At 70.1% G+C, this 53609-nt stretch carries 51 protein-coding genes, 1 tRNA gene, 1 pseudogene and 2 riboswitches; of the genes and pseudogenes, 20 read left to right on the top strand and 33 right to left on the bottom strand.

What is annotated here, in order from left to right; genetic code table 11:
- Positions 1-314: 314 nt before the first annotated feature.
- From AB0F88_RS10605 to AB0F88_RS10580, 6 genes are all read right to left on the bottom strand, one after another.
- The gene (locus tag AB0F88_RS10605) at positions 315-2096 is read right to left on the bottom strand and encodes an ABC transporter ATP-binding protein (protein ID WP_362680186.1); all 1782 of its coding nucleotides are present in this window, start codon (positions 2094-2096) and stop codon (positions 315-317) included.
- A 390-nt stretch (positions 2097-2486) separates the two neighbouring features.
- Positions 2487-2684: a hypothetical protein gene (locus AB0F88_RS10600; RefSeq protein WP_362680183.1), complete on the bottom strand. Its 198-nt coding sequence runs from the start codon at positions 2682-2684 to the stop codon at positions 2487-2489.
- A gap of 98 nt (positions 2685-2782) precedes the next feature.
- A complete protein-coding gene (locus AB0F88_RS10595; protein ID WP_362680180.1) occupies positions 2783-3469 on the bottom strand; it encodes a nucleotidyl transferase AbiEii/AbiGii toxin family protein in 687 nt (228 codons plus the stop codon).
- Positions 3466-3906 carry a hypothetical protein gene (locus AB0F88_RS10590; protein WP_362680178.1) on the bottom strand — a complete coding sequence of 147 codons (441 nt, stop codon included), beginning with the start codon at positions 3904-3906 and terminating at the stop codon, positions 3466-3468. The genes AB0F88_RS10595 and AB0F88_RS10590 overlap by 4 nt, the downstream gene beginning before the upstream one ends.
- Before the next feature lie 49 nt (positions 3907-3955).
- Complete coding sequence (locus tag AB0F88_RS10585; protein WP_362680175.1) at positions 3956-4708, bottom strand: hypothetical protein; 753 nt, start codon at positions 4706-4708, stop codon at positions 3956-3958.
- 156 nt (positions 4709-4864) lie between these two features.
- Positions 4865-5584 carry an FCD domain-containing protein gene (locus AB0F88_RS10580; RefSeq protein WP_362680172.1) on the bottom strand — a complete coding sequence of 240 codons (720 nt, stop codon included), beginning with the start codon at positions 5582-5584 and terminating at the stop codon, positions 4865-4867.
- Positions 5585-5672: 88 nt separating this feature from the next.
- Between AB0F88_RS10580 and AB0F88_RS10575 the strand changes: the two genes are divergently transcribed.
- From AB0F88_RS10575 to AB0F88_RS10565, 3 genes are read left to right on the top strand one after another with little or no spacing between them, the layout of a single operon-like run.
- Positions 5673-7016 (top strand): glutamine synthetase family protein, encoded by a 1344-nt coding sequence (locus AB0F88_RS10575; RefSeq protein WP_362680169.1) that lies wholly within the window; start codon positions 5673-5675, stop codon positions 7014-7016.
- Between the two features lie 2 nt (positions 7017-7018).
- A complete protein-coding gene (locus AB0F88_RS10570; RefSeq protein WP_362680166.1) occupies positions 7019-8365 on the top strand; it encodes an aldehyde dehydrogenase family protein in 1347 nt (448 codons plus the stop codon).
- Positions 8366-8370: 5 nt separating this feature from the next.
- Positions 8371-9135, top strand: coding sequence for a 3-oxoacyl-ACP reductase (locus AB0F88_RS10565; RefSeq protein WP_362680163.1), 765 nt, complete (start codon positions 8371-8373; stop codon positions 9133-9135).
- Between the two features lie 20 nt (positions 9136-9155).
- Here AB0F88_RS10565 and AB0F88_RS10560 read toward each other — a convergent pair whose 3' ends face one another.
- Positions 9156-10175, bottom strand: a complete 1020-nt coding sequence (locus AB0F88_RS10560) for a LacI family DNA-binding transcriptional regulator (RefSeq protein ID WP_362680159.1) — start codon at positions 10173-10175, stop codon at positions 9156-9158.
- Positions 10176-10534: 359 nt separating this feature from the next.
- Here AB0F88_RS10560 and AB0F88_RS10555 point away from each other — a divergent pair, with 359 nt between their 5' ends.
- From AB0F88_RS10555 to AB0F88_RS10535, 5 genes are all read left to right on the top strand, one after another.
- Positions 10535-11230 (top strand): gamma-glutamyl-gamma-aminobutyrate hydrolase family protein, encoded by a 696-nt coding sequence (locus AB0F88_RS10555; protein WP_362680157.1) that lies wholly within the window; start codon positions 10535-10537, stop codon positions 11228-11230.
- A gap of 105 nt (positions 11231-11335) precedes the next feature.
- Positions 11336-11434: riboswitch (glycine riboswitch) on the top strand.
- A riboswitch (glycine riboswitch) is annotated at positions 11435-11529 on the top strand.
- Positions 11530-11562: 33 nt separating this feature from the next.
- The gene (gcvT, locus tag AB0F88_RS10550) at positions 11563-12654 is read left to right on the top strand and encodes a glycine cleavage system aminomethyltransferase GcvT (RefSeq protein ID WP_362680154.1); all 1092 of its coding nucleotides are present in this window, start codon (positions 11563-11565) and stop codon (positions 12652-12654) included.
- Positions 12651-13043, top strand: coding sequence for a glycine cleavage system protein GcvH (gene gcvH, locus AB0F88_RS10545; RefSeq protein WP_362680151.1), 393 nt, complete (start codon positions 12651-12653; stop codon positions 13041-13043). The genes gcvT and gcvH overlap by 4 nt, the downstream gene beginning before the upstream one ends.
- Positions 13044-13115: 72 nt before the next feature.
- Positions 13116-14492, top strand: a complete 1377-nt coding sequence (locus tag AB0F88_RS10540) for an L-serine ammonia-lyase (RefSeq protein ID WP_362680148.1) — start codon at positions 13116-13118, stop codon at positions 14490-14492.
- A 93-nt stretch (positions 14493-14585) separates the two neighbouring features.
- Positions 14586-16688: a hypothetical protein gene (locus tag AB0F88_RS10535; protein ID WP_362680145.1), complete on the top strand. Its 2103-nt coding sequence runs from the start codon at positions 14586-14588 to the stop codon at positions 16686-16688.
- A gap of 227 nt (positions 16689-16915) precedes the next feature.
- Here the strand turns inward: AB0F88_RS10535 and AB0F88_RS10530 are convergent, their stop codons facing one another.
- Complete coding sequence (locus tag AB0F88_RS10530; protein ID WP_362680142.1) at positions 16916-17575, bottom strand: DUF6286 domain-containing protein; 660 nt, start codon at positions 17573-17575, stop codon at positions 16916-16918.
- A 149-nt stretch (positions 17576-17724) separates the two neighbouring features.
- Between AB0F88_RS10530 and AB0F88_RS10525 the strand changes: the two genes are divergently transcribed.
- Positions 17725-18918, top strand: coding sequence for an amino acid deaminase/aldolase (locus tag AB0F88_RS10525; protein ID WP_362680139.1), 1194 nt, complete (start codon positions 17725-17727; stop codon positions 18916-18918).
- Positions 18919-19189: 271 nt separating this feature from the next.
- Here AB0F88_RS10525 and AB0F88_RS10520 read toward each other — a convergent pair whose 3' ends face one another.
- Both AB0F88_RS10520 and AB0F88_RS10515 read right to left on the bottom strand, forming a co-directional pair.
- Complete coding sequence (locus tag AB0F88_RS10520) at positions 19190-19714, bottom strand: hypothetical protein (protein WP_362680136.1); 525 nt, start codon at positions 19712-19714, stop codon at positions 19190-19192.
- A gap of 121 nt (positions 19715-19835) precedes the next feature.
- Positions 19836-20165, bottom strand: coding sequence for a DUF3618 domain-containing protein (locus tag AB0F88_RS10515; RefSeq protein ID WP_362680133.1), 330 nt, complete (start codon positions 20163-20165; stop codon positions 19836-19838).
- Between the two features lie 111 nt (positions 20166-20276).
- Between AB0F88_RS10515 and bcp the strand changes: the two genes are divergently transcribed.
- The 8 genes and pseudogenes from bcp to AB0F88_RS10475 all read left to right on the top strand — a co-directional run bounded on the left by bcp (position 20277) and on the right by AB0F88_RS10475 (position 28060).
- Positions 20277-20741: a thioredoxin-dependent thiol peroxidase gene (gene bcp / locus AB0F88_RS10510; protein ID WP_362680130.1), complete on the top strand. Its 465-nt coding sequence runs from the start codon at positions 20277-20279 to the stop codon at positions 20739-20741.
- A gap of 104 nt (positions 20742-20845) precedes the next feature.
- Positions 20846-21253, top strand: a pseudogene (locus AB0F88_RS10505) (HNH endonuclease signature motif containing protein); the annotation flags it as partial.
- 30 nt (positions 21254-21283) lie between these two features.
- Positions 21284-21357, top strand: a tRNA-Leu gene (locus AB0F88_RS10500).
- Positions 21358-22016: 659 nt separating this feature from the next.
- Positions 22017-23216, top strand: coding sequence for a sensor histidine kinase (locus AB0F88_RS10495; RefSeq protein ID WP_362680127.1), 1200 nt, complete (start codon positions 22017-22019; stop codon positions 23214-23216).
- Positions 23217-23239: 23 nt separating this feature from the next.
- Positions 23240-23905 (top strand): response regulator transcription factor, encoded by a 666-nt coding sequence (locus tag AB0F88_RS10490; RefSeq protein ID WP_362680627.1) that lies wholly within the window; start codon positions 23240-23242, stop codon positions 23903-23905.
- Positions 23906-23914: 9 nt separating this feature from the next.
- The gene (locus tag AB0F88_RS10485; protein ID WP_362680124.1) at positions 23915-24475 is read left to right on the top strand and encodes a DUF1707 domain-containing protein; all 561 of its coding nucleotides are present in this window, start codon (positions 23915-23917) and stop codon (positions 24473-24475) included.
- Positions 24476-24768: 293 nt separating this feature from the next.
- The gene (locus AB0F88_RS10480; RefSeq protein WP_362680120.1) at positions 24769-25542 is read left to right on the top strand and encodes an ABC transporter ATP-binding protein; all 774 of its coding nucleotides are present in this window, start codon (positions 24769-24771) and stop codon (positions 25540-25542) included.
- 1 nt (position 25543) lies between these two features.
- Complete coding sequence (locus AB0F88_RS10475; RefSeq protein WP_362680117.1) at positions 25544-28060, top strand: FtsX-like permease family protein; 2517 nt, start codon at positions 25544-25546, stop codon at positions 28058-28060.
- A gap of 22 nt (positions 28061-28082) precedes the next feature.
- Here AB0F88_RS10475 and AB0F88_RS10470 read toward each other — a convergent pair whose 3' ends face one another.
- The 16 genes from AB0F88_RS10470 to AB0F88_RS10395 form a co-directional block, all read right to left on the bottom strand.
- Positions 28083-28352, bottom strand: a complete 270-nt coding sequence (locus tag AB0F88_RS10470; protein WP_344919251.1) for a hypothetical protein — start codon at positions 28350-28352, stop codon at positions 28083-28085.
- A gap of 157 nt (positions 28353-28509) precedes the next feature.
- Positions 28510-29271, bottom strand: coding sequence for a toxin glutamine deamidase domain-containing protein (locus tag AB0F88_RS10465; RefSeq protein WP_362680114.1), 762 nt, complete (start codon positions 29269-29271; stop codon positions 28510-28512).
- 768 nt (positions 29272-30039) lie between these two features.
- On the bottom strand, positions 30040-30687 hold the full coding sequence (locus tag AB0F88_RS10460; protein ID WP_362680111.1) for a nucleotidyl transferase AbiEii/AbiGii toxin family protein: 648 nt from the start codon (positions 30685-30687) through the stop codon (positions 30040-30042).
- The gene (locus AB0F88_RS10455; protein ID WP_362680108.1) at positions 30687-30968 is read right to left on the bottom strand and encodes a hypothetical protein; all 282 of its coding nucleotides are present in this window, start codon (positions 30966-30968) and stop codon (positions 30687-30689) included. Before AB0F88_RS10455 ends, AB0F88_RS10460 begins: the two co-directional genes overlap by 1 nt.
- A 203-nt stretch (positions 30969-31171) precedes the next feature.
- Positions 31172-31837: a type I-E CRISPR-associated protein Cas6/Cse3/CasE gene (cas6e, locus tag AB0F88_RS10450; RefSeq protein ID WP_362680105.1), complete on the bottom strand. Its 666-nt coding sequence runs from the start codon at positions 31835-31837 to the stop codon at positions 31172-31174.
- Positions 31828-32544, bottom strand: coding sequence for a type I-E CRISPR-associated protein Cas5/CasD (cas5e, locus tag AB0F88_RS10445; RefSeq protein WP_362680102.1), 717 nt, complete (start codon positions 32542-32544; stop codon positions 31828-31830). Before cas5e ends, cas6e begins: the two co-directional genes overlap by 10 nt.
- On the bottom strand, positions 32541-33671 hold the full coding sequence (gene cas7e, locus AB0F88_RS10440) for a type I-E CRISPR-associated protein Cas7/Cse4/CasC (RefSeq protein ID WP_362680099.1): 1131 nt from the start codon (positions 33669-33671) through the stop codon (positions 32541-32543). The genes cas5e and cas7e overlap by 4 nt, the downstream gene beginning before the upstream one ends.
- On the bottom strand, positions 33668-34267 hold the full coding sequence (casB, locus tag AB0F88_RS10435; protein WP_362680096.1) for a type I-E CRISPR-associated protein Cse2/CasB: 600 nt from the start codon (positions 34265-34267) through the stop codon (positions 33668-33670). Before casB ends, cas7e begins: the two co-directional genes overlap by 4 nt.
- Complete coding sequence (gene casA / locus AB0F88_RS10430; RefSeq protein WP_362680093.1) at positions 34264-35814, bottom strand: type I-E CRISPR-associated protein Cse1/CasA; 1551 nt, start codon at positions 35812-35814, stop codon at positions 34264-34266. The genes casB and casA overlap by 4 nt, the downstream gene beginning before the upstream one ends.
- Positions 35815-36035: 221 nt before the next feature.
- Complete coding sequence (gene cas3, locus AB0F88_RS10425) at positions 36036-38792, bottom strand: CRISPR-associated helicase Cas3' (protein WP_362680090.1); 2757 nt, start codon at positions 38790-38792, stop codon at positions 36036-36038.
- A gap of 683 nt (positions 38793-39475) precedes the next feature.
- The gene (locus AB0F88_RS10420; protein ID WP_362680087.1) at positions 39476-41167 is read right to left on the bottom strand and encodes a molybdopterin-dependent oxidoreductase; all 1692 of its coding nucleotides are present in this window, start codon (positions 41165-41167) and stop codon (positions 39476-39478) included.
- 254 nt (positions 41168-41421) lie between these two features.
- On the bottom strand, positions 41422-42030 hold the full coding sequence (gene rdgB, locus AB0F88_RS10415) for an RdgB/HAM1 family non-canonical purine NTP pyrophosphatase (protein WP_362680084.1): 609 nt from the start codon (positions 42028-42030) through the stop codon (positions 41422-41424).
- Positions 42027-42743, bottom strand: a complete 717-nt coding sequence (rph, locus tag AB0F88_RS10410) for a ribonuclease PH (RefSeq protein WP_362680082.1) — start codon at positions 42741-42743, stop codon at positions 42027-42029. Before rph ends, rdgB begins: the two co-directional genes overlap by 4 nt.
- A 5-nt stretch (positions 42744-42748) precedes the next feature.
- Complete coding sequence (locus AB0F88_RS10405; RefSeq protein WP_362680079.1) at positions 42749-43501, bottom strand: MBL fold metallo-hydrolase; 753 nt, start codon at positions 43499-43501, stop codon at positions 42749-42751.
- 119 nt (positions 43502-43620) lie between these two features.
- Positions 43621-44442, bottom strand: coding sequence for a glutamate racemase (murI, locus tag AB0F88_RS10400; protein WP_362680076.1), 822 nt, complete (start codon positions 44440-44442; stop codon positions 43621-43623).
- Between the two features lie 228 nt (positions 44443-44670).
- Positions 44671-45462, bottom strand: coding sequence for a thioesterase family protein (locus tag AB0F88_RS10395; protein ID WP_362680073.1), 792 nt, complete (start codon positions 45460-45462; stop codon positions 44671-44673).
- Between the two features lie 483 nt (positions 45463-45945).
- Between AB0F88_RS10395 and AB0F88_RS10390 the strand changes: the two genes are divergently transcribed.
- Positions 45946-47859: a DUF3352 domain-containing protein gene (locus AB0F88_RS10390; protein WP_362680070.1), complete on the top strand. Its 1914-nt coding sequence runs from the start codon at positions 45946-45948 to the stop codon at positions 47857-47859.
- Between the two features lie 238 nt (positions 47860-48097).
- Here the strand turns inward: AB0F88_RS10390 and AB0F88_RS10385 are convergent, their stop codons facing one another.
- From AB0F88_RS10385 to clpS, 6 genes are all read right to left on the bottom strand, one after another.
- Entirely contained in the window at positions 48098-49045 is a 948-nt protein-coding gene (locus AB0F88_RS10385) for a cysteine synthase (RefSeq protein WP_362680067.1), read from the bottom strand.
- A 155-nt stretch (positions 49046-49200) separates the two neighbouring features.
- Entirely contained in the window at positions 49201-49479 is a 279-nt protein-coding gene (locus AB0F88_RS10380; protein ID WP_344919239.1) for a MoaD/ThiS family protein, read from the bottom strand.
- An 87-nt stretch (positions 49480-49566) separates the two neighbouring features.
- A complete protein-coding gene (locus AB0F88_RS10375) occupies positions 49567-49704 on the bottom strand; it encodes a hypothetical protein (protein WP_362680063.1) in 138 nt (45 codons plus the stop codon).
- A gap of 206 nt (positions 49705-49910) precedes the next feature.
- Positions 49911-50327 carry a M67 family metallopeptidase gene (locus AB0F88_RS10370; protein WP_362680061.1) on the bottom strand — a complete coding sequence of 139 codons (417 nt, stop codon included), beginning with the start codon at positions 50325-50327 and terminating at the stop codon, positions 49911-49913.
- A 9-nt stretch (positions 50328-50336) separates the two neighbouring features.
- A complete protein-coding gene (locus tag AB0F88_RS10365; protein WP_362680058.1) occupies positions 50337-50861 on the bottom strand; it encodes a DUF2017 domain-containing protein in 525 nt (174 codons plus the stop codon).
- Between the two features lie 169 nt (positions 50862-51030).
- Positions 51031-51318: an ATP-dependent Clp protease adapter ClpS gene (gene clpS / locus AB0F88_RS10360; RefSeq protein WP_329091067.1), complete on the bottom strand. Its 288-nt coding sequence runs from the start codon at positions 51316-51318 to the stop codon at positions 51031-51033.
- A 40-nt stretch (positions 51319-51358) separates the two neighbouring features.
- Here clpS and AB0F88_RS10355 point away from each other — a divergent pair, with 40 nt between their 5' ends.
- The gene (locus AB0F88_RS10355; RefSeq protein WP_362680054.1) at positions 51359-52648 is read left to right on the top strand and encodes a nicotinate phosphoribosyltransferase; all 1290 of its coding nucleotides are present in this window, start codon (positions 51359-51361) and stop codon (positions 52646-52648) included.
- Positions 52649-52652: 4 nt separating this feature from the next.
- Positions 52653-53228: a nicotinamidase gene (locus AB0F88_RS10350; RefSeq protein WP_362680051.1), complete on the top strand. Its 576-nt coding sequence runs from the start codon at positions 52653-52655 to the stop codon at positions 53226-53228.
- Positions 53229-53235: 7 nt separating this feature from the next.
- Here AB0F88_RS10350 and AB0F88_RS10345 read toward each other — a convergent pair.
- Positions 53236-53609, bottom strand: a 374-nt coding sequence (locus AB0F88_RS10345) for a hypothetical protein (RefSeq protein WP_362680048.1), incomplete at its 5' end; no start/stop codon positions are given.

Here is a 53609-nt window from a genome sequence, read left to right as displayed (position 1 = left end):
GTCGCGGGCGTGCTGCCCGCGACACCCCCGGTGGTGGCCGTAACGATCGTCACGCCCCGATCCTCGTCCCGCACGGACGGGACCGGGTGATCGAATGCGGCGAGCGCCCGATGGGCGCTCCGATGCGAAGGAGAGGCTTCGCACAGGCGGGGATTCCCGATTCACCGGACAGCGAATCAGCCCCCCGGCCCAGTGTCCGAATTATTCCTTTATGAGCGATATGAATTTACACAACCGAGCCAGTGACCGCAGGAGCAGGTGGGCAACGGGAACCGCCGGCGGCTCCGGCGGACGGACGGCGCCGGGGTGCGACCCTAGGTGGGCAGCAGGAACTGGGTGGTGGCCAGCTCGCGGTAGAGGGCGTCGTCGGCGAGCAGCTCGTCGTGGGTGCCCACGGCCCGCACCCGGCCCGCCTCCATCACCACGATCCGGTCGGCCCCCGCCACGGTGGAGAGGCGATGGGCGATCACCAGCACGGTCGTCTCCGCCGCCACCTCCGCGATCACCTCTCGGAGCCGCAGCTCGTTGACCGCGTCGAGCTGGGAGGTGGCCTCGTCGAGCAGCAGGAGCCGGGGGCTGCGCAGCAGGGCGCGGGCGATGGCGACCCGCTGGCGCTCGCCGCCGGAGAGCATGATCCCCCGATGGCCGACCCGGGTCTCCAGCCCCTCGGGAAGCCGGGAGACCAGGTCCTCCAGCCGGGTGCGGGCGAGCACCCGCCAGATGTCGGCCTCCTCCACGCCCGGCGCGGCGAAGACGAGGTTCTCCCTGAGCGTCCCGTCCAGCACCGGCGCGTCCTGCTCGACGTAGCCGAGGCAGGCGCGCAGCTCGGCGAGCGGCCAGTCCGCGATGTCGCGGCCGTCGATCGTGATCGTCCCCGCCTGCTGCTCGTAGAACCGCTCCAGCAGGGCGAAGACCGTGGACTTGCCCGCCCCCGAGGGCCCCACCAGGGCGGTCAGCCCGCCCGCGAGCACCTCGAAGGAGACGTCGTCGTGGACGACCGGCCTGTCGTCGCCGTAGCGGAAGGCGACGCCCTCGAAGACGACCCCGGCCGGGGCCCTGCCGACCTCGTACACCGCGCCGTCCGCCTCCTCTGCGGGCAGCTCCTCGATCTCGCGGATCCGCTTCACCGCGGCCAGGCCGTTCTGCACCTGGGTGAAGCCGTTGACCAGCTGGCCGATGGGGGCGACCAGGTAGAACAGGTACAGCAGGAAGGCGATCAGCGAGGAGACCTCCAGCGAGCCAGAGGAGACCCGCGCACCGCCCACGCCGAGCACGGCCACGAAGGCCAGCTGCGCGGACACCCACGCCGAGACACCGGCGATCGAGGTCAGCCACGCGACGGCGATCCCGCGGTCGCGCGCCTCGCGGGCCGCCTCGCCCACCGCGGCGATCTCCCGCTCCTCGGCACCGCTGGCCTTGACCGTGCGGAACGCCTGGAGCACCCGGTCGAGGACCGCGCCCATCTCGCCGACCGCGACCTGCGCCTGCATCGAGGCGCGCTGGATGCGAGGCATGATCAGGCTGACGAACCCGCCGACCACGACCAGCACTCCCAGCGTGATGAGCAGCAGCACCCCGTCGATGACCGCCATCATCACCACGGCGCCCACGAGCATGAACAGCGAGCTGACCGTCTCGACCACGCCGTTGGTGAACACCGCCCGCAGCAGCGTGGTGTCGGAGGTCACCCGGGACATCAGGTCACCCGGCTTGAGCCGGTCGACCTCGGACACCCGCAGCCGCAGCATCCGGTCGACCAGGGTACGGCGGGCGGAGAAGACGATGCCCTCGCCCATCCGCTCCAGCACGTAACTGCCCAGCGCGCCGATGGCCGCGCCCAGGAGCACGGCGGCGGTCAGGCCGAGCACCGGGCCGAGCAGGGAGCGCTGCTCGCCGAAGGCGTCGATGACCGTCTTGGCCAGGAGCGGCATCGCCAGCCCGGCCAGCGAGCCGACGAGGCTGAGCACCCCGCCCAGCAGCAGCGCTCTGCGGTGGGGCCTTATGTACGCGACCAGCAGCCGCCAGGACGCGGTCCCGGGCCGCGCGTCCCCCGGTCCCGTGCCGTCCCTGTCCCCAGGCCCTGCATCTCCCGGCACTTTTTCGTCCGGCAATGTGACCCCCGGCAATGTCTTCCTCTCCGAAGCGACATGAACGGCCTCCGGCCGCTTTTCCTGTCTACCGCGCATGAGCCCGTCTCGAGCGTCTCGCCCTGTTTCGTCGACGAAACCGATGCCGTCAACATAAGTTGACGGCATCGGCATTGTCAACCCAGGTTGACCTCAAGGGGTGCGCGGAGTGCGGGAAGGAGTGCGGGAAACGGAGAGCTCGCGCGGTCGCGGGAGAGGCAAGGGGGAACGGGGCACAGAGGGCACAGGTGGCACAGGTGGCACAGGGCGGTCCGTCACATGCCGGTGTCCCGCCGACGCGGAGTCGGCTCCGAGGAGCCCGTCGGCGGGACACCGGTGGCCGGTGTGGGTGTGCGGGGGTCAGCGGCGGTGGGCGCCGTACTCCTTGCGCATCTCCGCGACGGTGTCCAGGATCTCGTCCTGGGTCTTCAGAAGCCTCGCCTCGGCCTCCTCGGTCCTGGCCTCGGCCACCTTGCGGCGGTTGCCCGTCCGGCTGGCGAGCTTCAGCTTGGCCCTGGCCTTCATTTCGCGCAGGTTGAGCTTCTCCATGAGACCCATGATCAGCACCCTTCAGCAGAGAGGACCGTCAACTGCCCTGCGGGCGGCCGAGTATGCGTCACAGGAGTTTTCCCGCCTCTCTCGGGCCCCCGGCTTCCTCAGTCGGGGTCGGGGACGTCGTCGTATTCGACGTCGCCCTCCTCGGCGCGGCGCAGGCCGATGTCCTCCACCCAGGAGCAGGCGAACCGGCGGATCTCCATGATCTGCTCGCCGTCCACGCCGTAGGCCTCGAAGTCCTCGTCGGCGATCAGGTCGACGAACTCCAGCCGCATCACCAGCTCGGCGAGCGAGAACTCCTCGTTGTGCAGGCGGGCGAGGTGTTCGAGCTCGCGGAAGCCGTACAGGTGGGAGACCGAGGCGATGTCGATGACGTCGCGGGCGAGGCTGCGCTCGTGCAGGGCCCGCATCTTCAGGCCGACCGCGTCGTCCAGGGAGACGACGGAGACGTCGCCGACGATCACGGGCTGCCGCTGGAACGCCTCCCTGAGCAGGTCGAACTCGCAGCTCTGCTCGGTCACCGGGTCGCTGACCACGAGGCGGCCCATCCGGGGTGTCACCTCCGTCAGGGTGACCTCCAGCCCGGCCTCCCTGAACGCCTCGGCCATTCCCTCGGCGACCTCGGGCAGCGGCGTCTCGGCGGCGGTGGCGAAGTCGAGGTCGTTGCTCGGGCGTTCGGTGAGGCCGTGGGCGTTCATCGCGTAACCGCCCGCCAGGACCAGCCCGAACCGGGTGCAGGCGGGCAGCGCGGCCTCCAGCATCCGCTGCTGGAAGGGGGGCAGGATCATCGTTCCCACCCCGGCGTCACGGCGCCCACCCCGGTGTCACGGCCCGCCGCGGTTTCCCGAGCGGCGTCACGGCCCGCCCCGGCTCCCGTCCCGGCCTCACGGCCCGCGCCGGGGTCGGGCCGCCACCCCAGGGCGGCGATCTTGGTTTCCCAGGCCCTCCGGTAACTCGGCCCGATGCCCCGGCGCAGGGTCGGCCAGTCGGCCACGAGGAGCTCGGCGTTCAGGTACGACTCGGCGTCGGACCGGCCGCCGCCGGTGATGACCGTACGGTAGAGGCTCATCCGCAGCAGCGGGTTCACCAGGTCGAACTCGGTGAGCCCGGACCAGCCGAGGTGCACGGGCAGGGCGACCGTCCCCGTCGCCGGGCCGCGCAGGTCGGCCAGCGATTCGGGGACGCGCTGCTCCACGCCGTCCCATCGGGACGGAAGCGTACTCACGTCCCCCAGTATGCCCGCCGTTCGCCCGAGGTCCACGGGGCGCGCGGGCTCAGCGGCGGGAACGGCGGCGGGTGGAGGGGAGGTCGTGGCGGCCGGAGAGGAACTCCTGGAAGGCGATCTTGCCGCGGATCACCGGGCGGCGCCAGCGCTCCTCGCGGCCCTCGGCCCTGGCCATCTTGCGGGGCTGCGGGCGCCGGGAGTCCGGCGCGAAGAACCAGTGTGCCCAGGGCGATCCCGGGCGGGCCAGCCGTACCGCGCCGGGCACCAGGAGGATCGGGACGAACAGTCCGGCGAGACCCGTCCAGATCTTGCCCTTGAGCAGCGTGATCACGGCGAGCGCGAGGTTGGTCACGATGAAGCCGACGGTCAGCAACGTGCCGCGGGGTTCGCTGTCGTAGTCCTCCCAGCCGAGGGGGCGCAGGCCGAGCAGGAGCAGGGCGGTGATCGCGACGGCGATGAACACGGCGTCCACCGACGCGCGCCCCTCCTCCTCCCAGTAGACGTCGTGCAGGTGCAGGATCAGCGCGAACTCGTCCAGGATCAGGGCGGATCCGGCGCCGAAGACGGCGGCCGTCACCGCGTACCAGCCCTCGGAGACGCCCGAGACGACGAGACCGGACACCCCGCCGAGCAGGGTCAGCACCACCCCGAAGACCACGTGGTGGATGTGCATCTCACCGACGTTGACGTTGCCGAACCAGCCGATCTTGGCCCGGATGAGCCGGACGTTGATCCTGGTGAGCAGGAAGACGACGATCAGCGCGACGAAGAAACAGAACAGCGGCAGCCGTCCTGTGTCCACGATTCGCTCTCGGAACAAATCCCCCACCGTCCCCCCAGGCTATGCGAGGGAGGCCTCCAGGCAGGCACGGGAGCCCTGACGGCACGGCGGTTTCCCGGGCGCCCGCGCGAGGCGCGCCGCACGAGACACGGGCGCCCGCGCGAGGCGCGCCGCGCGTCAGGTGAGGAACCCTCGCAGCAGCGCCGCGGTCCCCTCGAGGTGCTCGGCCACAGCGCGGCGCGCGCCCTCCGGGTCCCCGGCCAGGATGGCCGTCACGATCGCCTGGTGCTGGACCGCGGCGTGCTCGATGTTGCGCTGGAGCACCGGGATGGCGTTGAGCAGGTCGGCGACCCGGAGCCTGGCGTCGGCGCAGGCCCCGGCGAGCAGGGCGGAGCCGGTCAGCTCGGCGATGGCGAGATGGAAGGCGGTGTCGAGGCGGCGGTAGTCGTCGGGCCCGGCCGAGTTGACCTCGCGCAGCCTCTCCCGCAGGGCCTCGCGCCGCTCCCCGGTCAGCGGGGTGGTGGCGAGCACCTGGGCCGCGCCGCACTCGACCGCCATCCTGAAGGTGAGCGCGTCGGACAGGTCGTCGGTGCCCATGTCGACCACGGCCCTGCGCAGGTCGTCCCGGTGCGGGCGGGGCGGGGTGTAGGTGAGGAAGGCGCCGCCGTACCGGCCGCGGCGCACCTCCAGGTAGCCCGCGTCCTGCAGCTCGCGGATGGCCTCGCGCAGGGTGACCCTGCTGATGCCGAGCTGGGCCGCGAGCTCCCGCTCGGGCGGCAGCTTCTCGGCCACCAACCCCAGTTTGATCACCTGGAGCAGGCGTTCCACGGTCTCCTCGAACGCGTTGCCCGCGCGCACCGGCCGCAGCACGGCGGCCAATCGCGACACCTCGTCCAATTGTCCCCTCCGGCCCTTGACAAGGCTCCCCCCGCTACACGTCAATGGTCTGACACTAGCCCAATAGGACCCCCGACGAGGAGGGCATGTGGACGTCACCGAGCTCCACGACGAGGTGCGGGCAGGGCGGATCGACACCGTGCTGCTGGCGGTCGTCGACATGCAGGGGCGCCTCCAGGGGAAACGCCTGTCGGGGCGCTACTTCCTGGAGGAGGTGCTGCGGCACGCCTCCGAGGGCTGCAACTACCTGCTCGCGGTGGACGTCGACATGAACACGGTCGACGGGTACGCCATGTCGTCCTGGGAGCACGGATACGGCGACTTTGTTATGAAACCCGATATGTCCACTCTGCGCCGCGTGCCGTGGCAGGAGGGGACGGCCCTGGTGATGGCCGACCTGGTCTGGGAGGACGGCTCCGACGTGACCGCCTCGCCGCGCCAGATCCTGCGCCGGCAGCTCGCCAGGCTGGACGAGCGGGGCTGGGGCGCCTTCGTCGGGACCGAGCTGGAGTTCGTCGTCTTCGGCGACACCTACGAGGACGCCTGGCGCCGCGGCTACCGCGACCTGACGCCCGCCAACCTCTACAACGTCGACTACTCCCTCCTCGGCACCGCCCGGGTCGAGCCGCTGCTGCGCAGGATCAGGCTCGGCATGGAGGGCGCGGGCATGTACGTCGAGTCGGCCAAGGGCGAGTGCAACCTGGGCCAGCACGAGATCGCCTTCCGCTTCGGCGAGGCCCTGTCCAGCTGCGACAACCACTCGATCTACAAGAACGGCGCCAAGGAGATCGCCTCCCAGGAGGGCATGGCGATCACCTTCATGGCCAAGCCGAACCAGCGCGAGGGCAACTCCTGCCACATCCACATCTCGCTGCGGGACACGGACGGGGAGCCGGTCATGGCCGGTTCCGGGCCGCACGGCCTGTCGGCGACAGGAGAGCACTTCATCGCCGGTCAGATCGCCCTGATGCGCGAGCTGACCCTGCTGTACGCGCCGAACGTCAACTCCTACAAGCGGTACGTGCCGGGCAGCTTCGCCCCCACCGCGGTCAAATGGGGCGTGGACAACAGGACGTGCGCGCTGCGCCTGGTCGGCCACGGTCCCTCGCTGCGGATCGAGAACCGGGTGCCCGGCGGCGACGTCAACCCCTACCTGGCGGTCTCGGGGCTGATCGCGGCCGGCCTGCACGGCATCGAGAACGAGCTGCCGCTTGAGGACGCGTTCACGGGGAACGCCTACTCGTCGGGCGCGGAGACCGTGCCGAGCACGCTGCGGGACGCGCTGGAACTCTGGGAGGGCTCCGCGTTCGCCACGGCCGCCTTCGGTGAGGACGTCGTGGCGCACTACGCGAACAACGCCCGGGTCGAGCTGGCCGCCTTCGACGCGGCGGTGACCGACTGGGAGCTTTTCCGGGGATTCGAACGGATGTGAACATGAAGATCATCAACCCGGCGACGGAAGAGGTCGTCGCCGAGGTCGAGATGGCGGACGCCGCCGAGACCGACCGGGCCGTGGAGCGTGCCAGGCGGGCCTTCGCGACCTGGCGGAACGTCGGCCCGGGAGACCGGGCCCGGCTGCTGCGCCGTTTCGCCTCGCTGGTGCGCGAGCACGCCGAGGAACTGGCCCTGCTGGAGGTCGCCAACTCCGGGCACACGATCGGCAACGCCCGCTGGGAGGCGGGCAACGTCGCCGACGTGCTCGACTTCTACGCGGGGGCGCCCGAGCGCAACCACGGCCTGCAGATCCCGGTGCCCGGCGGGCTGGACGTCACCTTCAGGGAGCCGCTGGGCGTCGTCGGCGTGATCGTGCCGTGGAACTTCCCGATGGTCATCATGACCTGGGGGCTGGCGCCGGCGCTGGCCGCGGGCAACACCGTGATCGTCAAGCCCGCCGAGTGGACGCCGCTGACCGCGCTGCGGGTGGCCGAGCTGGCCCTGGCCGCCGGCCTGCCCGAGGGGGTGTTCCAGGTCCTGCCCGGGGCCGGGGAGGTGGCGGGCGCCCGGCTGGTCGAGCACCCCGGCGTGGCGAAGATCGTGTTCACCGGCTCGACCGAGGTGGGCAAGGAGATCGCCGCCACCTGCGCCGGGCAGGTCAAGCGGCTCACCCTGGAGCTGGGCGGCAAGAGCGCCAACGTGGTCTTCGCCGACGCCGACCTGGAGAGGGCGGCGGCGACCGCGCCGTACGCGGTGTTCGACAACGCGGGCCAGGACTGCTGCGCGCGCTCGCGGATCCTGGTCGAGCGCCCGGTCCACGACGAGTTCCTGGCCCGGTTCGGGGAGGCGGTGCTGGGCGTCAGGGTCGGCGACCCCCGCGACGAGGCCACCGAGATGGGCCCGCTGATCAGCGCCGAGCACCGGGATCGGGTGGCCTCCTTCGTCACCGGACCGCCCCACCTCCAGGGCGCGTGCCCGTCGGGGCCGGGGTTCTGGTTCCCGCCGACGGTCCTGACGCCCGGGTCCGCGGACGACCGGGCGTTCACCGAGGAGATCTTCGGCCCCGTGGTGTCGGTGGTGCCGTTCGACGACGAGGCGGACGCCGTGCGGATCGCCAACGACACCCCGTACGGCCTGAGCGGGTCCATCTGGACCCGGGACGTCGGCCGGGCGCTGCGGGTGGCCAGGGCGGTCGAGGCGGGCAACCTCAGTGTCAACTCCCATTCGAGCGTCCGTTACTGGACCCCGTTCGGCGGTTTCAAACAGTCGGGCCTCGGCCGCGAGCTGGGCCCCGACGCCCTGTCATCGTTCACCGAGATCAAGAACGTCTTCATTTCCGAGGAGTAGTAGCGATGCTGCGTTTGCAGGACCGGGTCGCCGTCATCACCGGCGCCGGAAGCGGGATCGGCCTGGCCACCGCGCGCCGGTTCGCCGAGGAGGGCGCCCGCGTCGTGTGCGTGGACCTGGACGAGACGAGCGGCGCCAAGGTCGCCGACGAGGTCGGCGGGCTGTTCGTACGGGCCGACGTGACCAGCGAGGACGACGTCGCCCGCGCCTTCCAGACCGCGTTCGACACCTACGGCAGCGTGGACATCGCGTTCAACAACGCGGGCATCTCGCCGCCGGACGACGACTCGATCCTGGAGACCGGCATCGACGCCTGGCGCCGGGTCCAGGAGGTGAACCTCACCTCGGTCTACCTGTGCTGCAAGCACGCCATCCCGTACATGCGGCGGCAGGGCAAGGGGTCGATCATCAACACCGCGTCGTTCGTGGCCGTGATGGGGTCGGCGACCAGCCAGATCTCCTACACCGCGTCCAAGGGCGGGGTGCTGGCCATGTCGCGGGAGCTGGGCGTGCAGTTCGCCCGCGAGGGCATCCGGGTGAACGCGCTGTGCCCGGGGCCGGTGAACACGCCGCTGCTTCAGGAGTTGTTCGCCAAGGACCCCGAGCGGGCGCAGCGCCGCCTGGTGCACATCCCGGTGGGCCGCTTCGCCGAGGCGTCCGAGATCGCCGCCGCGGTGGCGTTCCTCGCCTCCGACGACGCCAGCTTCATCACCGGCTCGGAGTTCCTGGTGGACGGCGGCATCTCCGGCGCGTACGTCACACCGTTCTGAGCGCGGGTGACGGGCGTCCGTCACCGGTGGCCCGGCGCGCCCGTGCTGCCTCGCGGGGTGAGCCTGGCCGTCTCGGTCCGGACGCCGGTGACGTGCTCGCCGGCGATCAGCGCCAGCAGGCTCCGCGCGGCCTGCGCCCCGTAGTGCGGGATGTCCCGGCCGAGAGCGGTCAGGGCCGGTCGCACCACCTGGGAGAGAGGGGAGTCGTCCCAGGCCACGAGGGACAGGTCCGCGGGCACCTCCAGCCGCATCTCCTGCGCGACCGAGAGCCCGGCGACGGCCATGATGTCGTTGTCGTAGACGATCGCCGTCGGCCGGTTCGCGGCGCTGACCAGCCGCCGGGTGGCCCGCGCGCCCTCCTCGCCGGTGTAGTCCGTGTGCACGACGGAGTGGCCGGTGAGGCCGAGCTCGTCGCACGCGGCGGTGAAGGCCCGGTCGCGCAGGACGGTGTGCACCAGCGCGGGCAGCCCGGCGACCCTCGCGATCCGGCGGTGGCCGAGCGCGGCGAGGTACTCCACCGTCTCCCGCATGGCCGCGCCGTCGTCGGACCAGACGGGGGCGAGCGAGCCGGTCTCCGACGGATGGCCGATCACCACGGCCGGCAGGCCCAGGGCCTCGATCGCGGGGACGCGCGGGTCGTCGAAGTGCAGGTCGACCAGGATGACGCCGTCGACGCGGCCCTCTCCCCACCACCTGCGGTACACCTCCGCCTCCTGCGCGTGGCCGGTCACCACCTGCAGGAGCAGGGCGTAGGAGCGGGCCGACAGCTCGCTCTCGATGCCGCTGATCAGCTCCATGAAGAACGGTTCCATCCCCAGGACCCGCGCCGGGCGGCACACGGTCAGGCCGACGGCACGGGCCCGTGCCCCGTTGAGGGCGCGCGCGGCGCTGTTGGGCTGCCAGCCGATCTCCTTGGCGATGGCCTTGATGGTGTCTCTCCTCGCCTCCGACACGCCCGGCCGGTCGTTCAGCGCGTAGGAGACCGCGACCTTGGACACCCCCGCGCGACGAGCGATGTCGGCGATCGTCGGTCGCTTCACAAGACCTCCACCTGAACCGGTTATCCGACGTGTTCCCGCTGCGCACTTTACTACGCCGCCCCGGTCCCCGGCGCTCTCCACGACGGCCGACGAACCACCCTGAGCAGCGGCCACGTCATGGCGCTCGTCCCCTCGGCAGGACCGGGAGAGGCGGCTCCGCACCACCTCCTCGACGACCGGTTCACTTAACCACTTAACTCTCGGCACGTGCCGCGCCACCGGACGCGCCGCCCGCTTCCCCGTGGCCCCCGGCGGCACTCCGGCCCGCCGCGGCCGGTAACGTGCGGGAGGGCACCGGGATGGGCACGATGGGCTCACGGCGCCAGGACCTCGGTGCAAGCGCGGCGAAACAGGAGATCATGTCCCGTCCCGTCATCGGCATCACCTGCTACGTCGAACCCGCACGCTTCACCGTCTGGGAGACGACCACCGCGCTCCTGCCGTACGACTACGTCGACCACGTGGCCCGCGCGGGCGGGCAGCCGGTGATCCTGCCCCCGGCGGGCGACCCCGCGACCCTGGCAGGGCGGCTGGACGGGCTGATCCTGGCCGGCGGCGGGGACGTCGGCCCGGAGCGGTACGGGCAGGAGCCGCACGAGCGGACCGGCCACGTCCGGCCGTTCCGCGACGACGCGGAGCTGGGGCTGGTCCGGGCGGCGCTGGAGCGGGGCCTGCCCTTCCTGGGCGTCTGCCGGGGCATGCAGGTCCTGAACGTCTCGCTGGGCGGCACCCTGCACCAGCACCTGCCCGACGTGGTCGGCCACCCGGGGCACGCCCCGGCTCCCGGCCGTTACGGCAGGATGCCGGTGTGGCTCGCCCCCGGCAGCCGGACCTCGAAGATCTTCGGGGCCGAGACCGTGGACGTGGCCCACTACCACCACCAGGCCCTCGACCGGCCGGCCGCGGGCCTGACCGTGACCGCCCACGCCGAGGACGGCACGATCGAGGCCGTGGAGGTGGACGACCACCCCTTCGCCGTCGCCGTCCAGTGGCACCCCGAGACCGACGACGAGTCGGCCCTGTTCGAGGCGCTGGTACGCCACGCCACCCCCTGACCGGCGCGGATCGGGGCGGCGCGGGGATTTCGCTCGGCCTGTTCGGGGCGGCGAGGGGATTTCGCTCGGCCGGTTCGGGCGGTTAGGCTGGCCGCTGACACCGATGAATCCCGTGCGGGAGAGCGTCCTGACACCCAGGCCAGGACCCCTGAAGGAGCAAGCCCTCCCCGCGAACCTCTCAAGGCAAAGGACCGTGCGGGTAGGTGCCCTCTGGAAAGCAGGTCCCACGGCCTCGCCGAAGGTGAAAGTCCGGTAAAACCCGGATGAAACTCTCAGGCACCGACGACAGAGGGGGAGGATGCTCTCATCTGTCCCTTGTCTGAGGTGCGCACATGTCCCGACCTACGCCGCTGCGCGGCGTGCACGAGTCCCTCGGCGCGACGCTGACCGACTTCGCGGGCTGGCTGATGCCGCTCCGCTACGGCAGCGAGTCGGCCGAGCACAACGCGGTCCGCCAGGCGGCCGGCCTGTTCGACCTCTCCCACATGGGCGAGATCTTCGTGACCGGGCCGCAGGCCGCCGAGGCCCTCGACCACGCGCTGGTCGGCCACCTCTCCGCGCTGGAGCCCGGCCGCGCCCGCTACACGATGATCGTCGACGCCGAGGGCGGCGTGCTGGACGACCTGATCGTCTACCGGCTCGCCCCCGCCGAGTTCATGGTCGTCGCCAACGCCTCCAACTATCCGCGGGTGGCCGCCGAGCTGACCGGCCGCGCCAAGGGCTTCGACGCCGCGGTGGACGACCGCTCCGAGCGGTACGCGCTGGTCGCGATCCAGGGCCCGCGCTCCGCGGAGATCCTGGGCGCGCTCACCGACGCCGACCTCGACGGGCTCAAGTACTACGCCGGCCTGCCCGCCGTCGTCGCGGGCCGCGAGGCCCTCATCGCCCGTACCGGGTACACCGGCGAGGACGGCTTCGAGCTGTTCGTCGCGGCCGAGGACGCGGAGCCGGTCTGGGCCGCCCTCACCGAGGCGGGCACGCCGCACGGCCTGGTCCCCGCGGGCCTGTCCGCCCGCGACACCCTCCGGCTGGAGGCCGGGATGCCGCTGTACGGCAACGAGCTGTCGGCCGGGCTGACCCCGTTCGACGCCGGGCTGGGCCGTGTGGTGAGGTTTGACAAGCCGGGCGACTTCGTCGGCCGGGCCGCCCTCGAATCACGCAAGGACGTCCCGCCGTCCCGCCGCCTGGTCGGTCTGATCGCGACCGGCCGCAGGGTGCCCCGGCACGGGTACCCGGTGGTGGTCGCCGGCGACGGCACGGTCGTCGGCGAGGTCACCAGCGGGGCGCCCTCCCAGTCACTGGGCAGGCCCATCGCCATGGCCTACGTGGACAACGGCCTGTCGTCGGGACTGGCCGTGGACATCAGGGGCAGCCACGAGCCGGTCGAGGTCGTCGCACTGCCTTTCTACAGGAGGAAAAAATGAGCAGCATTCCCGAGGAACTGCACTACACCAAGGAACACGAGTGGATCTCCGGCATCGATGACGGCCTGACCCTCACCGTCGGCATCACCGCCTACGCCGCCGAGGCGCTGGGCGACGTGGTCTTCGTGCAGATCCTCCCCGAGGTCGGTTCGACGATCACCGCCGGTGACGCGGTCGGCGAGGTCGAGTCGACCAAGTCGGTGAGCGACATCTTCGCGCCGGTCTCCGGCGAGGTCGTCGAGGTCAACCAGGCCGTCGTGGACGACCCCTCGCTGGTCAACAGCGACTCCTACGGCGACGGCTGGCTGTTCCGCGTACGCCTCGAGGGCTCCGCCGACGACCTGCTGTCGCCGGAGGAGTACGCCGCGCTCACCTCGGGTGAGTCCTAAGCCTCTCCCCCCTCGCGTCACGGCCACGCGCGTCCTTGGGCGCGCGTGGCCGTCCACGCTGGAAGGATTCAGATGACGATCAGCGTCTTCGATCTCTTCAAGATCGGAATCGGCCCGTCCAGCTCGCACACCGGCGGCCCGATGGCCGCCGCCCACAAGTTCGCCCGCGGCCTCCACCAGGACGGGCTCCTGGAGAAGACCGCCCGGGTGAGCGCCGTCCTGTACGGCTCGCTGGGCCTGACCGGCAAGGGTCACGGCAGCGACAAGGCCGTGCTGCTCGGCCTGTCCGGCGAGAAGCCCGAGCTGGTCGACGTCGACACGGTCGACGAGCGGCTCGCCGCCATGCGCGAGTCCGGCACCCTCTCCCTGTACGGCTCCCGCGAGATCCCCTTCGTCATCGGCGAGGACCTCGTCTTCGAACGCAAGATCTCGCTCCCCGGCCACCCCAACGGCATGCGCTTCACCGCGCTGTCCGAGTCCGGCGAGACGATCCGCGAGAAGGTCTACTACTCGGTGGGCGGCGGCTTCGTCGTCGACGAGAACGCCACCGGTGCCGACCGGATCAAACCCGACGACACCGTCCTGCCGTACCCCTTCACCACGGCCGCGGAGCTGCTCGCCCAGTGCGCGGAGACCGGGCTGTCGATCTCCGGGCTGATGCTGGAGAACGAGCGGGCGTTCGGCCGCACCGAGGCCGAGATCCGCGCCCAGCTGCTCGTCCTGTGGCAGGTCATGAGCGAGTGCGTGCGGCGCGGCATCGGCAAGGAGGGCGTGCTGCCAGGCGGCCTGAAGGTCCGCCGCCGCGCCCACCAGCTCCACCGGCAGCTGCGGAGCGAGTCGCCGGAGAAGGACTCGCTGCAGACGATGGACTGGGTCTCGCTGTTCGCCCTCGCGGTGAACGAGGAGAACGCCGCCGGAGGCCGCATCGTCACCGCGCCCACCAACGGCGCCGCGGGCATCATCCCGGCCGTGCTCACCTACTACGACCGCTTCACCAAGGACTCCGACGACGAGGGCGTGATCCGCTTCCTGCTGACCGCGGGGGCGATCGGCGTGCTGTTCAAGGAGAACGCCTCCATCTCCGGCGCCGAGGTCGGCTGCCAGGGCGAGGTCGGCTCGGCCTGCTCGATGGCCGCCGCCGGGCTCACCGAGGTGATGGGCGGCACCCCGGAGCAGGTCGAGAACGCCGCCGAGATCGGCATCGAGCACAACCTGGGGCTGACCTGCGACCCGATCGGCGGCCTGGTGCAGATCCCGTGCATCGAGCGCAACGCGGTCGCCTCGATCAAGGCCATCGCCGCCGCCAGGATCGCGATGCGCGGCGACGGCCGCCACTTCGTCTCGCTGGACAAGGCCATCAAGACGATGCGCGACACCGGCCGCGACATGCTCGACAAGTACAAGGAGACCAGCAGGGGAGGGCTCGCGGTCAACGTCATCGAGTGCTGACCGCAATCACTACCAAATTTCGCATCACGTGCAGGACCCCCCGATCCCACGCCTATGCTGGGTGGCCATGTGCGCGGGACTCGGGAGGTCGCGGTGGTAACGGGAACGCACCCGGCAAGCCGTTCCCGTCGCTCCCAGCGCCCCGAGAAACCCTCCCGCCCCCTGCGGGTGCTCCGCTTCCTCGGGTCGCACTGGCTCTTCATCACCGCCCTGCTGGCGGGCGGCGGCCTGCGGCTGCTCGCCATGCTCGGCTACCGGCCCGCCCTGTGGTTCTGGGCCGACTCCTTCGTCTACCTGAACGCGGGGCTCGCCCCCCGTCCCCTGGAGTCCCGCCCGGCGGGCTACGCGTTGTTCCTGTGGATCCTCAAGCCGCTGTCCAGCGTTCCCGCGGTGGTCGCGGCGCAGCACCTGCTCGGGCTGGCCGTGGCCGTCTGCGTCTACCTGCTGCTGCGCAGGCTGGGCGGGTTGCCGGGGTGGGGCGCGACGCTCGCCGCGCTGCCGGTGCTGCTGGACGCCTACCAGCTCCAGCTCGAACACCTCGTCATGGCGGACCTGCTCTTCCAGTTCCTGGCGGTGCTGGCGGTCACGCTGCTGCTGTGGCGGCGGCGCCCCGCGGTGTGGGTCGCGGCACTGGCCGGAGCGCTGCTGGCCGCGGCGACCGTCACCCGCACGATCGGGCTGCCGCTGATCGCCGTGGCGCTGGTCTGCATGCTGATCCGCCGGGCCGGATGGCGGGCCGTCGTCGCCGCGACGCTGGCCGCCGCGATCGGCCTGGGCTCGTACGCGGCCTGGTTTCGGGCCGAGCACGGCAGCTTCGGGCTGACCAGGGGGAACGCCTTCCTCTGGGCGCGGACGATGACCTTCGCCGACTGCGCCAGGATCCACCCGGCCGGCCCCGAGGCGGCCCTGTGCCCCGTCGAGCCGCTCGGGCAGCGCCCGGCGCCGCCGGTCTACATCTGGGACGGCGACTCGCCGCTGAACAAGGTCAAGGGCAGCTGGGCGGAGCGCGACGCGCTCGCGGGCGCCTTCGCCACCCAGGCGATCATGGCCCAGCCGTTCGACTTCCTGCGGGCGGGCCTGGACGACGCGGCCCACATCTTCGACTGGACGCGGCGCGTCTACCCGGCCCCCGGGCCGCAGAGCGCCTACGTCTTCCCCGAGACCGTGCGGCCCTTCTCCTCGGGAGCCGCCTCACAGGGGAAGACCGCCGAGCAGCTGACCGTCGCCTACCAGGGCTCGTCGGGGGCGCCGGTGATGGTCGAGCCGTACGCGGGCTGGCTGCGCGGCTACCAGGAGTACGGCTTCGTGCGGGGCCCGTACCTCGCGGTGATCCTGCTGGTCGGCCTGGTCGGGGTGCTGATGCGGCTGCGGCGGCTCGGCGGCGCGGTGCTGCTGCCCTGGGCGGCGGGGACCATGCTGCTGGTCCTGCCGCCCTTCATCGCGGCCTTCGACCACCGCTACGTCATCCCCGCCCTCCCGCTGGTCTGCCTCGCCGCAGGGCTGGCCTTCGGAGCCAGGCACGACAGGCACGAGGAGAACGCGCCCGGGCCGGCGGCCGGGGAACCGGACGGGGATCCGCCGTACGAGGACCCGGACGACGAGGACCCGTCGTACCGCACGACGGCCGAACGGCCGGTGTACGCGAGCCCCGTCGGGGAATCGGAGTACGGGCCGGGCTCGTACGACGGGCAGGCGCACCGGGGCGGCGCGTACGGAGGCACCGCGTACGGTGACACGACGGAGCCGCCGGCGTACGGCGCGACGGGCGAGCGAGCCGCGTACGGCGTCACCGGCGAACGGCCGGCGTACGGCATGACGGGCGAGCGACCGGTGTTCGGAGGAACGGCCGAGCGGCCGGTGTTCGGAGGAACGGCCGAGCGGCCGGTGGCCGGCGCGACGGGCGAGCGGCCGGTGTTCGGAGGATCAGCGGCGGCGGACGTGCAGGCGAACCATCACGCCGAGTTCTACCTCCCCGAGCGCCCGTCGGACCTTCCCCACCGCGTCCCTGTTCAGCCGGGCCACGAGTTTGCCGACATCGGTCGCGGGCGCGCAGCCCACCCCGATGCGCAGCCGCTCGTGCCGTATGTACCTGACGCGGACGCGGGTGAGCCCTTCGACTTCTTTAAGGGCAACCCCGAGCATGGCGGTCCCCGTCCCGGACCGCCTGCCCCACCGTCCCCATCCCAGGGCGTGTAGCAGCCACCGCACCGCCAGGAGGGCCAGCGCCACCAGCAGCAGCGCCACCAGCCAGCCCAGCCACGGATGCGCGGCCAGCCAGCCGGGGAACCCCTTGCGCACGAGCCTGGCCCCGGGCGAGTGGCCGGGGATGTCACCGCGTCCCCGCAGGAAGGCGTAGAGCCCCGCGCACACCAGCACCGTCCCGGTGACGGCCAGACCGATCCGGTTGCCCAGGTAGGGCCTCATCACGCCTTCTTCCTGCGCAACCGTACGACGACGTCACCCGCGCACATCGCGCCCAGCCCGGACAGCCGGTCGCCCACCGCCGCACCCACCCGGCGCAGCACGGGCCCGGTCCGCTCGGCGTCGGTGAACACGGTGACCTCGACGACCCGCGACGTGAGCCGGACCCGGGCGCCGTTCACCTCTTCCACCGCCTCGGCGGCCTCCCGCAGCGTGCGGCGGAGCCCGGACCTGGTGATGCCGATCACCATGTGCGGGTCCCCCGACTCCAGCGGCACCAGCCGGGTCCGGCCCGGCAGCGCGGCGAGCGCGAGCATCACCAGGCCCGCCGCCATGGCGAGCGTCGACGCGGCGAACGTGGCGGGATCCGACCAGTTCCACGCGCCGGCCCCGTTGACGAGCCGCCGGTAGGGAACCCTCGCGACCGGCGACTCCATGAGCAGGCCCACCGTCACCGAGGCCGAGACCACCAGTACGGCGGACACCGTCAGGGCCGCGGGGACGCCGGCGGGGGTCCTGCCCGGCCGCAGCAACCGCACCGACCTGCGCCGGACGTCCTGGAACTGCTCGGCCGCCGCCTTGCCTCCCGAGCCTCCGGCGGTGGTCCCCGCGCCGCCGGTGCCTCCCGAGCCCGCCAGGATGTCCTGGAGAGTAGTCGTCATTCGGTCATGTGTACGCGTCCGGGCAGGAGCGGGCCGGGGATCAACCGCCCACTTACGCGATCTTGAGGCCCTCCTGGCGGGAGCATTGACCACCTCTCCAACAACATGAATACCGCTCATATTCGTTGGGGTCGGGTTATCCTGCGAACATGGACGACCGCCAGCGCTACGACCGGGCCACAGCGCATCTGGATCCCCCCTTCGCCGTCCTCGACCTGCCCGCCCTGCGCGCCAACGCCGAGGGAATGGCCCGCCGGGCCGGGGGCAAGCCGATCAGGGTCGCCAGCAAGTCCGTCAGGTCCCGGGCCGTGCTCGAACGCATCCTCGCCATGGACGGCTTCACCGGCATCATGGCCTTCACCCTCCCCGAGGCCCTCTGGCTCGTCTCCACCGGGATGCGGGACGTGCTCGTGGCGTACCCCACCGTCGACCGCGCCGCGCTCGCCGAGCTGGCCGCCGGCCCGGACGCGGCACGAGAGATCACGATCATGGTGGACCACGCCGAGCACCTGGACCTCATCGAGTCCGCCGTCTCCGGCGTCCGCGACCGCCACGAGATCCGGCTCTGCCTGGACGTCGACGCGGGCTACCTCGCCTTCGGCGGCCGGTTCAGGGCGGGGGTCCGCCGCTCCCCCATCCGCGAGATCGGCCAGGCCGCCGACCTGGCCACCGAGATCGCGAAACGGCCCGGATTCCGGCTCGCAGGCCTGATGGCGTACGAGGCGCAGATCGCCGGAGTCGGCGACGACGCCCCGGGCAATCCCGTCCTGACCCGGGCCGTCCGCCTGATGCAGGCCCGGTCCCGGCGCGAGCTGATCACGCGCAGGGGCCGGATCGTCCAGGCCGTCCGCCAGATCGCCGACCTGGAGTTCGTCAACGGCGGCGGCACCGGCAGCATCGAGAAGACCGCCAAGGAGAGGGCCGTCACCGAGATCGCCGCCGGATCCGGCTTCTTCCACCCCCGCCTGTTCGACTTCTACCGGGGATTCACCGGCCGGCCCGCCGCCCTGTTCGCCCTGCCCGTCGTCCGCCGCCCCGCCCCCGGCGTCGTCACCGTCCTCGGCGGCGGCTACCCCGCCTCCGGCGCCCCCGGCGACAGCCGCCTGCCCCAGCCCTACCTGCCGTGCGGGCTGCGCTACGACGCCGACGAGGGAGCCGGAGAGGTGCAGACCCCCCTCATCGGGCAGGCCGCCGAGGACCTGCGCGCCGGCGACCGGGTCTGGTTCCGGCACGCCAAGGCGGGTGAGCTCTGCGAGCGCTTCGCGAGCCTGCACCTGATCGACGGGGACGAGGTCGTGGACGAGGTTCCCACCTACCGGGGCGAGGGCCGCACCTTCCTCTGACCCCTCGCCCCTGTCTCCTCCCCCGGACCCATGGCCGGGATCGGCTGGAACTCCGGGATCGGCTGGAACTCCGGCAGAGCGGCGTCCCCTCCGAACCCGGCACCGCCCGGAACACGGGAGCGGACCCCGGCACGAGGAACGGGCACCCGCCGCTCCGGCGACGGATGCCCGTTCCTCGTTCCTGCCATACCTCGGCCCCTCCCCCGGGCACCACGGCCCCCGGTGCTCCGCGCCCGGAGAGACCGCGCCTGCGAGGAACCTCCGGGGGATCTCAGAAGCCCAGGTCGAGCTCTTCCCACCTGCTGCACCTGTGGGTCGACCAGCTCCGGTACTTGACCTGGCAGGTCTTGACCCGCACATCGCTGACGTCGTGCGCCGTGACGCGGAAGCGCTTGGTGTCGTCGTAGCTGCACAGCCTGTCGCGCTTGGCGACGTCCCAGTCCTCGTCGCCGGACGAGACGACCTGGACCTCGACGTAGGCGCAGCGACCGCCCTGGCGGAAGGTACGCCTGTCACCGTCGTACAGCTCGCCCCGCAGCCTGAACGTGTTGTCGTCCTCCTCGTCACCCCTGACCGAGTACTCGGCCTCCAGCGTGGCCAGGCCGTTCCTGGACTCCTGCTCGAAGCTGTCGTCGAAGTCACGCGCCGAGGACGACGAGGACGACGAGGACGACGAGGACACAGCGGACGCAGACGAGGCGGACGCCGGTGTCGCGGCGAAGGCGGCCGGAGCCGCCGTCAGCATGAGGCCCGTGGTCGCCACCACCGCGATCGCGGCGCGAATGATGTTTTTCATGGATTTACCCCTCCCTTTCACCTACTCGCGATGTTCCGCGAGCGGGAAAAAGGTCACATGAGTAAACCCCTACTCAATTCGGGGCCGCCGACCGGTCGTCGGCGACGCCGGACCCCCCCGGTCAGCGACGCCGGCGCCGCCACAGCACGACCACCGCGCCGAGCGCCAGCACCGCCCCCACCCCGATCAGGATCGGCGCCAGGTCCGGCCGGTCGTCCGCCCACAGATCCTCGGGCTCGCCGGCGAGCTTGACCGGCTTCGGTCCCGCCACGCCCACCATGTCACCGACCTGGGCGACGAGATGCTCCGCGTTCGCCCTGACCTTGGCCACACCGCGTGCCGCGACCCGCTTGGGGCTCACCCGGTCCGCGATGGCGTCCACCGTCTGAGCCAACTCCGCGCGCGTGCGCTCGATCTGCCGCTCCAACTCCGCGGGATCGGTGTCCGCCATGGCGCTCCTCCCCTACTCCTTGACATTGATCAGTCTGTCAGGTCCTGCCCGCCCACGGCACTTCGGACAGGCCGGTAAGTTGACCGGGGAACCATTCCTCGGAGGAACACCATGAAACTCGAGCCGGGCGACGCCGCCCCGGACTTCACGCTTCCCGCCGCCGACGGCACCACCGTGTCGCTGGAGACACACCGCGGTCGGCGCGTCATCCTCTACTTCTATCCCGCCGCGATGACCCCGGGCTGCACCAAGCAGGCCTGCGACTTCCGCGACAGCCTCGCCTCGCTGACCGCGGCCGGATTCGTCGTGCTCGGCGTCTCGAAGGACAGCCCTGCCAAGCTCGCCAAGTTCGCCGAGCACGACGCCCTGACCTTCCCCCTCCTGTCCGACCCCTCCCTCGAGGTCCACAAGGCCTACGACGCGTACGGGGAGAAGACGATGTACGGCAGGACGACCGTCGGGGTCATCCGCTCCACCTTCGTCATCGACGCCGACGGAAAGATCGAGAAGGCTCTCTACAACGTGAAGGCGACCGGCCACGTGGCCCGCCTCCGCCGCGAACTCGGCATCGACTAAAACCCGTTTTTCACCATTTAATATGACGTGAGCATGCCCCAAGAATTGTCAGTCCCATTACCTAGACTTGGGGCGTGCCCACCAAATACAAATACACCCCCGAAATGCTGGCGGAGGCCGCGGCCCACTCCCTCAGCATCGCCGACGTCCTCCGCCGCCTCGGCATCACCATCGCGGGCGGCAATTACACCCACATCAGCCGCCAGCTGAAGCGCTTCGGAATCGACACGTCGCACTTCCTCGGCCAGGCGCATCATCGAGGACAGTCCTCGCCACGACGCCGTCGCCCGGACCAGGTTCTCGTCATACGCCCTGAGGGCAGCCCGCGCCCGAACCCCGGGCAGCTCAGACGCATCTTGATCGAGATCGGGATGCCGTACCGCTGCGCGGGATGTAGGATCGAGGGCGCCTGGCAAGGTCGGTCATTGACGCTGCACGTTGACCACATCAATGGCAACTGGCTGGACAACAGAAAAGAAAACCTGCGATTCCTCTGCCCCAATTGCCATTCACAGACAGAGAATTTTGCAGGGAAAAACAGAGGGGCCGTAGTCCAAAGGCAGGAGACACACGGTTTAGGTCCGTGCCAGTCCGGGTTCGAATCCCGGCGGCCCTACAAAACAATTCAAAACCAACCGGTCGACATGAAGTCGATAGACACCGGCGTAACAATATCGGCCCAGGATTCATTCTTCATAGAATACTGCCGGAGCGAGAAACGCTTCGCGTCGAGGTCCGCGGTCATACGCAGGGCCATTCAGTTGCTGCGCGAGTCCGTTCTCGAAGAGGAGCGCGCCGCCGCGTCCGTCGAGACGGGCGAGAGCGGTGACTCGGGTTCGCCTGGCCGCGCCGTGCGGGGTGGCTCCGGCGAGCCGCCCGCGTAGGGTCCGGTCTCGCCCGGGACCGCACGGTGTCCGCCCTGGACGGGAAAACCTCCGGGAATCCGTGCGGGTGAGCGGGCGAGGTCACCGGAACATCCGAGCGGGCGGGGCAGCGGCCGTCCGGTATTGCGGCTATCCGGCGCGGCGGGAGGAAAACGTCAGGTCGCGCGGCCCGTCTTCGGGGCCGCGCGACCCGGCGTCGTTGTGATTGATCACCACAAACTATCTCCCTTTACTCACCCCAGAGGGCGCTCCCGGAAACCATGGTGCCCCAGAGACCGTAAAGGCCGCGTAAGCCGTGCCGGATGTCCGACCCGGTGTGCGACCTGAGTCGTACACCGGGTTCCCCCTTGAGGGGGAAGGTCGCTGATCTGCGCATCCGTATCGTGGTGATGTGTTCGGCAGACTGCGCGCCTGGAGCGGGCGCCATCCCAGGATCACGGATGCCCTGTGGCTGACTCCGTTCCTGCTGGTCTCGCTGCTCAACCTCTGGACCGTCGGGGTGATCGACCTGGTGGCCTGGGGGGCGGAGAGGCTCGGGCCGTGGGGGTTCGCCGGGCTGACGCTGCTGCTGTTCGTGCCGCTGTTCTGGCTGCGCGAGCGTCCGGTGGCGGTTTTCGCGGTCATCTCGCTGGCTTCCTTCCTCCAGTGGCTTCTCGGGGTGCAGCCCCTGGTCTTCAACCTCTCCGTGCTCGTCGCCATGTACGGCGTGGCGTCGCGGCGCCCGCTGCGCTGGGCGGTGGGGGCGGGTCTGGTGGTGGAGCTGGGGTTGTTCCTGGTGTTCGGGCGGGTGTCTCGGGGGTTCGACCCGAGCGCCTTCGCCACGGCCTCGGCGTTCGCGATCGCGATCTGGATGGCGGGGATCTACGCGAACACCCGCCGCCGTTACCTGGAGGGCCTGGAGGAGCGGGCCGAGCGGGCCGAACGGGAGCGCGATCAGCAGGCCAGGCTGGCGGCGGCGGCGGAGCGTGCCCGGATCGCCCGTGAGCTGCACGACGTGGTCGCGCACAACGTGAGTGTGATCATCGTTCAGGCCGACGGGGCGGGGTACGCGATCGACAGTGATCCCGAGCAGGCGCGCAGGGCGATGCAGGCGGTCTCGGCCACGGGCCGCAGGGCGCTGGCGGAGATGCGGCGGATGGTGGGCGTGTTGCGGGCCGACGGCGTCCAGGAGGAGTACGCTCCGCAGCCGAGCCTGTCGCAGCTGGACGGTCTGGTGGCGCAGGTGCGGGAGTCGGGGTTGCCGGTGGAGCTGCGGGTGTCCGGCGTTGCCCGGGAGCTTCCCGAGGGGGAGCAGCTGACGGTTTACCGGATCGTGCAGGAGGCCCTCACCAATACCCTCAAGCATGGCGGTCCGGACAGCAGGGCCACGGTCGAGATGGAGTACGGCGTGCGGGAGCTGCTCTTGCGGGTGACCGACGACGGTCGCGGGGCCGCGACGCCGGAGCGTGAGGGCGGGCACGGCCTGGTCGGCATGCGGGAGCGGGTCGCGCTGTTCGGCGGGAGTGTGGAGGCACGGCCCGTTCCGGGTGGCGGGTTCCAGGTGGTGGCGCGGTTGCCGATCGGCGACACAGGGGCGGGTCGGGCGGCTTGACGGAGCGCGCGGTGGGTGACCGGGTGATCCGGGTGATGCTGGTCGACGATCAGGAGTTGCTGCGCACCGGTTTCCGGATGGTTCTCAGTGCCCATCCCGGGATCGAGGTCGTCGCGGAGGCGGGTAACGGGGCGGCCGCGGTGGAGGCGGTGCGGACGGTCGCCGTCGACGTGGTGCTTATGGACGTGCGGATGCCGGTCATGGACGGGGTGGAGGCGACGCGGCTGATCCGGTCGGTGGCCGGTGGGCCCCGGGTGCTGATCCTGACCACGTTCGATCTGGACGAGTACGCGTTCGCGGCGTTGAAGGCGGGCGCGTCGGGGTTCCTGCTGAAGGACGTGCCGCCCGCCGATCTGGTGAGCGCGATCCAGTCGGTGCACAGCGGGGACGCGGTGGTGGCGCCGAGCACGACGCGGCGGTTGCTGGAGCGTTTCGCGGTGCATCTTCCCTCGGCGGGGGCGGCCGAGCCCGCGGTGCTGTCCGGGTTGACCGCGCGGGAGCGGGAGGTGCTGGTGCTGGTGGCCAGGGGGTTGTCGAACATGGAGATCGCCGGTCGGCTGGAGCTGGCGGAGGCGACGGTCAAGACACATCTGGGCCGGATACTGGCCAAGCTGAGCCTGAGAGATCGGGCGCAGGTCGTCGTGTACGCCTATGAGTCAGGGATCGTCACTCCGCATTCGGCCGACTAGCATGATCTTATGACGCACCCTGATGGCCGGCTTCGCGCGTCGCATGCCGACCGGGACGTGGTTATCGAGCAGCTGCGCGTGGCCGCCGGAGACGGGCGGCTCACCCTGGAGGAGCTGGAGGAGCGGATCGAGCGGACCCAGGCCGCCAGGACGTACGACGACCTGAGGGCCCTCACCGCCGACCTGCCGCAGGACAAGGCGGCGTTCGCCGTGCCGGGCGGCGGGGGCGGGGTGCTGGAGCTGCGGACGAAGCACGGGCAGGTGCAGCAGAAGGATTACTGGGTGGTGCCCGCGCGCATCGTGGCGAGTTGCACCTCCGGCAGCGTGAAGATCGACTTCACCGAGGCGGTGTGCTCGCACCGCGAGGTGCTGCTGGAGGCGACCTGCGGGATGGGCAACATCGTGGTGATCGTGCCGCGCGGGTGGACCGTGTGGGTCGACTCGCTGACGACGAACATGGGCACGATCAGCAACAAGGCCACCGACCCGGGCCATCCGGACGCGCCGGTGCTGCGCGTCACCGGCAAGGTCGGCATGGGCAGTCTCAAGATCAAATACCCGCGAAAGTAGCGCCGGGCGAGAGCGGGAGCCGGGAGGAACCCGCCGGAGGCCAGGCCCCGGTCGCCTCCCGCACCCGGTTCCCGGGTACCTCGGTCGTCTCTCCCGCCCTCCGGTCCTCTCCGGGCCGCCTCGGGCCTCCTCGGCCGAATGGCCGAGGCGGTGCTACGGCGGAGGTCGCGCCCGTCCTTCTCCGGGCCCCTCCGTCACACTGCAAGTCAGGCTTAATGCCTGATGGATCTCTCTTTCCTCATCAATAACGTTTGGTCCGTCATAACGCCATACGTTGTTGGAGGAGAGCTGCCGTGACCATCACCGGAGAGGTCGGCGCGTGGGACGACGCGCGGGGAAGCGCGGCGCCGGCCGTGACGGCCAGAGGTCTCACCAAGGTGTACGGCCGGGGGGACACCGCCGTGCACGCGCTGCGAGGGGTGGACGTCTCCTTCTCGACGGGCGCCTTCACCGCGATCATGGGCCCCTCGGGGTCGGGGAAGTCCACGCTGATGCACTGCCTGGCCGGGCTGGACACGGTGAGCGGCGGTCAGGTGCGCATCGGGGACGTGGAGCTGACCGGGCTCAACGACAGGCAGCTCACCATGCTCCGCCGCGAGCGGATCGGCTTCGTCTTCCAGGCGTTCAACCTGCTGCCGACGCTGACGGCCGAGCAGAACATCCGGCTCCCGCTGGAGATCTCCGGGCGGCTCGCCGACCCCGCGCTGTTCGACCTGGTCGTGGAGACCGTGGGCCTGCGCGACCGGCTGGGGCACCGGCCCTCGGAGCTGTCGGGCGGCCAGCAGCAGCGCGTCGCGGTCGCCCGCGCCCTGATCAGCAGGCCGCAGGTCATCTTCGCCGACGAGCCCACCGGCAACCTGGACTCGCGCAGCGGCGCCGAGGTGCTCTCCTTCCTGCGGACGTCGGTGCGCGAGCTCGACCAGACGATCGTGATGGTCACCCACGACCCGGTGGCGGCCTCGTACGCCGACCGCGTGGTCTTCCTCCGTGACGGCCTGGTGGTCAGCGAGCTGACCGGGCCGACGCCGCAGTCGGTGCTGGACACGCTGATGAAGCTGGAGGCGTGAGGTGCTGAGGACGACGCTGGCCGGGTTGCGGGCGCACCGGCTGCGGCTGGTGCTGACGTCGCTGGCGATCGCGCTGGGGGTGGGCTTCATCGCGGGGACGTTCGTGCTGACCGACACCATCGAGGCGGGTTTCACCCAGAAGTTCGCGGCGGCGGCCGACCGGATCGACGTCGCCGTGACCCCCCTGCCCGGGGGGAACGGCGACGAGACGCCGGCCGTCTCCGAGGCGACCCTGGAGAAGGTGCGCGCCGTGGACGGCGTGGCCGACGCCCAGGGGCTGGTGCGGGGCACGTCCGCCCTGCTGGACAAGGACGGCAAGGCGGCCGGCGACTTCCCCACCGCGGGGATCTCCCTGCCCGAGGGCGACCTGAACCGTACCTCGATCGTGAGCGGTGCGGCGCCGAGGACCGCGACGCAGGCCGTGCTCGACGAGGACACGGCCAGGACCAGGGGCTTCAGGGTCGGCGACGTCATCGCGGTGCTCGACGCGAAGAACGTCCGGCACGAGTTCACGCTGGTGGGCCTGTTCGACATCGGCCTGGACCAGGAGCTCGGGTACTTCGGCGCGGTCGGCTACACCACGGACACGGCGAGGGAGATGACCGGGCAGAAGGGGTACCGGGAGGTCGACGTCGCCGCCGCCGAGGGCGTCACCCAGGAGGCGCTGCGCGGCTCGGTCGCCGCCGCCGTGGGCGCGGGTCACGAGGTCAGGACCGGTGAGCGGTACGCGGCGGACCTGGCCAGGTCCAACGGCGCCAACAGCGACTTCCTGATGCTGGGCCTGCTGCTGTTCGGCGTGGTGGCGATGTTCGTGGCCGCGCTGGTCATCTACAACACCTTCAACATCCTGGTGGCCCAGCGGACCCGCGAGATGGCGCTGCTGCGGTGCATCGGGGCGACGCGCGGGCAGGTCTTCGGGTCGATCGTGCTGGAGTCGGCCGTGGTCGGCCTGCTGTCGTCGGTGTTCGGCCTGCTGCTCGGCTACGGCCTGGGCGCGGGGGCGCTCGCCGTGCTGGCGGCGTTCGACGCGCCGCTGCCCTCGGCCGCCGCCACCACCCTGACGCCGCGCACCGTCGTCCTGGGCCTGGTCATCGGCCTCACGGTCACGGTCGTCGCGGCGCTGCTGCCCGCGCGGGCGGCGACGCGGGTGGCGCCGATCGCGGCGCTGCGCTCGCAGGCCGAGGAGCAGACCTTCAGGACCGGCCTGGTACGGATGATCTTCGCGGGGCTGTTCCTGGTGGCGGGCGTGGGCATCACGGTGGCCGGGATGTCCATGAAGCCCGGTGAGACCGCCCTCGTGGTGGTGATGGCCGGTTGCTCGTTCGTCTTCCTGGCGGTACTGGTCCTCGGGCCGGTGATCGTCAGGCCGCTGTCCGCGTTCGCGGGGTGGGTGCCCGCGAAGATCTTCGGCGTGCCCGGCAGGCTGGCCGTGGACAACTCCCGGCGCAACCCGAAGCGGTCGGCGACCACCACCGTGGCGCTCACCGTGGGCGTGACGCTCATGACGGTCATCTCCGTCGTCACCGGCACCGTGCGGGTGACGTACACCCAGCAGCTCGACGAGCAGTTTCCCTTCGACTACATGGTGCAGACCCAGGAGCGCGACTCGGGCCTGCCCCGCGCGATCGCCGAGGAGCTCCGGACCAGTCCCGAGCTGGCCTCGGTCATCGCCTTCCGCGAGACCACCGCCAGGCTGGCGACCGGGACCGCGAGATACGACGTGGGGACCTTCACCCCGGCCCCGGGCTTCGACCCGCCGCTCGACGCGGGCTCGCTCGACCGGCTCGGGCCGGGCACCGCGCTCGTCGCGGAACGCGTCGCCGAGCGGCTCAAGCTGGGGGTCGGCGACCGGATCACCGTACGGACGGCGAAGGCGGGCACGGTCGGCCTGACGGTCGTGGGTCTCTCCGACATCGACGCGAGCCTCGCCAGCCTGACGGTGCCGGAGCGGGATTTCGACCGCTACTTCGGCGAGGTCGGCGACAACCGGGTGATGATCAAGTACAAGGACGGCGTGAACCCGGACCGGGCGCTCGCGGCGGTCGAGGCGGCGACGGAGCCGTACCCGACGGCGAAGGTCCTCAGCTCGACGTCGATGCGGGGGGAGTTCGACGAGGCGCTCGACATGATGCTGATGATCATCACGGGGCTGCTCGGCCTGGCGGTGCTCATCTCCCTGCTGGGCATCGCCAACACGCTCTCCCTGTCGGTCCACGAGCGCACCCGCGAGTCCGCGCTGCTGCGGGCGCTCGGGCTGACCCGGCCCCAGCTGCGGCGGATGCTCTCGGTCGAGGCGCTGGTCCTGGGCCTCATCGGCGCGCTGGTCGGCGTGGTGCTGGGCGTCGCGTTCGGCTGGGCCGCCGCGCAGACGATGACCGACAACGTCATCTTCCAGCTGCCGGTGCCGCAGATCCTGTCGTTCGTGGCCCTGTCCGGCCTGGCCGGGGTGGTCGCCGCGGTCCTGCCCGCCCGGCGCGCGGCCCGCGCCTCGGTCGTCGGCGCGCTCGCGAGCGGCTGAGTGTGGCGGCCGGGACGTCTCGCTATCGGGGGCGGCGTCCCGGCCACTGCTCGGCCACGGTCTCGGGGTTGAGCAGCGGCCGGATGACGATCTCGCCGGTGGCCCTGTCGATGACCACGCACCCGGAGCCGACGGTGTCGGGCAGCACGCTGGGATCGTCGGACTCGGGCTCGTTCGACCAGGCGACATAGCCCTCGTTGAAGGCGTAGATCCTGATCTCGACGGCGGAGCCGGGGCCGCGGACCCCGTTGAAGTACTCCTCCGCCACCGCCCTCGCCTGGTCGGGGTTCACGCTGCTCTCCTCGTCTCGCTCATCTCACGGGAACCCGCCGCCACGGGGGAAGCCGTCGGAATCGGGGAAGCCGCCGGAATCAGGAAAGGCGCCAGGATCGGGGAAGGCGCCGGGATCGGGAAAGGCACCGGGATCGGAGAAGGCGCCGGGGAAGGCGTCACAGCCGCCGCCCCTCCCTGTCGATCACGACGCAGAACACGCCGGTCACCGACTCGTACGGAGGCTCCACCGCCATGTGGCCCCGCTGCGCGTCGATCCAGATCACCTCGCCGTCGAAGTTCACCGCGTTCCACGCGTGGCTGCCCCCGGCCGGCCAGCGGTTGATGATGACCGCGGAGGAGCCGTGCCCCCCGGCCAGCAGCGCCTGCGCGATCGGGAGGTAGGAGTGGCGGCCCTGCCCCACGTACTGGAAGCGCTGCCCCAGCCACCGCTCCGCCCTGGCCACTCCCCCGGCCTCGCCGCTGAGCAGCGGCTTGCCCCCCCTGTCGTACTCGGGCCTGCGCGGCGCGGCCACCGCGGGGGTGCCGTACCAGGTGGACAGCACCGACAGGGCGCAGTCGATCGCGTTGGTCGCCCGGAACGGGTCGTCCGCCGGGCCTGTCCCGTTGACCAGCCTGATCCACATGCCGCGCGGGTCGGGGAAGCGGCGCGGGGTGCCCTGCTCGGTGAGGGGGACGGCCCGCAGCATGTCCTCCTCGGTCTGCGGATCGGGCCTGGCCAGCCCGCCCGCCACCCCGTACGGCCTGCACTGGTCCAGCCGCGCCGGACCCCAGCGCATCCGCTCCCGCTCCCGTTCCCGATCGCGCGGCGCCGGTGCCACGACCGGCACCTGGACCTCCAGCTCGAAGTCCCGCCACCGCTGCCCGTCCACCGTCACCACGGGGTTGTAGACCCCCGCGGGCAAACTCCACTCGTTCACGGCTCCCCCGTCACCATCCCCTGGGAGCCAGATAGTAGGGCGACTGCCCTGTACGACACGGAGGAGTTGACCATTTACAAGCCCGGCGACCGCCCTGCGATGGGCAGCGGAGGGACCACTGCATGGCGGGTGGCGTAGTTGAGTGCCGTTCAGCGGTACGGGCCACGTATGGAGCGGAAGGTCAAAAACACACAGGAACGTGACTCAGATCCTCCCCCTCCGATAGCCTTGCGAGCCGCCGCGATTTTCCCTAACTTCGTACTACTTCGTTGACACTGACCAATATCGGCAATCTCTCCCGGATTCGCTTAACAAAACACGAGCCCTACGTCGGTAAAACCACAGCTCACGAAGGGTCGGAACCGCACACGCGGGAGTGGCCCCGTCGTCGTCTCGCCTGGGTACAGGCCATCGACCTCTGCCCCGCACGCGCGGGGGTGGTCCCGCTGGCACACTCAGCGACGATGCCCTGTTGGTGTCGGCCTGCACACGCAGGGATGGTCCGCACACGGATCCCAATACGTGGCGTGAACGCGTGTCGGACCCGCACACGCGGGGGTGATCCAACAAAGGCCGCGAGCGGACCTAGAAACAGGGGGTCGGACCCGCACACGCAGGGGTGATCCCTTCTTCACCTGCTACGGCGGGGGATGGAGAGCATTGGACCCGCATACGCGGGGGTGGTCCCTCCTTGTACGCCTGCGCTCAGTCCATCGCAGCGTCGACCCCGCACACGCGGGGGTAACTCTCCCAGGTCAGGTCAGCAAACTACGGCCCGCTCCGGTCAAGCACTGTGCGCCAGTCGGCGAAATGGGATCGGAGCGTGTGGACCTGCGGTTCAGTCAGACCGTAAGCAATGAACTCACTGTCGGGGTAGAGATCAATCGCGGAGAGCATCTGGGCGAAGACCGCCCTGTCGAATCCGAGATCGCGAGACTCGGCGAGGTCGAGTAGCCGCTCTCTGGAGAAACGGCCACTGGTCAGCAGGGCATCCACATCGATGAAGTCACGGACCTCGGCCCGGGTGAACAGTGCCTCGACCTTGCCTCCGGCAACGTCGTCAAGATGCACGACCGGCCCGATCTCCATGGTGACCGGCGGATGCGAACGGAGATCGGCGGCCAGTTCCACCTTGGTGACCTGTCCCGTCGCGGCATCGGAGACGCTGAGCCGTACGAACTGGGAGCTGTCCACATCGACATGGACGGCCAGGTCATGCTCGGCGTAGGCGTTGCGAACCTTGGTGACCCCGTCGGCGAAATCGTCCCGGACGCTGGAGGTGAACAGGTCTATGTCCTCGCTGGGGCGTTGAAGCACACCGTAAGCCTGTACGGCATAGCCGCCCGCCAGGGCGAACCCATGCTCGCCCGCTGCTTCCAGAGCGATCCGTGCGAGACGGCGATGGTAGTCATCCATTAGGCGGCTTGGCGCTGAAGCTCGGGGAAACGAGCGATCCACAGTGCGCGGACGGGCGGCGGCAGCACCAGCTCCGGCCAGAGCCTGCACAGCATCGCGGCGTTGAGGAACTGCCGCAGATCAGCAGGAGTCGCACTTTCCCGGATCACCCGCATGTACAGCAGCCGCGCATCGGCGATCTGATCCAGGTGGTAACTGCGCTTCGGCCCCCAGTCGAGATGCCTGGGCAGCATGATCACACCATCGACCGGCCCGGTGAGCTCCTCCAGAGTCTCGGGCACGACATATGGACGGAGCGCTCCATATCCCCTGGCATGCATAACCCCAGTGTGACCGATAGGAGCATGATCATGCCTAACCCCAGGGCGGCCATCCCGGGATATGGCCGATGCGCCCTGACCCTGGCCTCCTGCCAACGACGCGGCGCTCGTCACCCGGCCTCCTCCAAAACGGGAAGCCAGCATCCTCGGCTCGAAGAGCTCCATCACGGCCTGGCCAGGGTGAGAAGGCCACAACCGTAGGCTTTCGCCCGGCCTATGCCCGTGGTGAAGCCCTCCCAGAAGGCATCGGGATCGGTGATCGCGAGGCGGCCCTCGAAGCGCACCGGCGTCACGGTCACCTGCCCCTTGACCCGACGCCCACTACCCCTGGGAAGAGTGTTGACCCGGATGTCCGCCGCCCCCGAACCGCTCTTCTCAATGTGGAAGCCGTACCGCTCACCCTGCTGGTTCAACCACTGAAGCTGACCCTCGGGATCCCCGATGGGAACACGCTTGCCGCGCGGTCTCTCCGATTCGGAGATCCGCTCGCTCGGGATGCTCCGGGTCGCGCTGGCGACCAGCCGAAACGAAAACCGACGACCCGCGTGCAGCATGTTCCGTATCTCGCTGAGATCCCGCGTCCTGGCCTGCTCCGCGAGGTAACCGGCAGGCAGCCGGGACCAGTCGGGCGGGGTCGCCGACTGCACGTAGATCACCGGGGTGCGCCCGGGGTCCGCGTCCCAGCGCCAGAGGACGCCATGGGCCAGACGGCCGGGGCCTTCGGCGTCACCGAACCCCTCCATCACGCGTCGATGGACCTGCTGGAGGTCGGCAAGGTCGCGCAGGACATCGGGAGAAATCAAGTTGGGAGCGAGGCGGCTCAGGTGCATGCCTGTTCCTTGAGGCTGGGCAGAAGGTCGGAGGTGAGAGGCACGAAGTCCGTACGGACGTAGCGGGGGGCGAACTTCCGATCGCCCCAGGCGAAGGAGACAGGGTGGTCGTACCGCAGGTGGGCGCTCGGGCCCGGCTCGCTGTCGCAACTGATCCGGAGCATCTGCGGCTTGCCCTCATCGGCGTCGCGGCGCGCTTTTTGGACGATCCGCCCTCGCCGTTCGAGCCATACGTGCTTCCTGACCGCCTCCGCGGCGGACAGGTCCGTCAGCCCCAGAAACAGGTCCGGCGGGGCGGCGAACGCCTTCCGTCCGAGGAAGAGAGGAAACACCGGCTTGCCGAGGCCCTCCACCGCCTGCTCGATGTGCTCCGCTGAACCCTCCAGTGCCACGAGGAAGCACGCGTCGGCGAGATAGTGCCGCTCGGAGACGATGGTCCGGGATGACCTGCCGTCGGTGGTGGGCACGTTCTGGGTGGTGTGATAGTCGCGCTCCACCTGCCCCTCACGGTCGCAGCGGATGGCCATGCCGAAGGCGGCCAGGTGCCTGATGTCTCCGTCACGAGGTATTCCGAGCGCGGCGGCCAGCAGGCCGACGATGCCCGACTTGCTGGGTTCGGTGCCGGTGTCACGGCGCTCGAAACGGGACCGCACTCCCCACGACTGGAGCGGCGCGTCGATGCCGAGCAGGAGCGTCGCGGTGCTCATGCCAATGCCCCGGTGATGTCGTCGACCAGCTCGGTCACCGTACGGACCTGCGTCAGATCGGTGTCCACCTTGGCGTCGACGGAGAGAAGCCGGGTGGCGACGATGTTCTCGTCTCCGTAGGCGGTGGCGATCCGGTCGAACTGGCTCAGGAACGCGTCGGCGGAGGCCTGAATGATGCCCTTCTGGAAGGTGCCCTTGACCGGGTCGGCGAAGGCGTTCGCCAGGTTCCAGACACCGTGCCGGCGGACGACGGCGAGGATCAGCGAGGGCGGGTTGTGCGCGGCCATCGAGTTCTGCTTGCCGGTGGGGATCGCGTGGATGAACGCCTGGAGCCAGGCACGGGCCGCGTTGTGCACCAGGTCGGGATCTTCCGGCAGGTTCTTGCTGAACTGCGCCAGGTCCAGATTGGCGTAGCGGTAGTAGCAGGCCGCGTTGAACTCGACGGTCCCGATCATGTCCGCGCCGCTGTCACCATCTTGCTGGAGGTCGTCGACGGCGGTGAAGTAGTCGTACTCACCGGCGACCGCGTGGGTGGAGATGGCGTGAGCGACCTGGCTGGCCGCGTCCACGCTGAAGTTCTTGTTGTTCGCGATCATGCGTCCGAACAGGGCGATGTCGACGGCCTCGGAGGCGTCGATCAGGTCGTGCAGCCCGGCGATCTCACTCTTCTTCCTGCTCTTGGTCTTGGAGGCGCCGGTCTTCGTCTCCTTGGCCTCCTTCGTCTTCTGCGGGACGAGGGCGAGCAGCGCGTCGTAGTTGCTGTCGCAGATGTCCGCGAGGAGCTCTACGGCGTTGGAACGGAGGAAGAGCGAGTACTTGCTGTTGTTGTCCTTGTCGGTCGGCAGACCCAGCTCCTCCAGGGCCGTACCGGCGACGGTGCGTGCCTCGGCGAGGTCACGCCCCCGATCCGCGAGGAGCTCGGCCGCCTTGTCCGCGAAATCCTTGCTCCGCTTGCCGATGGTGACGCCGTAGTCGGGCAGGAGAAGGCGGGCCGACCTCTTGAGGCACTGGCTGGAGATTCGCGCCCGGCGCACGTCGCCGAAAATGGCCGACTTGGGGGCTCCGCTGTCGTCCCTGTTCAGGTTCGACGGAGCGAAGGACTGGAGGATGTGCAGTTCAATGATCATGATGTCTCCTCGTCGCCGGAGAGGCTGACGGATCGGGCGTATGCCGTACGGGCCATGCGGTCGTAGTCGCGGAGCCAGCTCAGGCGAAGGCTCTCCGCGTAAGTGAGCCCGTCGTACCGGAATCGGGTGTTCTCCCAGTTCAGGACGTCGCGAAGCAGCTGCGCGTAGTTGACGGAAATGCCGTCGAGCAGCGTGATGGCTTGGCGGAGATGGTGGTCGAGGCCCGCCCGGGGGGATCCGAGCAGGACCTTGAGGCGGGTGTCCGTAGGACAGGAGTCAACGTCGCCATGCTTCTGGGCCCTGTACGCGCCGAGGGACGCCCCGAGACTCCTATGCGTGACGGAGTGCTCACGATGCTCGGCGAAGAGCCCGGCCGTGAGGAAGACATCGGCCATCTGCTTCTCCTTGACCCAGTCCGGCAGCACGGCCAGGAGGGAGGAAGCGGCTCCGAACGTGGGAATCTGCCCCCTCGTGTAGCGGCTCAGTTCGGCTAGGGCCCCCAGGTCACCCTTGCCTCCTCTCGCCCGCACCAATGCCTTGAGAGCCCCGGCGAAGCGCTCCTCCCACTGGTCTGTCTGAGAATCGTCACTGGTCATGCGGTCGCTCCAGGGGAGGCTTTGAGTCCGGCGAGGGCTTCGCGGAGCCGGAAGGTGACGGTGCTCGCCACCTTGGCGCGGATGGCGAGGTTGCGCGTGCTGGTGGTGCCGGTGGCCAGCATCCGGTTAAGTGCGCTGGTCGCGGCAACCTCCACGGCACGGCTCCAGGACCGCTTCGCCTCCTCGTACTCTCCCCCGGCCAGGTGGTGGGCCAGGCGGTCGTACTCGGGAGTGAGGGCGGCCCAGTAACTGGCGAGCTGAACCGGCCGCCAGTCTTTTTTCTTCTCTTCCTGCAGCTCGATGCGGGTCTTGAACTCGCCACGCAGCCGCCGTGCCTGTTCGAAGAGCAGACTTCCCACCTCCTCGGCGGCCCGGAGGGCGGACTCAAGGACGGCCGCGGCCTCCGTTTCGGCGGGGTCAAGCAGACGCGCGGGCAACACGATGTCCTCGGCGGCCCAGGTGATGAGCTTGGACTGCTTGTTGACCAGGCCGTAGGCGGTGACCGGAATGAGCTGCGGCAGCTTCAGCCCTGCCGCCTTCTGCGTCTCCAGCAGCCACCCGAACGTCCTCGGGGGGACTCCGCCGCGAGGGGCGAGCGCGCCCGAACGCGCGGCCAGGGCATTGGCGCTCCGCCATAGCGCCCGTTCCCGGTCGATCCGGAGCGGCGTCACATTGTCGCTGTAGAAGGCCATGTGCTGATCGACGTTGCTGAGCTGGAAATCCTTGTGCAGGGAGTCACCGGGGCAGATGACGACCTCGCCGATCGCGACGCTTCCGTCCTCGTCCTGCGTACGGCGAAGCCAGACCCGGCGCGACTGCCAGGTGAGCAGGTCGGTCCATCCTCTCGGCACAGCCGCCTTGCGGGGCATGGCCGAAAGCTGCGGACGCTCCCACACGGGAGCGTCGCGGGTCGAGGTACCCATCGGCCTACGACGGCCGGGCTCGTACGCGGGAAGATTGAGCATGAGGCTCTCGAAGACCGTCGCACCTCTCACGAGGAAGACCGCTCCACGGGCGCAGGGCGCGGCGGTCGACGACTTGTCCGGTGACACACCCGGGGTCTTGGTCCCGCCGAGGTCGAAAGCATGCACGGTGACCAGCCAGCGGAAGGCTTCCGCGGGGGTGAGCGTCACACGGACGTCCGACGTCGTATGGTCAAACAGGGTGACGTTGTTCCCGGACGATTTGTAGGGCACCAGCAACGCCGCCGACTTGGGCTCGGCCGTCGCGAGCTCGCGGCACTGGTAGAACGGCTCATCCCCGAACAGGTCGAACCTGTGCCTCCACCGCTCCAGATAGTCGACGATCTTCTCGACGGGGAACTTCCTGGCCTGCCAGATCTGTGTCCAGGCATCACCGTTAACAGGCCCGAGCGCCCGATGGAGCACGGCGAGGGCCAGCCGGTAGAGGGCCGCCGTCATCGTGGGGGAGTCTCCCCCAAGCCCCGGCAACTCGTCCGCCCGGGTGAACAGGTCCACCAGAGAGACTTCTTCATCTCGGCCGAGGATGGGAACGCACCGCTGATCGATCGGATTGAATGAATTCATGCCTCTGTTTTCAAGGAGTCATGGATAAGAAAAGAACGATCTACCTCGGCAGGTTAGGGAGGTCCGGCACGAAGAGCCTTCGAAAATGCCGAACCACTCTGCCCGCTTGACCCGCCACCTCCACCGCTGTATAGATCAGCACCAACCCCCGTGGGGGTGTGGACCAGAGTCGTGGATCGCGCACGTACCAGAATCCGAACGCGCCCCGCAGCGCGGGGGTTTTACGAGGGAGCCTTCGCTCCTCCCGTCGTCCTGCTCGCCTGGAGTCCGAGAATCTCGTCGTACGTGACCTCGTAGCTCCCGATCTGAGCCCGGCCCCCGCTGAGGACGAGGGCTCTGTGGTCGCGGAGCCAAGACGTCCACCGCCAGGCCGGGCAGGGGTCTCGGTCGAACAGTTCCCTGACGAACGCGATCGGTGTGGACACCGACAGCGACGACTGAACGAGGGCTTGCTCCACCCTGCGGTTGGGACTCTTGTTCAACGAGAAGGCATCGCCACCCGTGACCGGGCGGACGACGCCTTCGCTCACTTCCTCCAGAAGGACGATGCTCACAGATGGCATGCCCAGGCGGGTCACCTGCGAGTCCTTCTCCTCGTTCTCGGCGAGTTCGGTCATCAGGTGGAGCATGTCCTCGTCCGGGCCGGGGACGCATCGGTTGCCGGCCAGCAGTTCCTCGGCGTCGAGCTTGCTCTCTTCCTCCTCGACCGCCACCGCGTAGGCGTCAACGTCCGCCGGGCGCAGGTTAGGCGGCAAGGCCCCGCCGTAGACCTCCTCGGTCAACGTACGGATATCGCCAGGTAGGTTGATCTCCGCGCGTCCCTTGTCCCGAAGGTTCTTCAATGCGTACCAGGACGCGATGAGCAGCCGGGAGCCGTAAACCATCGTGCTCCCCATCGGAAAGGCGACCGGATCGACACCCGTCACGCCGGTGACGACAAGCCTGGGGACGACGAAGCCACGCCTTGCTTCCAGTGCACGATCGTGGCGGTGCAGGCGACCGGCCCGCTGGAGAAGGAGGTCGACGGGGGCGTGGTCGGTGACCATGAGATCGAAATCGATGTCGAGACTCTGCTCGACCACCTGGGTGGCGATGACGATCTTCCTTTTGGGGCGTCTCCCCTTCTTCCCGAACAGCCGCAGCACCTTCCGTTCCAACTCGTGCCGCCGGGCGTGCGGGAAACGCGCGTGAAAGAGGATCAGATCCCTCTTCGGGACCCCCGCCGCACGTAACGCCTCGTAGAGCGACTGTGCCCGGCCCACCGTGTTGCGGATCACCGCCACACACCCGCCATCGGCGGTCACCGTGGCCAGCCAGCGGGCCAACTCCTCGTCGCTGTCGTACGCGTGGCTGAAGTCGAGGGTGACCGGACTGTCCTGCGGCGGATCCGGCTGGCGGAAACTCAACGCGGTGGCCGTGCCCCAGCTCACCAGCGGGTACGGCGCCTTGTTCGGCTCTTCCGGCTCAGCGGTGGAAAGGCCCTCCCTACCGGCGCCTCGCTGCCAGGCCCTCATCAGTTCCAGCCGCCGACGAGACGGGAGGGTGGCGGACAGCAGCACCACCGGGACACCCTGATGACCCAACCACTCAAGGACCCGGTCGAGGATCGTGGACATGTAGAGGTCGTAGGCGTGCACCTCGTCGATCACGACCACCTTGCCGGACAGCCCGAAGTGGAGGACGGCGTTGTGCCGGATCCGCAACCCGGCACGGAGGATCTGGTCCACGGTGCCCACCCCGCAGGGAGCGAGAAGCCCTCTCCATCGGGCCGTGAACCACCGAGAGGCCGTCACGTCCACACCGGTGTTGCCGGCCGCCTTCCGGCCCTCTTGGGCGTGGACGTCGGACGGGTTGATCTGCGCGCGAACACGGGGATCGTCCTGCGCGAGCAGCTTGAGAAACTCGTCGTTGAGCCCGGCCGCACCGTGAACGAGGTGGAGGAGCGCGTCCGAAGCCGAGTGCAGGCCGAGGAAGATCTGCAGTCGATCGAGCATCTGGTTGCTGGTCGCCTGGGTCGGGAGAGCGAAGAAGAAGCCGCTCAGCCCGAGCCTCCGGGTCCACTCGGCCACGGCGTACTGCGCGATCTCGGTCTTCCCGCCGCCCATGGCATCCTCGACGATCACGATGCCCGGCTCGTCGAACATGCCCTCACCGGCCATCTCCATGACCGTCAACTGAGCAGCGCGAGGCTGCGCATTCTTCGGCAGGAGGCCCGGAAGTGTCCGCCGAGCCGGCCGCCACCGCGCCCACCCCAGCGCGTCGATCGCCTCCTCAGCCTGTTTCCTGCTGACCTTCATGTACTCGTCGAGATCAACCTCCGCACCGACGTACGGAAACCGGGACTCGTCCGAGGCGATCCAGTCGCTGACGGCCGTCAGCCCGGTGAGGAGCACCGCGTCTGGAACGTCCGGCTTCCAGCCGGACAGCGACATGTCGTCGATCCCCAGGTGCTCCGCGAGCTCCCCGAGCAGCCGGTCACGAAGCCGAGCCCAGTCGGCACCGCCCAGCACCACCCCGTCGCCGGTGGCGTTCTTCAGCAGGTTGCGGCGTCCCTCGTTGAAGAACTCGCCGTGATGACCACCGGCCGCCACCGCGAGCAGATCCGCCGTATCAGGAGCAACCCTGAGGTGCCGAACGAGCCAGCCACGCAGGTGAACATCGGTCATCAGCCCATGGGGAACCTTCCCCTTCAGGGACTCCCAGAGCACCTGCGGAATCCGCGACGGCGCCTCTGGGGGAAGGAGGTCGTCACGCTTCATCTGCCAGCACGAACACTTGCCGATGTCGTGCGCCCCGGCGACGAACGCGATCGCCAACCTTACGGCGGGCTCCTCAACACCCCTGCCGAGCCTGTCACCGAAAGACCCCGGCAGCCCCACCTCAAGCAGCCGAAGCGCGACGTGCGCCGTATCGATCATGTGACAGATCAGCGGATGCGGGACATCCCCCTTCCCCGCCTTCCCCCAGACCCAGCGCATCGCCCCTCCCACAGGTAGCCGAACCCATGACCACGTGCGGGAGACCGTATTGCCCGGCACCGACATTTCCGGGTCCAGAGCGACCCGTACGCCGAAAGAGGCCACGGTGATCCACGCGACCATCCAGAATCAGCAGATCGCCTGGCCTCCCCCACCAACTACGATCAAGATCGGCGGCTCCTGCCGAATGCACTTGATAAAAATCGAGCCTCACGCCCGTAAATCCGCAGGGCACGAAGTGTCGGCCCCGCACACGCGGGGGTGGTCCCGTGTAGCTGCCCGGCTCAGCGCCGCCCGCGGTGTCGGCCCCGCATACGCAGGGGTGGTCCTGGGAAGTCCGTGAGGGTGGACTGCCAGGTGCCGTCGGCCCCGCACGCGCGGGGGTGATCCGTGCGCCAAGACGACCAGCTCGATCTGGCCGTAGTCCGTCCCGCACGCGCGGGGGTGATCCGGTGGCGATGGAGCTCGCCGCGCTCTCCCATCCGTCCGTCCCGCACGCGCGGGGGTGATCCCTGGATCAACATGACCCAGTACGTGTCTCCTGGGTCCGTCCCGCACGCGCGGGAATGATCCCGGCCAAACCATAACGCCACGGTCCAGGCCAACGTCCGTCCCGCGCAAGCGGGAGCATAATCCACCTGCACCAGTCGCAGGCTGCGAGGGATACGGAAGCATCGCCCGCGTCAGGCGACCTCGACGGTGATGGTGTGCCAGCCGGTGGCGCCGTCCGGGGCGATGGGGACGCGGTCGCCGGTCTGGGTGTAGCCGGTGGCGTCGGTGGCGCGGACCTCGATGGTGTGGCTGCCGGGGGTGGCGTCCCAGTCGTCGAGGACCCACTGGCGCCAGGTGTCGGCGGTGGGGGCCTCGGCGAGGCGGGCCTGGCGCCACCGGCCCCGGTCGACACGGACCTCGACCGCGTCGACGCCCTTGTGCTGGGCCCAGGCGACGCCCGCGACGACGGTCTTCCCCGCCGGGACGGTCGCGCCGTCCCTGGGCAGGTCGATGCGCGACTCCGTCTTGATCGGCCCCTTGGCGGACCAGCCCCTGGGGGTCCAGTACGCCTCGTCCCGGTCGAAGCGGGTGACCTTGATGTCGGTGACCCACTTGGTGGCCGAAACGTAGCCGTAGAGCCCGGGGACGACCTGGCGGACCGGGAAGCCGTGGTCGACGGGGAGCGGCCGGCCGTTCATGCCGAAGGCGAGCAGGGAGTCGCGGCCGTCCATGACGACGTCGACCGGGGTCCCGGCGGTCCAGCCGTCGGCGGAGGTGCTGAGCAGCATGTCCGCGTCCTTCTGGACGCCCGCGTCGCGCAGCACCCCGGCCAGGCTGACGCCCAGCCAGCGGGCGTTGCCGATGTAGGGGCCGCCGACCTCGTTGGAGACGCAGCAGAGCGTGACGTCGGCCTCGACCACGGCGCGTTTCATCAGGTCGGCGAAGGTGAGCTCCACGGGCCTGTCGACCATGCCGTGGATGGTGAGGGTCCAGTCGCGCGGGTCGACCTGGGGGACCATCAGGGCGGTGTCGACCCGGTAGAAGTCGTTGTTGGGGGTGACGAACGGCGACAGGCCCTCGATCCTGAGGTCGACCCCGGCGGGCAGCGCGGGGAGGGGCTTCGCGGGCCGGGGCAGCGCGACGGCGCCGCGCGCCGCGCTCACCTCGGCCTGTCCCGAGAGCGCGCGCCCGGCCAGTCCCGCCACCCCGGCGAGGGCCACGCCGCCGACCGCCCCGGTCAGCAGGCCCCGGCGGTCGAAGGCGCGCAGGTCGTTCCCCGCCCGCATGACGGGCGGTGTCGACGGATCAGGGTGCTCCCCGGTCGCCGGAGGGGCCTCGGGCGAGACCAGCCGCAGGCGCGTCGGCCCGGTGTCGTGCGCGGCCCCCGCCGCGCCCACGGCACCGGACACGCCTCCGTACGAGACGGCCGGGTCATCGGCGGGTACGAGGGTCCGGCGGACGAGCCATCGCAGGGCGAGCATGCCGACACCGACCCCGGCCAGCGTCGGGACGACGTCCATGAGCCCGGAGCCGGGGCGGGTCAGCACGGCGGCGACGCCGATGAGGCCGAACACGGCCAGGCCGGCCAGCCCGTACCGGAGGTCGCGGACGGCCGCCCTTCCCAGCGCGGCGGCGACGGCGGCCAGGATCAGCAGGATCCCGGCGAGCAGCACGGTCTTGTCGCTCTCGCCGAAGGTCCGGATCGCCCACTCCTTCAGCGGAGCCGGGGTGAGGTCGACAACGGCGTTGCCGACCGCGACGACCGGGAAGGCCGCGGGTTTCACCAGGCCCGCGACGAGCAGCGACACCCCCACCGCGACCGCGCCGGACACCAGGCCGATCAGCGCCGAGGCCCACGAGGGCATGCGCCTGTTGCTCTGCATGCCCCCGACGCTACGCCCATAAGGGACCGCAGGTTCTTACGCCCCGATTACAGCCCTGGCCGGACGCCCGCTCACCTCCGTACGGGTCCCCGCGACCACCCGCCACCGCCGGGAGAAAAACGGATGATCACTTCCTCCGGACCGGGCCGGGAGATGCTCCACGAACGTGCCTCAGGGCGAGCCGGCACCCTACGGGCCGACCCCGGGCCGGAGAAGTCGAGCGACCGCTCCGGCCGGGAAGCGGGCCGGTGAGGTCAGGCGATCACTTCGGCGATGATCGGGGCCAGCGCGCGGAAGGCGCGGCCGCGGTGGCTGATGGCGTCCTTCTCCGCCGCGGACAGCTCGGCGGTGGTCCGGGTCTCGCCCTCGGGGACGAGGATCGGGTCGTAGCCGAAACCGCCGCTGCCACGCGGAGCGTCGATGATCACGCCGTGCAGGGCGCCCTCGGTCACCCGCTCCTCCCCCGACGGGAGTGCCAGCGCCGCCGCGCACGCGAAGTGCGCGCCCCGGTGCCCCTCGGGCACGTCGGAGACCTGTGCGAGCAGCAGGTCAAGGTTGGCCTGGTCGTCGCCGTGCCTTCCCGACCAGCGGGCGGAGAAGATGCCGGGCATGCCGTTCAGGGCGTCGACGCAGAGGCCGGAGTCGTCGGCGATCGCGGGCAGGCCGGACTGCCGGGCGACCGCGTGCGCCTTGAGCAGGGCGTTCTCGGCGAAGGTCAGGCCGGTCTCGGCGACGTCGCCGATCTCGGGGAACTCCTCGAGCCCGACGATCTCCACCGGGATCGAGGCGTCGGCCAGGATCCGGCGCAGCTCGGCGATCTTCCCGGCGTTCCGGGTGGCGAGGACGACACGCGGCACGCTCATGCCAGTGCCTCCCGCTGGAGGCGGGTGAGCTCGGCGCACCCGGCCGCGCCCAGGTCGAGCAGCTCGTCGAGGGCGGCGCGGTTGAACGGCTTGCCCTCGGCGGTGCCCTGGACCTCGACGAACTCGCCGGAGCCGGTCATCACCACGTTCATGTCCGTCTCGGCGGCGACGTCCTCGGTGTAGCAGAGGTCGAGCAGCGCCGTGGAGCCGACGACGCCGACGGAGACGGCCGCGACCGAGTCGATCAGCGGGTCTCCGCCGCACATCTTGCGCTTGCGCATCCACGCGACCGCGTCGACCAGTGCCACGTACGCTCCGGTGATGGCGGCGGTGCGGGTGCCGCCGTCGGCCTGGAGCACGTCGCAGTCGATGACGATCGAGTTCTCGCCCAGCGTCTTGTAGTCGACGCAGGCGCGCAGGGAGCGGCCGATCAGGCGGGAGATCTCGTGCGTACGGCCGCCGATCTTGCCGCGGACCGACTCGCGGTCGTTGCGGGTGTTCGTGGCGCGCGGCAGCATGGCGTACTCGGCCGTGATCCAGCCCTGACCGCTGCCCCGGCGCCAGCGCGGCACGCTGTCCTGCACGGAGGCGGCACAGAGCACCTTGGTGCCGCCGAACTCGACGAGCACCGAACCCTCGGCGTGCGCGAGCCAGTCACGGGTGATGGTGACGGGGCGGAGTTGATCGGGAGAACGTCCATCTGCACGAGCCATGAAACTCACCCTAGGTCATACCGGGCCCCGCTCCGTGCGAGTTCCATCCGCCCGCCGAACCCGCCGCGGGAGGCGTCCTCCAGGACGCGGTCACGGTCGTTCCAGGGCACCAGATGCGTGAGCACCAGGGTGTCCACGTCCGCCTTGGCCGCGTGCTCGGCCGCCTGGCGGCCGTTCAGGTGCAGACCGTCGGGCAGGCCCGGCTTGTCGATGTGCGACGCCTCGCACAGGAGCACGTCGACGCCCGAGGCGAGCTTGACCAGTTCGGCGCTCTCACCGGTGTCGCCGGAGTAGGCCACCGAGCGCCCGCCGTGCGAGACCCTGAACCCGTAGGTCTCCACGGGGTGGTTCACCAGCGCCGCCGTCACCTCGAACGGGCCAACCTCGAACGTCCCCGGCGTCAGCCCCACGAAGTCGAAGGCCGTGTCGAGCGGTGGCTCGTCCGGCATCGCGTAGGCGGAGTTCAGCCTCCTGCGCGCGTCGGCGGGCGCGTACACCGGTATCCGGGGCAGCGGGCCCTGCGGAGAATAGGTGCGGACCACGTGGTACGGGCACATGTCGAGGCAGTGGTCGGCGTGCAGATGCGACAGGCAGATCGCGTCCACGTCGTACAGGCCTATGTACTTCTGGAGCGCGCCGAGCGCGCCGTTCCCGAAGTCGAGCAGCATGCGGAACCCCTCCGCCTCCAGCAGATAGCAGGAGGAAGGGCTGTCAGGCCCGGGGAAACTCCCCGAGCATCCAATGATCGTCAGTTTCACGGCGGCCTCCTACGGTTACTGTGCGGCGCCGCGTGTCACGGCGCGGGCGCCGGTGGCCGGTATCCGCCCCCCTTCGTCCGCCGATCTCCGGCGCTCCCCTACAGAGCGCCCGAGCACCGTCACACGCGATGCCCGTTGTTCGGGACATCCCCTACTACCGCCACTTCGACCGCCTGGATCTCCGGTCCGAGAAACCGTCGTCCGAGGTCGGCGAAGAGGCCCGCGTCACCGGTGGCGCGGAAACGGTGCCTGGGCGCGCCCCCTACGGCGGCCAGGCTCCGGTCGTGCAGGACGCGGTAGACGTCCTTGGCCGTCTCGTCGGCGCTGGACACCAGCGTGACGCCGTCTCCCACCACATAGGAGATCGGCCCGGCGAGGAGCGGGTAGTGCGTACATCCCAGGATCAGCGTGTCGCACCGGTCGGCGAGCACCGGCTCCAGGTATTCGCGGATGACGTCGATGAGCTCGTCGCTCATCGTCTCCCCCCGCTCGACGAACTCCACCAGGCGCGGCGCCGCCACCCCGGTCAGCCAGACGTCGGGAGCCGCGGCGAACGCGTCCTGGTACGCCATCGACTCGATCGTGGCCCTGGTCCCGATCACCCCGACCCTGCCGTTGCGGGTGGCGCGCACGGCACGGCGCGTCGCGGGCTGGATCACCTCGACGACCGGGACGTCGTAGCGCTCCCGGGCGTCGCGGAGCACGGCCGCGCTGGCGCTGTTGCACGCGATCACCAGCATCTTGACGTCGTGCTCGACGAGGTGGTCCATCACCTCCAGCGCGTAGGCGCGAACCTGCGCGATGCTCTTGGGGCCGTACGGCTGCCTCGCCGTGTCGGCCACGTAGAGGATCGGCTCGTTGGGCAACTGGTCGATGATCGCCCGGGCCACCGTGAGACCACCGACACCACTGTCAAAGATTCCAATGCTCGCTTGCGACACAGTTCCCAAGGCTAGGCGACCTGGGACGACCGATCACGGTAAGAATCCTCACAACGCCGATTACCAGCTCAGCCATGTATTTTTCGTAACATCCAGCCACACGGGGTGCCGCCGGGGACCACGGCGCCGTACGAAGTCCTGCGAGCCCTGCGGCGCCGCACGACGCCCTGCCGGGTCCTGCGGCGCCACACGACGCCGGGGGTCGTCCGTGGGGACGCGGCCAGGACGTCAGCCCCGCCCGACGCGGGCCAGCTGGCGGGACTGGGCGACCAGGCGTCCGGTGGAGTCCCAGACCTCGACGTCCTCGTCGAACCAGCCGTCGCTGATCAGGCGGCCTCCGGCGATGAGGGTGAGCCAGCCGGGGGCCGGCAGGGCGCGCAGGTGCCAGGTGAGGTCGACCGTGGGTGCCCAGCCGCGCTCTCCGGCGGAGAAGACCACCGGCGGGAGGGCGTCCACGGCCAGCGCCAGCACGTACGGGTCGGGGTCCTGCGGCTCGGCCAGCCGGAAGTAGGCGCGGGCCTCGGGCCTGCCGGTGGGCCTGCCGTCGAGCCAGCCGATGGTGGGAGGGTCGAAGGCCAGCTCCATCTGGGCGTTGAGCGTCATGTTCGACTCGGCCTTGGGAGCGGGCAGCGAGACGCACCGCTCGATCGGCGGCATCGCCACCGAGGGCTCGTCCGTCCAGTCGGGGGCGGCGTCTCCGAGGGTCGCGGTCGTGACGAGCCCCTCGATGAAGGACTTGCCGTCCTGGACCAGGGTCGCCCGGGTCATCGTGGCGGTGCGGCCGGTCTTGACCTGCTCCAGGCGCACCTGCGCGGGACCGGGCCTGGCCGCGCGCAGGAACTGGACACCCGTGGTCACCGGATGCTCGTGGGGAGAGGCGTCAACGACCGCGCGCAGCAGCACGGCCATCAGGTAACCGCCGTTGAGGGGGCCGCCGATCGAGTATCCGGTGTCGAGGCACACGTCGTAGGTGGTCTCGTCCACCCTGATGGCCGCTGTCGCCTCGTCGAACTTCGTCATCCACGCTCCCGAACCTTGTTCTAGAGAGGCCACTTTACCCATTCCGTGCGACCTTCGCTCCCCCGGCCCCGGATGGCCCGCCCGCCGGGGTCGAATCGGCCCCGCACGACCCATCCTCAGAAGCCGAGCCGACCTCGCGCAGCCCACCCCGCAAAAGCCGAGCCGGCCTCGCACAGCCCACCTCAAAAGCCGAGCTGGCCTCGCATAACCCGTCAGCCGGAACCGGACCGGCCCCGCACCCACGAAATCGAATCCGGCCGGGACGGCCGGGGTCCGCGGGAAGAACAGGGGGCGGAGATGCGGAAGAAACGGCAGCGACCTGCGGGAATAGGGCGACAAAGCCGACAATGGTCCATAAAGCACTGTTGAGCAGTGGTTGATCCCGCTTAGATGCACCAATCACATAGTTAGTTCAATGCAAGCGGGTTGCTAGCAATGTGCACTAACTTCTCCCTATCCGCTAAGTCCACCTTGTGAGTGATCATGCCTGCCAACAATCCCCCCGACCAGTCGCCCACGCCGGGTCAGAACCCCGACAGGACGATCGCCTACCGATGGAACGAGGGCGCGCAGCACAACGACCAGCCGCACACACAGGCCTATCCGCAGAACGGCCAGCCCGGATATCCCCAGCCTTCCGGCGGCTACCAGCAGGGGCAGCCCTACCCGCAGCAGGGCCTGCCCTACCCGCAGCAGCAGAACCCCCAGCAGGGCTACCAGCAGCAGCCGCAGCAGCCGTACGGCCAGCAGGGCTACGGACAGCAGGCCGGACAGCAGGGCTACGGACAGCAGGGTCAGCAGGGCTACGGCCAGCAGCCCGGTCAGCCGTACGGCCAGCAGCAGCCCGGCTACCAGCAGCAACAGCAGCAGAACTACGGCCAGCAGGCGTACGCGCAGCAGGGCGGGAACTGGCAGCAGGGTCCCGACTTCCTGAGCGCCGGGCCGCCGGCCGGGCCTCCCGCCCGCAAGGGCGGTAAGGGCTGGCTGCTCGCGGCGATCGCCGCGCTGGTCGTGGCCCTCGTGGGCGGCGGCGGTTTCTTCGCGATCAACCTGCTCAGCGGCGGCGGCGCGCAGCCGCACGACGTGCTGCCCGGCAACGCCATCGGCTACGTGCGCCTCGACCTCGACCCTGCCGCGAACCAGAAGGTGGCGCTGTTCACCATCGCCAGGAAGTTCACGACCACCAAGGACTCCTTCACCGGCGAGGACCCGCGCCAGGCGATCTTCAACCTGTTCAAGAAGGACGCCGACAGCCTCGGCAAGATCGACTACGCCGCCGACGTCGAGCCGTGGCTCGGCGTCCGCGCCGGCGTGGCCGCACTGCCCCCGGCCAAGACCGGTGCCGCGCCCGGCGTCGTGGTGGCCGTCCAGGTCACCGACCAGGACAAGGCCAAGGCGGGCATCGCCAAGCTGATGGGCGAGGAGAAGTACGGCATCGCGTTCCGCGAGGACTACGCGCTGCTCACCGTCACCCAGGCCGAAGCCGGCAAGGCCGCCGCGGCCGAGCCGCTGTCGGGGAACGCGAACTTCTCCGACGACCTGAGCGCCCTCGGTGAGACCGGCGTCCTCTCCTTCTGGGCGGACGCGGGCAAGATCGCGGGAATCGCTCCGGAGCTGGCGGCCCAGGACCCCACCGCCCTCGCCCAGATCAAGAACGTCCGCGTGGCGGGCGCCCTTCGCTTCGACGGCGAGTACGTCGAGCTCGCGGGCATCAGCCGCGGCGCCGAGAGCCTGGACATGGGCACCCCCGAAACCTCCAAGATCGGCACACTTCCGGCCTCCACCGCCGGCGCGATCTCGATCTCCGGTCTCGGCGAGGTGATCGGCAAGCAGTGGGCGCAGCTCATGAAGTCGGCCGACCAGGCCGCGGGCGGCGGTGTCCAGCAGTTCACCGACCAGGCCAAGCAGAGGTACGGCCTGGCGCTCCCCGACGACCTGGTGACGCTGCTCGGCAAGAACATCACCCTCGCCATCGACTCCGGCGGCCTCAACACCAGCCAGCCGAAGTTCGGCGCGAAGATCGTCACCGACCCGGCCAAGGCGCAGGAGGTCGTCGGCAAGATCGAGAAGTTCCTCGCGGACTCCGGGACGGCCGTCCCGCAGCTCGCCAAGGTCCCCGGCGACGGCGTCTTCGTCCTGGCCAGCGCGCAGGACTACGCCGCCCTGCTCAACAAGGACGGCACCCTGGGCGACAGCGAGACCTTCCAGCTCGCGATCCCCAACGCCGGCGAGGCGACCTTCGCCCTCTACGCAGACCTGGACAAGGTGGAGAACCTCTATCTCAGCGGCCTCCAGGGCGAGGACAGGGCCAACCTCCAGGTGCTCCGCGCCGTGGGCATGAGCGGCACCCAGTCGGGCAGCGAGGCGTCCTTCTCGCTGAGGCTCCTGTTCAACTGACCGACCTGATCCACCCGATCCACCTGGCTCCCTGATCCTGTTCGGTCAGGCCTCCCCAGATCCCCGGCCGGGCTCCGGCCCGCCGGGGATCCTCCCGGCCAGGGAACGGCGGAGGGCGGGCGTCCCACCGGGACGCCCGCCCTCCGCCGTCGACATGTCGTCCGCCGTCGCGGCCTCCCCGCGACCCCGATCCCGTCACGGCGAGAAGCCCCGGAGATCGCCCTTTCCCGGATGCGGTTCAGGCCCAGAGCTGGCCTTCGAGCCGCTCCTCGGCCTCGTCCAGCGTCCCCTCGTAGGCGCCGGTGGACAGGTACTTCCAGCCGCCGTCCGCGACAACGAACACGATGTCGGCCCGCTCGCCCGCCTTGACGGCCTTGGCCGCCATGCCGAGCGCGGCGTGCAGGGCCGCTCCGGTGGAGACCCCGGCGAAGATGCCCTCCCCGGCCAGCAACTCCCGGGTGCGCCGCAGCGCGTCGGCCGAGGAGACCGAGAAACGCGTGGTGAGGACGTCGGCGTCGTACAGCTCGGGGATGAAGCCCTCGTCCACGTTGCGCAATCCGTACACCAGCTCGCCGTACCGCGGCTCGGCGGCGACGATCTTCACGTCCGGGACGCGCTCGCGCAGGAACCTGCCGACGCCCATCAGGGTGCCCGTGGTGCCCAGGCCGGCCACGAAGTGGGTGACGGACGGCAGGTCCTCCAGGATCTCCGGCCCCGTCGACTCGTAGTGCGAGCGCCAGTTGGCCGGGTTGCCGTACTGGTAGAGCATCACCCAGTCGGGGTTCTCCTCCGCCAGGCCCTTGGCCACCCTGACCGCCTCGTTGGAGCCGCCCGCCGCGGGCGAGGAGATGATCCGCGCCCCCCACATGCGCAGCAGCTGGCGGCGTTCCTCGGAGGTGTTCTCCGGCATCACGCAGATCAGCTTGTAGCCCTTGAGCCTGGCGGACATCGCCAGCGAGATGCCGGTGTTGCCGCTCGTGGGTTCGAGGATCGTGCAGCCCGGCTGGAGGAGCCCGTCCTTCTCCGCCTGCTCGATCATCCACAGCGCCGGGCGGTCCTTGATCGAACCTGTCGGGTTGCGATCCTCGAGCTTGGCCCAGATCCGCACGTCCTCCGACGGCGAGAGCCTGGGCAGGCCGACCAGCGGGGTCCGGCCGACCGATTCGATCAGTGAGTCAAAACGCATGGTGTACGGCTTCCGCCTCGGGTTGACCTTGTGGTGACAGACCTTTGCCTCGCGGTGACAGCCTTGGAACCGCGGCGTACGCCGCCCGCCCCGCGGGACCTCGCCGGATCTCGCGGGAGATCACGAGGTCTCGCGGGACGGGCGGCGCCGCACGGCTAGCGGGAGCCGCCGGCCACGGCGGGCAGGACGGTGACCGTGTCGCCGTCGGCGACCGGCGTCTCCAGCCCGCCCAGAAAGCGGACGTCCTCGTCGTTCAGGTAGACGTTCACGAAGCGGCGCAGCGCGCCCTTGTCGACCAGGCGCTCCCTCAGCCCGGGATGCCGGGCCTCCAGATCGCCGATGAGCTCCTCGAGCGTGGCGCCCTTGGCGTCGACGGCCTTGGCACCGTCGGTGTAGGTGCGCAGGATGGTCGGAATGCGAACCTCGATGGCCATCGCGGGTCAATCTCCTTGCGTCGTCATGGGAGTAAAGCCCACCGGATCAGAACACCGGCGAGCACCGGAGGATTCCAGGAAAACCGGTCAGCGACAGTCGTAGACGACGACGGAGGGCGTGTGCGCGAACAGGAAGTTCTGTACAGGCGCGACACCCGCGTGCCGTGCCCGGGGGCCGGGACGCGAGAGCACGACGTCCTCCTGGCTCGGGGCGACGGTCAGCATGCTCGCCAGTTTACCCAAAGGGGCCATTCACCTCACGGCCGTACCGGACACCGATGCCGTACGAACCCGGGACGCCACCCGGCACGGACATCCGGACGCCCGGAAAGGGGCGCCGGACATGAGACCCGGACGCCCGAAAAGGGCCCCCGAGCATGAGACCCGGACGCCCGGAAAAGGACCCGGCCATGAGACCGGGACGGTGACGGTCACCCGGAGGTGATCGTCACCTCCTCCTCGCTCACGACGCCGTCGACGATCCGGTACGAGCGGAACTCGGCCTTCTCCCCCAGTTCCTCCCGGGTGGAGACCAGCACGTAGTGGGCGTTCGGCTCGGAGGCGTAGGAGATGTCGGTGCGGGAGGGGTAGGCCTCGGTGGCGGTGTGGGAGTGGTAGATGATCACCGGCTCCTCGTCGCGGTCGTCCATCTCCCGCCAGACGCGCAGCTGCTCCAGCGAGTCGAACCGGTAGAACGTCGGCGACCGCTCGGCGTTCTCCATCGGGACGAACCGTTCGGGGGAATCGGAGCCGACCGGCCCGGCGACCACGCCGCAGGCCTCGTCGGGGTGATCCGCCCGAGCGTGCGCGATGATCCTGTCAGCCAGTTCCCGAGAGATCGTGAGCATGACTGGAAGTTACCAAAGGGCGCGGACCAGGGTGTCCTGGAGGTAGGTCAGCCAGTCGTAGATGACGTACGCCGGATAGCGGGGGTCGCTCTCCGACATGTCGGCGATCTCGTCGTGCACCTCCTCGGTCACCTCCAGCCGGGTGCCGAGCGCGAGCCGCACGTCGTTCAGCGCGCGCATCCACGCCTGCGCCTGCTCCCTGGTCAGCTCGACCCGGCCGGGCTCGGCGCTGTCGAGCATCGTCTTGGCGTCGGCCCGCTTGCCCTCGCGCAGCGTCGCCTCGGTGTATCTGCGGAACTCGGCGGCCGCCTCGCCGTCCTCGTACGCCGAGGGGAACAGCCGGGCCAGCACCGGGTCGTCGGACTGCTCGGAGGCGCCGATGCCGAGCGCCTTCTCCAGGGGGTCGTCACCCGTCTCCCCCGGCTCGATCAGGCCCAGGATCTGGGTGACCAGGGAGCGCAGGATCGACACCTCGGCGGCGTCGAAACCCGTGATCACGCCGCCCTCGCGGCCCGGTTTGAACCCCGAACTCATCTCTCGCCCACCATTCCTCGCGGACTCCGCCCGAGATCCGCCCGCCACCCGTCACCCGGCCGTCGCTCCGCGCCCGAGCGCCCCGTACCCGAAGGCCTCGAGGTACCCGAAGGCCTCGAGCCCGGCCGCCCGCCGGGTGGCGACGAGCGACGCCGGGCCGCCCGCGCGCTCACGAATCCCGCTGGACGGTGGCCCACAACCCGTACGAGTGCATGATCTGCGCGTCGCGCTCCATCTCCTCGCGGGTGCCGCTGGAGACCACGGCCTTGCCCTTGTGGTGCACGTCGAGCATCAACTTCTCCGCCTTCTCCTTGGAGTATCCGAAAACGGACTGGAAGACGTACGTCACATAGGACATCAGATTGACCGGGTCGTTCCAGACGATCGTCAACCATGGCAGATCGGGCCTTACGTCGATTGACGGACGCTCGACCTCCGTTGGAGCGGTGCTACCCACATTCACCAGTCTGCCCTACCCCGGGCTTAGTCTTCGACTCGTGACAAAGAGCATGAGCACCGCGTTGCTTACCGATCACTATGAGCTGACGATGTTGGAGGCGGCACTGAGAAGCGGGGCCGCCTCCAGGCGGGCGGTCTTCGAGGTGTTCGCGCGCCAGCTGCCCGGCGGGCGGCGCTACGGGGTCGTGGCGGGAACCGGCCGGGTGCTGGACGCGCTGGAGTCCTTCCGCTTCGAGGAGGAGTCCCTGGCGTTCCTGCGGGACAACGAGGTGATCGACGAGCCCACCTTGGAGTTCCTCGCCGGATACCGGTTCTCCGGGAACGTGGACGGCTACGCCGAGGGCGAGTGCTACTTCCCCGGTTCCCCGATCATGACGGTGGAGGGCACGTTCGCCGAGGCCGTGCTGCTGGAGACCGTGATCCTGTCGATCCTCAACCACGACTGCGCGATCGCCACCGCCGCCACGCGCATGATCCGCGCGGCCGGGACGAGGCCCCTCATCGAGATGGGCTCGCGGCGCACCCACGAGGCGGCGGCCGTGGCCGCGGCGCGGGCCGCCTACCTCTGCGGGTTCTCCTCCACCTCCAACCTCATGGCCGGCCGCGAGTACGACATACCGACCGCCGGGACCGCCGCCCACGCGTTCACCCTGCTCCACGACTCCGAGGAGCAGGCCTTCCAGGCCCAGATCGCCTCTCTCGGCCCCGGCACCACGCTGCTCGTCGACACCTACGACGTGGCCCAGGCCGTACGGACCGCGGTGGAGCTCGCCGGGCCCTCCCTCGGAGCGATCCGCCTCGACTCCGGCGACCTCGGCCAGGTCGCCCACGAGGTCCGCGAGCAGCTCGACGCGCTCGGCGCCCACAAGGCCCGGATCATCGTCACCAGCGACCTCGACGAGTACGCCATCGCCGCGCTCGCCTCCGCCCCCGTGGACGGCTACGGCGTCGGCACGTCACTGGTCACCGGCTCCGGCTCGCCCACCGCCGCCCTGGTCTACAAGCTCGTCGCCCGCGAGGACGCCGAAGGGGTGATGCGGCCGGTGGCCAAGAGGTCGGTGGGCAAGCCCAGCCGGGGCGGGCGCAAGGAGGCCTTCCGTGAGCTCGACGCCGGCGGCACGGCGGTCACCGAGCTGGTCACCGTCTCCGGCGAGCGTCCCTCGGACGCCCGCCCGCTGCAGGTTCCGCTGGTCAGGGAGGGGGAGATCGTCGGGCGCGAGAAGCTGGACGCGGCCCGCGCCCGGCACCGCGAGGCCGTCGCCGAGCTGCCCTCGACCGCCCACCAGCTGTCCCGGGGGTACGCCGCGATCCCCACCGTGTTTGACTGATCGCATGCCAACCGCACTCATCATCGTCGACGTCCAGAACGACTTCTGCGAGGGCGGCAGCCTTCCGGTCGGCGGCGGCGCCGAGGTGGCCGCCGCCATCTCCCTGCACGCCGCCTCACACGGCTACGACCACGTCGTGGCCACCCGTGACCATCACGTCGACCCCGGCTCCCACTTCGCCGCCGAACCCGACTACGTGAACACCTGGCCCGTCCACTGCGTCGCCGGGACCCCGGGGTCCGGCTTCCACCCCGCCTTCGACACCGCACGCGTCGAGGAGGTGTTCAGCAAGGGCGCCCACAGCGGCGCCTACAGCGGCTTCGAGGGTGTCACCGCCGACGGTACGAGCCTGGCCGACTGGCTCGGCGAGCGCCGCGTGGACGCGGTGGACGTCGTCGGCATCGCCACCGACCACTGCGTGCGGGCCACCGCCCTGGACGCGGTCGCGCACGGTCTGTCCGTTCAGGTGCTGCTCGACCTCACCGCCGGGGTGTCCGCCCCGACCACCGAGGCGGCCCTCGCCGAACTCCGCTCCGCCGGAGCCCGCCTCACGGGCACTCCCGTGGTCCGCCCGGCCTGACGGTCTCTCAGCTCACCGGCATCCCCAGAAAAAGGATCATCCGGTCGAGCTTCCCGTCCATGGTCCGGTAGTTCTCCTTCAGCTCGCCGACGTCCTGCTTCAGGACATGGATGTCCTGCTTGACCCCGGCCATGTCCACCTTGAGCTCGGCCACATCCTGCTTGACCCCGGCCATGTCCACCTTGAGCTCGGCCACATCCTGCTTGACCCCGGCCATGTCCACCTTGAGCTCGGCCACATCCTGCTTGACCTCGGCGAGTTCCTCCTTGGTCGCGCACTTCGCGACCTCCACCCTGAGTTCGGCGATTTCCTGCTTGACCCCATCGACATCCTGCTTGACCTCGGCGAGGTCTTCCTTGGTCGCGCACTTCGCGACCTCCT

The sequence above is a fragment of the Streptosporangium sp. NPDC023963 genome, from assembly GCF_040639135.1.
Classification (GTDB): Bacteria; Actinomycetota; Actinomycetes; order Streptosporangiales; family Streptosporangiaceae; genus Streptosporangium.
Note: the sequence above shows the minus strand (reverse complement) of the source record. Positions and strands in the feature narration are given on the sequence as shown.

Coding starts and splice junctions, on each gene's coding strand:
- AB0F88_RS10600 (WP_362680183.1), bottom strand. CDS start 2,684: ATGGGTCTCATGGAGAAGCTCAACCTGCGCGAAATGAAGGCCAGGGCC.
- AB0F88_RS10595 (WP_362680180.1), bottom strand. CDS start 3,469: ATGATCCTGCCCCCCTTCCAGCAGCGGATGCTGGAGGCCGCGCTGCCC.
- AB0F88_RS10570 (WP_362680166.1), top strand. CDS start 7,019: ATGAAGATCATCAACCCGGCGACGGAAGAGGTCGTCGCCGAGGTCGAG.
- AB0F88_RS10565 (WP_362680163.1), top strand. CDS start 8,371: ATGCTGCGTTTGCAGGACCGGGTCGCCGTCATCACCGGCGCCGGAAGC.
- AB0F88_RS10555 (WP_362680157.1), top strand. CDS start 10,535: ATGTCCCGTCCCGTCATCGGCATCACCTGCTACGTCGAACCCGCACGC.
- gcvT (WP_362680154.1), top strand. CDS start 11,563: ATGTCCCGACCTACGCCGCTGCGCGGCGTGCACGAGTCCCTCGGCGCG.
- gcvH (WP_362680151.1), top strand. CDS start 12,651: ATGAGCAGCATTCCCGAGGAACTGCACTACACCAAGGAACACGAGTGG.
- AB0F88_RS10540 (WP_362680148.1), top strand. CDS start 13,116: ATGACGATCAGCGTCTTCGATCTCTTCAAGATCGGAATCGGCCCGTCC.
- AB0F88_RS10530 (WP_362680142.1), bottom strand. CDS start 17,575: ATGACGACTACTCTCCAGGACATCCTGGCGGGCTCGGGAGGCACCGGC.
- AB0F88_RS10525 (WP_362680139.1), top strand. CDS start 17,725: ATGGACGACCGCCAGCGCTACGACCGGGCCACAGCGCATCTGGATCCC.
- AB0F88_RS10520 (WP_362680136.1), bottom strand. CDS start 19,714: ATGAAAAACATCATTCGCGCCGCGATCGCGGTGGTGGCGACCACGGGC.
- AB0F88_RS10515 (WP_362680133.1), bottom strand. CDS start 20,165: ATGGCGGACACCGATCCCGCGGAGTTGGAGCGGCAGATCGAGCGCACG.
- bcp (WP_362680130.1), top strand. CDS start 20,277: ATGAAACTCGAGCCGGGCGACGCCGCCCCGGACTTCACGCTTCCCGCC.
- AB0F88_RS10485 (WP_362680124.1), top strand. CDS start 23,915: ATGACGCACCCTGATGGCCGGCTTCGCGCGTCGCATGCCGACCGGGAC.
- AB0F88_RS10460 (WP_362680111.1), bottom strand. CDS start 30,687: ATGGATGACTACCATCGCCGTCTCGCACGGATCGCTCTGGAAGCAGCG.
- cas6e (WP_362680105.1), bottom strand. CDS start 31,837: ATGCACCTGAGCCGCCTCGCTCCCAACTTGATTTCTCCCGATGTCCTG.
- cas5e (WP_362680102.1), bottom strand. CDS start 32,544: ATGAGCACCGCGACGCTCCTGCTCGGCATCGACGCGCCGCTCCAGTCG.
- cas7e (WP_362680099.1), bottom strand. CDS start 33,671: ATGATCATTGAACTGCACATCCTCCAGTCCTTCGCTCCGTCGAACCTG.
- casB (WP_362680096.1), bottom strand. CDS start 34,267: ATGACCAGTGACGATTCTCAGACAGACCAGTGGGAGGAGCGCTTCGCC.
- casA (WP_362680093.1), bottom strand. CDS start 35,814: ATGAATTCATTCAATCCGATCGATCAGCGGTGCGTTCCCATCCTCGGC.
- cas3 (WP_362680090.1), bottom strand. CDS start 38,792: ATGCGCTGGGTCTGGGGGAAGGCGGGGAAGGGGGATGTCCCGCATCCG.
- AB0F88_RS10420 (WP_362680087.1), bottom strand. CDS start 41,167: ATGCAGAGCAACAGGCGCATGCCCTCGTGGGCCTCGGCGCTGATCGGC.
- rdgB (WP_362680084.1), bottom strand. CDS start 42,030: ATGAGCGTGCCGCGTGTCGTCCTCGCCACCCGGAACGCCGGGAAGATC.
- rph (WP_362680082.1), bottom strand. CDS start 42,743: ATGGCTCGTGCAGATGGACGTTCTCCCGATCAACTCCGCCCCGTCACC.
- AB0F88_RS10395 (WP_362680073.1), bottom strand. CDS start 45,462: ATGACGAAGTTCGACGAGGCGACAGCGGCCATCAGGGTGGACGAGACC.
- AB0F88_RS10390 (WP_362680070.1), top strand. CDS start 45,946: ATGCCTGCCAACAATCCCCCCGACCAGTCGCCCACGCCGGGTCAGAAC.
- AB0F88_RS10385 (WP_362680067.1), bottom strand. CDS start 49,045: ATGCGTTTTGACTCACTGATCGAATCGGTCGGCCGGACCCCGCTGGTC.
- AB0F88_RS10380 (WP_344919239.1), bottom strand. CDS start 49,479: ATGGCCATCGAGGTTCGCATTCCGACCATCCTGCGCACCTACACCGAC.
- AB0F88_RS10375 (WP_362680063.1), bottom strand. CDS start 49,704: ATGCTGACCGTCGCCCCGAGCCAGGAGGACGTCGTGCTCTCGCGTCCC.
- AB0F88_RS10370 (WP_362680061.1), bottom strand. CDS start 50,327: ATGCTCACGATCTCTCGGGAACTGGCTGACAGGATCATCGCGCACGCT.
- AB0F88_RS10365 (WP_362680058.1), bottom strand. CDS start 50,861: ATGAGTTCGGGGTTCAAACCGGGCCGCGAGGGCGGCGTGATCACGGGT.
- AB0F88_RS10350 (WP_362680051.1), top strand. CDS start 52,653: ATGCCAACCGCACTCATCATCGTCGACGTCCAGAACGACTTCTGCGAG.